Source organism: Streptomyces sp. ST2-7A (assembly GCF_021390475.1).
Lineage (GTDB): Bacteria > Actinomycetota > Actinomycetes > Streptomycetales > Streptomycetaceae > Streptomyces.
Genome location: NZ_JAJUWS010000039.1, coordinates 1 through 57,671 on the forward strand (window position 1 = coordinate 1; position 57,671 = coordinate 57,671).

At 74.8% G+C, this 57,671-nt stretch carries 47 protein-coding genes and 1 pseudogene (1 of these 48 running past the window's edge); 26 read left to right on the plus strand and 22 right to left on the minus strand.

Annotation, left to right across the window (positions count from 1 at the left end):
- The 3 genes from LZF96_RS20550 to LZF96_RS20560 form a co-directional block, all read left to right on the plus strand.
- Positions 1 to 1,331: S1C family serine protease (locus LZF96_RS20550; protein ID WP_233874986.1), on the plus strand; the 1,331-nt coding region annotated here is incomplete at its 5' end.
- 238 nt (positions 1,332 to 1,569) lie between these two features.
- Positions 1,570 to 2,097, plus strand: coding sequence for a sec-independent translocase (locus tag LZF96_RS20555; protein ID WP_233874988.1), 528 nt, complete (start codon positions 1,570 to 1,572; stop codon positions 2,095 to 2,097).
- A gap of 324 nt (positions 2,098 to 2,421) precedes the next feature.
- Positions 2,422 to 3,066, plus strand: a complete 645-nt coding sequence (locus LZF96_RS20560) for a hypothetical protein (RefSeq protein WP_233874990.1) — start codon at positions 2,422 to 2,424, stop codon at positions 3,064 to 3,066.
- Between the two features lie 103 nt (positions 3,067 to 3,169).
- On the opposite strand, the gene LZF96_RS20565 is transcribed toward LZF96_RS20560, so the two are convergent.
- Positions 3,170 to 4,336 (minus strand): Mrp/NBP35 family ATP-binding protein, encoded by a 1,167-nt coding sequence (locus LZF96_RS20565; protein ID WP_233874993.1) that lies wholly within the window; start codon positions 4,334 to 4,336, stop codon positions 3,170 to 3,172.
- Between the two features lie 235 nt (positions 4,337 to 4,571).
- Between LZF96_RS20565 and LZF96_RS20570 the strand changes: the two genes are divergently transcribed.
- Positions 4,572 to 5,369 (plus strand): hypothetical protein, encoded by a 798-nt coding sequence (locus LZF96_RS20570; RefSeq protein WP_233874996.1) that lies wholly within the window; start codon positions 4,572 to 4,574, stop codon positions 5,367 to 5,369.
- Positions 5,370 to 5,447: 78 nt separating this feature from the next.
- On the opposite strand, the gene LZF96_RS20575 is transcribed toward LZF96_RS20570, so the two are convergent.
- Together LZF96_RS20575 and LZF96_RS20580 are read right to left on the minus strand one after the other, a co-directional pair.
- Entirely contained in the window at positions 5,448 to 5,984 is a 537-nt protein-coding gene (locus LZF96_RS20575) for a hypothetical protein (protein WP_233875155.1), read from the minus strand.
- 173 nt (positions 5,985 to 6,157) lie between these two features.
- Positions 6,158 to 6,931 carry a ferritin-like fold-containing protein gene (locus LZF96_RS20580; protein ID WP_233875000.1) on the minus strand — a complete coding sequence of 258 codons (774 nt, stop codon included), beginning with the start codon at positions 6,929 to 6,931 and terminating at the stop codon, positions 6,158 to 6,160.
- 451 nt (positions 6,932 to 7,382) lie between these two features.
- Here LZF96_RS20580 and LZF96_RS20585 point away from each other — a divergent pair, with 451 nt between their 5' ends.
- Positions 7,383 to 9,053, plus strand: coding sequence for a DEAD/DEAH box helicase (locus LZF96_RS20585; RefSeq protein WP_233875003.1), 1,671 nt, complete (start codon positions 7,383 to 7,385; stop codon positions 9,051 to 9,053).
- A 159-nt stretch (positions 9,054 to 9,212) separates the two neighbouring features.
- Positions 9,213 to 10,058 carry an alpha/beta fold hydrolase gene (locus LZF96_RS20590; protein ID WP_233875005.1) on the plus strand — a complete coding sequence of 282 codons (846 nt, stop codon included), beginning with the start codon at positions 9,213 to 9,215 and terminating at the stop codon, positions 10,056 to 10,058.
- Here LZF96_RS20590 and LZF96_RS20595 read toward each other — a convergent pair.
- The 9 genes from LZF96_RS20595 to LZF96_RS20635 all read right to left on the minus strand — a co-directional run bounded on the left by LZF96_RS20595 (position 10,042) and on the right by LZF96_RS20635 (position 16,705).
- The gene (locus LZF96_RS20595) at positions 10,042 to 10,659 is read right to left on the minus strand and encodes a MarC family protein (protein ID WP_267941167.1); all 618 of its coding nucleotides are present in this window, start codon (positions 10,657 to 10,659) and stop codon (positions 10,042 to 10,044) included. The genes LZF96_RS20590 and LZF96_RS20595 overlap by 17 nt on opposite strands.
- Before the next feature lie 338 nt (positions 10,660 to 10,997).
- Positions 10,998 to 11,846: a PHP domain-containing protein gene (locus LZF96_RS20600; RefSeq protein WP_233875013.1), complete on the minus strand. Its 849-nt coding sequence runs from the start codon at positions 11,844 to 11,846 to the stop codon at positions 10,998 to 11,000.
- Positions 11,847 to 11,996: 150 nt separating this feature from the next.
- Positions 11,997 to 12,635 (minus strand): DUF6758 family protein, encoded by a 639-nt coding sequence (locus LZF96_RS20605; protein WP_233875017.1) that lies wholly within the window; start codon positions 12,633 to 12,635, stop codon positions 11,997 to 11,999.
- A 42-nt stretch (positions 12,636 to 12,677) separates the two neighbouring features.
- Positions 12,678 to 13,346: a suppressor of fused domain protein gene (locus LZF96_RS20610; RefSeq protein ID WP_374203293.1), complete on the minus strand. Its 669-nt coding sequence runs from the start codon at positions 13,344 to 13,346 to the stop codon at positions 12,678 to 12,680.
- 120 nt (positions 13,347 to 13,466) lie between these two features.
- Positions 13,467 to 14,477 carry a DMT family transporter gene (locus LZF96_RS20615; protein ID WP_374203288.1) on the minus strand — a complete coding sequence of 337 codons (1,011 nt, stop codon included), beginning with the start codon at positions 14,475 to 14,477 and terminating at the stop codon, positions 13,467 to 13,469.
- Between the two features lie 202 nt (positions 14,478 to 14,679).
- Positions 14,680 to 14,970: a hypothetical protein gene (locus LZF96_RS20620; RefSeq protein ID WP_233875029.1), complete on the minus strand. Its 291-nt coding sequence runs from the start codon at positions 14,968 to 14,970 to the stop codon at positions 14,680 to 14,682.
- A 212-nt stretch (positions 14,971 to 15,182) separates the two neighbouring features.
- On the minus strand, positions 15,183 to 15,410 hold the full coding sequence (locus LZF96_RS20625; RefSeq protein ID WP_233875164.1) for a DUF3107 domain-containing protein: 228 nt from the start codon (positions 15,408 to 15,410) through the stop codon (positions 15,183 to 15,185).
- 246 nt (positions 15,411 to 15,656) lie between these two features.
- Entirely contained in the window at positions 15,657 to 16,289 is a 633-nt protein-coding gene (locus LZF96_RS20630; protein WP_233875036.1) for a TetR/AcrR family transcriptional regulator, read from the minus strand.
- 188 nt (positions 16,290 to 16,477) lie between these two features.
- The gene (locus LZF96_RS20635; protein ID WP_233875039.1) at positions 16,478 to 16,705 is read right to left on the minus strand and encodes a hypothetical protein; all 228 of its coding nucleotides are present in this window, start codon (positions 16,703 to 16,705) and stop codon (positions 16,478 to 16,480) included.
- A gap of 407 nt (positions 16,706 to 17,112) precedes the next feature.
- On the opposite strand from LZF96_RS20635, the gene LZF96_RS20640 reads away from it, so the two are divergent.
- The 5 genes from LZF96_RS20640 to moeZ all read left to right on the plus strand — a co-directional run bounded on the left by LZF96_RS20640 (position 17,113) and on the right by moeZ (position 23,390).
- A complete protein-coding gene (locus LZF96_RS20640; RefSeq protein ID WP_374203289.1) occupies positions 17,113 to 18,150 on the plus strand; it encodes an alpha/beta fold hydrolase in 1,038 nt (345 codons plus the stop codon).
- Between the two features lie 226 nt (positions 18,151 to 18,376).
- Positions 18,377 to 19,570 carry a DUF3152 domain-containing protein gene (locus tag LZF96_RS27145; RefSeq protein WP_233875042.1) on the plus strand — a complete coding sequence of 398 codons (1,194 nt, stop codon included), beginning with the start codon at positions 18,377 to 18,379 and terminating at the stop codon, positions 19,568 to 19,570.
- A 460-nt stretch (positions 19,571 to 20,030) separates the two neighbouring features.
- Positions 20,031 to 21,014, plus strand: a complete 984-nt coding sequence (locus tag LZF96_RS20650; protein ID WP_233875054.1) for a hypothetical protein — start codon at positions 20,031 to 20,033, stop codon at positions 21,012 to 21,014.
- A complete protein-coding gene (locus LZF96_RS20655) occupies positions 21,011 to 22,045 on the plus strand; it encodes an NAD(P)-dependent oxidoreductase (RefSeq protein WP_233875056.1) in 1,035 nt (344 codons plus the stop codon). The genes LZF96_RS20650 and LZF96_RS20655 overlap by 4 nt, the downstream gene beginning before the upstream one ends.
- Before the next feature lie 166 nt (positions 22,046 to 22,211).
- Entirely contained in the window at positions 22,212 to 23,390 is a 1,179-nt protein-coding gene (moeZ, locus tag LZF96_RS20660; protein WP_233875065.1) for an adenylyltransferase/sulfurtransferase MoeZ, read from the plus strand.
- Positions 23,391 to 23,681: 291 nt separating this feature from the next.
- On the opposite strand, the gene LZF96_RS20665 is transcribed toward moeZ, so the two are convergent.
- The 5 genes and pseudogenes from LZF96_RS20665 to LZF96_RS20685 all read right to left on the minus strand — a co-directional run bounded on the left by LZF96_RS20665 (position 23,682) and on the right by LZF96_RS20685 (position 32,636).
- Positions 23,682 to 25,418, minus strand: coding sequence for an alpha/beta hydrolase (locus LZF96_RS20665; protein WP_233875067.1), 1,737 nt, complete (start codon positions 25,416 to 25,418; stop codon positions 23,682 to 23,684).
- A gap of 210 nt (positions 25,419 to 25,628) precedes the next feature.
- Positions 25,629 to 27,332, minus strand: coding sequence for an alpha/beta hydrolase (locus LZF96_RS20670; RefSeq protein WP_233875079.1), 1,704 nt, complete (start codon positions 27,330 to 27,332; stop codon positions 25,629 to 25,631).
- Between the two features lie 199 nt (positions 27,333 to 27,531).
- Positions 27,532 to 29,163, minus strand: a complete 1,632-nt coding sequence (locus LZF96_RS20675) for an alpha/beta hydrolase (protein ID WP_233875082.1) — start codon at positions 29,161 to 29,163, stop codon at positions 27,532 to 27,534.
- 197 nt (positions 29,164 to 29,360) lie between these two features.
- A pseudogene (locus tag LZF96_RS20680) lies at positions 29,361 to 29,627 on the minus strand (helix-turn-helix domain-containing protein); the annotation flags it as partial.
- Between the two features lie 120 nt (positions 29,628 to 29,747).
- Positions 29,748 to 32,636: a flippase-like domain-containing protein gene (locus LZF96_RS20685; RefSeq protein WP_374203294.1), complete on the minus strand. Its 2,889-nt coding sequence runs from the start codon at positions 32,634 to 32,636 to the stop codon at positions 29,748 to 29,750.
- 182 nt (positions 32,637 to 32,818) lie between these two features.
- On the opposite strand from LZF96_RS20685, the gene LZF96_RS20690 reads away from it, so the two are divergent.
- From LZF96_RS20690 to nudC, 5 genes are all read left to right on the plus strand, one after another.
- Positions 32,819 to 33,397: an MGMT family protein gene (locus tag LZF96_RS20690; protein WP_374203290.1), complete on the plus strand. Its 579-nt coding sequence runs from the start codon at positions 32,819 to 32,821 to the stop codon at positions 33,395 to 33,397.
- A 430-nt stretch (positions 33,398 to 33,827) separates the two neighbouring features.
- Positions 33,828 to 37,142, plus strand: coding sequence for an ATP-dependent DNA helicase (locus LZF96_RS20695; RefSeq protein ID WP_233875095.1), 3,315 nt, complete (start codon positions 33,828 to 33,830; stop codon positions 37,140 to 37,142).
- Between the two features lie 339 nt (positions 37,143 to 37,481).
- Positions 37,482 to 38,192, plus strand: a complete 711-nt coding sequence (locus LZF96_RS20700; protein WP_233875098.1) for a hypothetical protein — start codon at positions 37,482 to 37,484, stop codon at positions 38,190 to 38,192.
- Positions 38,193 to 38,754: 562 nt separating this feature from the next.
- On the plus strand, positions 38,755 to 42,255 hold the full coding sequence (locus LZF96_RS20705) for an ATP-dependent DNA helicase (protein ID WP_233875108.1): 3,501 nt from the start codon (positions 38,755 to 38,757) through the stop codon (positions 42,253 to 42,255).
- A 9-nt stretch (positions 42,256 to 42,264) separates the two neighbouring features.
- Positions 42,265 to 43,197 carry an NAD(+) diphosphatase gene (gene nudC, locus LZF96_RS20710; RefSeq protein WP_233875114.1) on the plus strand — a complete coding sequence of 311 codons (933 nt, stop codon included), beginning with the start codon at positions 42,265 to 42,267 and terminating at the stop codon, positions 43,195 to 43,197.
- A 93-nt stretch (positions 43,198 to 43,290) separates the two neighbouring features.
- Here the strand turns inward: nudC and LZF96_RS20715 are convergent, their stop codons facing one another.
- Positions 43,291 to 43,533, minus strand: coding sequence for a mycoredoxin (locus tag LZF96_RS20715; protein WP_233875116.1), 243 nt, complete (start codon positions 43,531 to 43,533; stop codon positions 43,291 to 43,293).
- A gap of 440 nt (positions 43,534 to 43,973) precedes the next feature.
- Here LZF96_RS20715 and LZF96_RS20720 point away from each other — a divergent pair, with 440 nt between their 5' ends.
- The 4 genes from LZF96_RS20720 (at position 43,974) to LZF96_RS20735 (ending at position 47,631) form a co-directional block, all read left to right on the plus strand.
- Positions 43,974 to 46,346, plus strand: a complete 2,373-nt coding sequence (locus LZF96_RS20720; protein WP_308294250.1) for an ATP-dependent DNA helicase UvrD2 — start codon at positions 43,974 to 43,976, stop codon at positions 46,344 to 46,346.
- A 154-nt stretch (positions 46,347 to 46,500) separates the two neighbouring features.
- The gene (locus LZF96_RS20725; RefSeq protein WP_233875119.1) at positions 46,501 to 46,815 is read left to right on the plus strand and encodes a hypothetical protein; all 315 of its coding nucleotides are present in this window, start codon (positions 46,501 to 46,503) and stop codon (positions 46,813 to 46,815) included.
- A gap of 172 nt (positions 46,816 to 46,987) precedes the next feature.
- Entirely contained in the window at positions 46,988 to 47,308 is a 321-nt protein-coding gene (locus LZF96_RS20730) for a WhiB family transcriptional regulator (RefSeq protein WP_308294251.1), read from the plus strand.
- Between the two features lie 56 nt (positions 47,309 to 47,364).
- Positions 47,365 to 47,631, plus strand: a complete 267-nt coding sequence (locus LZF96_RS20735; RefSeq protein WP_374203291.1) for a hypothetical protein — start codon at positions 47,365 to 47,367, stop codon at positions 47,629 to 47,631.
- Between the two features lie 207 nt (positions 47,632 to 47,838).
- Here LZF96_RS20735 and LZF96_RS20740 read toward each other — a convergent pair whose 3' ends face one another.
- Positions 47,839 to 49,143 carry a ThiF family adenylyltransferase gene (locus tag LZF96_RS20740; RefSeq protein WP_233875124.1) on the minus strand — a complete coding sequence of 435 codons (1,305 nt, stop codon included), beginning with the start codon at positions 49,141 to 49,143 and terminating at the stop codon, positions 47,839 to 47,841.
- Positions 49,144 to 49,704: 561 nt separating this feature from the next.
- Between LZF96_RS20740 and LZF96_RS20745 the strand changes: the two genes are divergently transcribed.
- Positions 49,705 to 50,376, plus strand: coding sequence for a M48 family metallopeptidase (locus LZF96_RS20745; protein WP_233875126.1), 672 nt, complete (start codon positions 49,705 to 49,707; stop codon positions 50,374 to 50,376).
- A gap of 59 nt (positions 50,377 to 50,435) precedes the next feature.
- Here LZF96_RS20745 and LZF96_RS20750 read toward each other — a convergent pair whose 3' ends face one another.
- Positions 50,436 to 51,473: a LacI family DNA-binding transcriptional regulator gene (locus tag LZF96_RS20750; RefSeq protein ID WP_233875128.1), complete on the minus strand. Its 1,038-nt coding sequence runs from the start codon at positions 51,471 to 51,473 to the stop codon at positions 50,436 to 50,438.
- Between the two features lie 242 nt (positions 51,474 to 51,715).
- Between LZF96_RS20750 and LZF96_RS20755 the strand changes: the two genes are divergently transcribed.
- Positions 51,716 to 52,687 carry an ROK family protein gene (locus tag LZF96_RS20755; RefSeq protein ID WP_233875131.1) on the plus strand — a complete coding sequence of 324 codons (972 nt, stop codon included), beginning with the start codon at positions 51,716 to 51,718 and terminating at the stop codon, positions 52,685 to 52,687.
- A 138-nt stretch (positions 52,688 to 52,825) separates the two neighbouring features.
- On the opposite strand, the gene LZF96_RS20760 is transcribed toward LZF96_RS20755, so the two are convergent.
- Complete coding sequence (locus tag LZF96_RS20760; protein ID WP_233875175.1) at positions 52,826 to 53,383, minus strand: NUDIX hydrolase; 558 nt, start codon at positions 53,381 to 53,383, stop codon at positions 52,826 to 52,828.
- A 68-nt stretch (positions 53,384 to 53,451) separates the two neighbouring features.
- Positions 53,452 to 54,879 (minus strand): zinc-dependent metalloprotease, encoded by a 1,428-nt coding sequence (locus LZF96_RS20765; RefSeq protein ID WP_233875134.1) that lies wholly within the window; start codon positions 54,877 to 54,879, stop codon positions 53,452 to 53,454.
- A 265-nt stretch (positions 54,880 to 55,144) separates the two neighbouring features.
- On the opposite strand from LZF96_RS20765, the gene LZF96_RS20770 reads away from it, so the two are divergent.
- From LZF96_RS20770 to LZF96_RS20785, 4 genes are all read left to right on the plus strand, one after another.
- Positions 55,145 to 56,266, plus strand: coding sequence for an NAD-dependent epimerase/dehydratase family protein (locus tag LZF96_RS20770; protein WP_233875140.1), 1,122 nt, complete (start codon positions 55,145 to 55,147; stop codon positions 56,264 to 56,266).
- Between the two features lie 112 nt (positions 56,267 to 56,378).
- The gene (locus LZF96_RS20775; RefSeq protein WP_233875142.1) at positions 56,379 to 56,918 is read left to right on the plus strand and encodes a molybdenum cofactor biosynthesis protein MoaE; all 540 of its coding nucleotides are present in this window, start codon (positions 56,379 to 56,381) and stop codon (positions 56,916 to 56,918) included.
- Positions 56,919 to 57,115: 197 nt separating this feature from the next.
- On the plus strand, positions 57,116 to 57,301 hold the full coding sequence (locus tag LZF96_RS20780) for a hypothetical protein (protein WP_233875145.1): 186 nt from the start codon (positions 57,116 to 57,118) through the stop codon (positions 57,299 to 57,301).
- A gap of 49 nt (positions 57,302 to 57,350) precedes the next feature.
- Positions 57,351 to 57,671, plus strand: partial view of a PDZ domain-containing protein gene (locus tag LZF96_RS20785; protein ID WP_233875147.1) — the 5' portion only. Its footprint extends 834 nt past the window's final position; only the first 321 of its 1,155 coding nucleotides appear in the window; it begins with the start codon at positions 57,351 to 57,353; its stop codon lies off the right edge, out of view.

Here is a 57,671-nt window from a genome sequence, read left to right on the forward strand (position 1 = left end):
CCGGCCCCGGCGGTTCGTCCCCTCACCCCTCCCCGCCCCCTTCCCCACCCCCGAACGGGGTGCCGCTCCCGTCGCCCGCCGCCCCGCCGGGCGCTCCGCTGCACCGCTACGACCCCTGGGCCGCGCCCGGTTCGCCCCACACGCCGCCGATGCCCCCGGCGGCCGGCTCCGCCCCGCCGTACACCGGCGCTCCGACCGACCCGGCGGAGGGGGAGCCGGCGCGACCGGTCCGGCGTCGACTGCGCCTGCTCACCGGGGCACTGCTGCTGGCGCTGGTCTCCGGCGGGGTCGGCGGGCTCGTGGGCGCCGAACTGGAACGTTCCGGGGGCCCGGTGCAGGTGCGCCTGCCGCAGGTGGCGGAGGGCGAGCGGACCACCGATCCCGGCACCATCGCCGGGATCGCCGAGACGGCCCTGCCTGGGGTGGTCACCCTCTACGTGCGGGGCAACGGCAACGCGGGCACCGGGACCGGTTTCGTCCTCGACGACCGCGGCCACATCCTGACCAACGCCCACGTGGTGGGCCCGGCGGGCGGCTCCGGCCGCATCCAGGTCACCTTCAACAGCGGTGACACCGTGGACGCGGTCCAGGTCGGCGCCGACAGCGGCTACGACCTGGCCGTGGTCCGGGTGGACGGCGTCTCCGGACTCAGCCCGCTGCCGCTGGGGGACTCCGACGGGGTGCGGGTGGGTGACGCGGTGGTGGCCATCGGCTCACCCTTCGACCTGGACGGCACCGTCACGGCGGGCATCATCAGCGCCGTGAACCGTCCGATCACCGCCGGCGGGGACGGCGACGGCACGGACGTCAGCTACGTCAACGCCCTGCAGACCGACGCCGCGATCAACCCCGGCAACTCCGGCGGCCCGCTGGTGGACACCGGTGGCCGGGTGATCGGCATCAACAGCGCCATCCGCACCCCCGAACTCGGTTTCGGACCGGATGGGGAGTCGCGCGGCGGCAGTGTGGGGCTCGGTTTCGCGATACCGGTCAACCAGGCCCACCGGGTGGCCGAGGAGTTGATCAACACCGGGCGCGCCACGCACCCGGTGATCGGTGTCATGGTGGACATGGGCTTCGACGGGATCGGGGCCCGGGTGGCCTCGCGCTCCGACGATCCGGCGGTGGTGCCGGGCGGCCCGGGAGACCTCGCCGGGTTGGAGGAGGGCGACATCATCACCGCGGTGGACGGCGAGCGGGTGCGCAGCGGGGACGAGTTGATCGTCCGGGTGCGTTCGCACCGGCCGGGCGACGTGTTGGAAATCACGGTGGAACGCGGCGGCGGGGAGTTGGTCTTCCCCGTGACGTTGGGCGCGGCCGGCGGCGACTGAGCGGCCGGAGGGGGATTCGGCGCGGCGTCGGGACGGCGGGTGCCGGGTGCGGGTGGTGTGGTGCTTCCCGTCCCCGACCGGCTCCTCGTGAACCCCCGCACCGCCGGACTCCTCCGGATGTGCCCGGGGCGTTCACCCCGTGGTGATCCCGGTCGACTCCCCGGGGCCGCCCGGGGCGGGTACCGTGGCGGGTGTGCCGTGTCCGGCCGGGTGAGTGAGGGAAACCAGGGAGTCGCCAGTGTTCTTCGATATCGGGTCCCTCGAGTTCATCGCGCTCATCATTCTGGCCATCCTGATCTTCGGGCCCGACAAGCTGCCGAAGATGATCCAGGATCTGGCGCGTTTCCTGCGCCGGGTACGGGACTTCTCCGACAACGCCAAGCAGGACATCCGCAGCGAGCTGGGGCCGGAGTTCAAGGACTTCGAGTTCGACGACCTCAATCCGCGCCGCTTCGCCCGCAAGCACCTGCTGGAGCGGGACGAGCTGGGGCTGCGTGAGCTGCGCGACAGCATGGACGTGCGCAAGGAACTGTCGGAGGTCTCCGACGCCGTCAACGGCCGCAACCCGGTACCGCGCAACGGCTCGGCGGGTGCGGCGGCGGCCGGCGGCGGCGCGGCGGCCGGTGGGGTCGTCTCCCTCGGCAAGCCCGGTGACCCACCGGCCCCGGGGCCGGACGCCGGGTCGGTGCCGTCTCCCGGTCGATCCGCGGCGGGGGGGCGGGAGCCGTCCCCCGAGCCGCCCCCCTTCGACTCCGACGCCACCTGAGCGCCGGCCGGGTCCCGGCCCGGACACCCGGTCCCGTCGAGCCCCCGGTCGGCCGTCCCGTCGGATTCGACGCGCCCGAACGCGAATCCGGTCGTCCACCCGCCGTCCGTCCCCGGAAAGGGACGGGGTGACCTCGGTCACCCCGGCGCTCCCGGGGGCGCACGCGCCCCCTTGTGCTCCCCGTGGCGCACCTTCCGGTCACCCCATTCAGGGCATATGACCCTCTTGAGCCACCGGTCGTGCCCGATGAGCGCGATACCGGTGGCTATCCTCACGTGTGTCCGGGGTGTTACCCGGTCGCAGCCAAGGAGGAGGCGTCCGCACATGGAGACCACACGTCGGGCCGGGCCACGGGGGGTCGGGGAGGTGCCGGGGGAGCGTTCGACGGCGGACGACTTCCTGCGGGCGGACTTCCCCTGGTACGGGCTGGACGAGGCGTTCGTCGGCCCCCGGCGACTCCTGCGGGTCGGCACCGCCGCCGACGGGTCGGTGGAGCACGGCTCACTGGGGCACGGGGACCGTCCCTCGGTACTGGCCGAGCCCGGGTGCGAGGAGCAGAGCTTCGCGGTGGTGGTGACGCTCGCGGCCCGCCCGGTCCGCGCCAGCCCCGACGGGACCGGTCTGCTCGAGGCCACCTCCGTCTCCGCCGCGGCCTGGCTGGCCGGCTCCGGCCTGCTCTCGTCCACCTGGCCCGGCCGGATGGAGCGCGCCCTGCGTCAGGACTGGCTGGAACAGCAGACCGCTCTCGCCTGGGATCTCGCCGACCACCTGGACGGTGGCGGTTGGGCCTCGCTGAGCCTGCCCGTGGACGGTGGCCCCCGGGAGTTCCGCTACCGGGAGTCCGAGTACGGGTGGGTACTCGCCGGCACCACCGGACACGGTGTCCACCTGGGCGCGTACGGGCGGGGCATGAGCGCCTACGGCCTCGGGTTCGCCGTGGTGGACGACGTGACGGGCCGCTACGCCTGACGGGACCGCGACCCGGCGGGCGGACCGGCGCGGGTCGCCGTGCCCGGTGCGGGGCGACCCGCGCCCGACGGGACCGACCGTGCCGGGCCCCGGCACCCCGCGATCAGAACTTGTTGCGCGGGGTGATCCCCAGCGACATCCCCGACAGGCCCCGCTGCCGGCCGCCCAGCTTCGAGGCGATCGAGCGGATGGCGGTGCCCGCCGCCGAGTCCGGGTCGGAGAGCACGACCGGCTTGCCCTCGTCGCCGCCCTCGCGCAGCCGCAGGTCGATCGGGATCGTGCCGAGTACCGGCACCTGCGCGCCGGTCGCCCGGGTGAGCCCCTCGGCCACCCGCTCGCCGCCCCCGCTGCCGAAGACGTCCAGCATCTCGTCGCAGTGCGGGCAGGGCAGGCCGGACATGTTCTCCACCACGCCGACGATCTTCTGGTGGGTCTGCACCGCGATGGAGCCGGCCCGCTCGGCGACCTCCGCGGCGGCCTGCTGCGGGGTGGTCACCACCAGGATCTCGGCGTTCGGCACCAACTGGGCCACCGAGATGGCGATGTCACCGGTGCCGGGCGGCAGGTCCAGCAGGAGCACGTCCAGGTCGCCCCAGTAGACGTCGGCGAGGAACTGCTGGAGGGCGCGGTGCAGCATCGGTCCGCGCCAGACCACCGGGGCGTTGCCCGGTGTGAACATCCCGATGGAGATGACCTTCACGCCGTGCGCCGACGGCGGCATGATCATGTTCTCCACCTGGGTGGGCCGGCCGTCGGTGCCCAGCATCCGGGGCACCGAGTGGCCGTAGATGTCGGCGTCGACCACGCCGACCTTCAGGCCGTCGGCGGCCATCGCCGCCGCCAGGTTGACCGTCACCGAGGACTTGCCGACGCCGCCCTTGCCGGAGGCCACGCAGTAGACCCGGGTCAGCGAGTCGGGGCGGGCGAACGGCACCTCCCGCTCGGCCTGGCCGCCGCGCAGCGCGGTCGCCAGCTCCCGGCGCTGCTCCTCGCTCATGACGTCCAGCTCGACCGCGACCCCGGTGACGCCGGGCACCGTCCGGACCGCATCGGAGACCCGGTTGATGATGGTCTCCCGCATCGGGCAGCCGGAGACGGTCAGGTACACGCCGACGCGCACGGCCCCGTCCGGGTCGATCTCCACCGACTTGACCATCCCCAGCTCGGTGATGGGGCGGTGGATCTCCGGGTCGTCCACCGTCGCGAGGGCGGAGCGCACCGCCTCCTCGGACGGTGCGGTCTGCGGCGTTGCGGGGGTGTCGGTAGCCATGTACCCGATGGTACGGCTCCGGGCGGAAGCCCCGGTACCGGCCCGCGTCGAGCGGTGACGGGGCGGGGTACGCTGCGCCTCGCGCGCCGTCTCACCACCGGCCGGACCTTCCAACGTGCCCGGAATCGATCACCGGGGGCGATACGCGGGCGCTCGTGATCAAAGAGGAACGCAACGTGCTCGGAATGCGTCCACCACAGGACCGACCGAGGGACCCGAGGGAGAGGCAGACCCGGTGACCGCAGGAGTCCGCAACTGGCGCACCGCCCTGTCGGGGGCCGTCTGTGCCGTCGTCGTGCTGGCCGGTGGCACCCTTTCCGGCTGCGGGGGGCCGCCCGCGGAACCGGAGGAGGAGGAGACCAACGGCCTCGACTCGCTGCCGGCCGCGACGATCGAGGAACGCGCCCTCGACGCCGCCCTCGGGGCCGAGGCGGTGCACCTCTCGGGCCGGGGGGTCATCACCGACGGCGACGGCTTCCGCCTCGACATGCGGCTCGGTCCGGACGGCGGGATCGGTGAGGTCTCCATCCAGGGGATGACCTTCGAACTGCTGCGGGTGGGCGAGGACCTCTTCCTCAAGGCCGACGGCGCCTTCTGGCAACACCAGTGGGAGGACGGGGACGAGGAGGCCGAGGCCGGCATCGACCCCTCCGGCACCCTGGGGGGCAAGTACGTCAAGGTCGCCCCCGACGACCCCGCCTACGAGACGCTGAGCGGCTTCACCGACAAGAACACGATGATCCACCTGCTGCTCACCATGGAGGGCGAACGGAGCGTCGGTGAACGCGGGGAGGTCGGCGAGACGGAGACGATCAGCGTCCTCGCCGGGGAGGGCGCCGGAGGCGTCCTCGATGTCGCGCTGGTCGGCGACCCCTACCCGCTGCGCTTCGCCCGCGCCGGTGAGGCCGGTCAGCTATCACTCGCGGACTGGGACAAGGAGTTCACCCTGCGTGCCCCGCAGGAGGACCAGATCCTCGACTACGGCGACGAGATGATCCTCCCGTCGGAGGGCACGGGGACCGAGGAGGGCTGACGGCGACCGCCCGGGGGCCGTCGTTCGGGGCCGGCCGCGCCGCCCGTCCACCGGGGCCGAACGGCCCCGGGCCCCGGGTCATCCCGCCTTCCGGCCCCTTCCCCCGCCCCGCCGCCGGCGGGTCGGCAGACCCGAGGGCATCGGCCCCCGGGTCAGCGCGGGTGAGGGTGGGGGGACCGCCGCCCCGCCGTCGGTGGGCATCGTCCCCGGCCGCTGCTCCGCCGGTCCCGCCGGTACCAGCCGCAGCACCCGGCAGGAGGCCGCCCAGCGCGCGGCCGTTCCCTCCGGCTCCACCGCGTTGAGTCGCTTGGCGCGCAGTTCGGCGACGACCGCCTCCCACTCCGGGCCACCCGGCTTCGGCTCCACCACCCGGGCCGGCCAGGCCACCAGTCGGCCGCCCTTGTCCTTGCTGCGAGCGCTCACCGTCACCCGGGCGCCGTCGGTCACGCCCAGGCCGTCCAGCGGCTGCTCGCCCGGCCCGCCCACCAGGCAGACCGCGCCCTCGTGCCAGACGTGCCACAGCGGGCGCACCGCACCGTGCGGGCCGCGCACCCAGACCAGCGCGGACTTCCGGGCGGCCTCCTCGATCAGCGCGAGATCGGCCGCCGGCACCATCGACTCCACCGCCCCGGGGGCCGGCGCCGGGGAACCGGTGGGGGACGGCCCGGCGGGGGAGCCGGCGGACGCGTCGTCGGGGCGGGAGGCGGGCGGGGGCGCGGACGTCATGGCGGGAGCCTAGGCCCTTCCCGGCCCCCGCGTCCGCCCCGGACGCCGGGACGGGCGCGCGATCAGGAGGCCAGGCCCAGGGCGGTCATCCGCCTGGTGTGCGCCTCGGTGATCCGGGAGAACATCCGGCCGATCTCCGCCAGGTCGAAACCGTCGGCGACCCCGCCCACCAGCATCGTGGACAGCGCGTCCCGTTCGGCCACCACCCGCTGGGCCTGGGCCAGCGCCTCGCCCATCAGTCGCCGCGCCCACAGCGCGAGCCGGCCGCCCACCCGGGGGTCGGCCTCGATCGCCGCGCGCACCCGGTCCACCACGAACGCGGCGTGACCGGTCTCGTCCAGCACCTCCAGCATCAGCCCCCGGGTGTCGGAGTCCAGCCGGTGGGCGATCTCGCGGTAGAAGTCGGCCGCGATGGAGTCGCCCACGTACGCCTTGATCAGGCTCTCCAGCCAGTCCGAGGGCGCGGTCAGCCGGTGGAACTCCGCCAGCGGCGCGTCGAAGGGCTCCATCGAGGCGAAGGGGTCGGCGTCGATCCCCGAGAGCCGGTCCCGCAACATCTCGAAGTGCCGGAACTCGGCGGCCGCCATCCGTGCCAGGGCCGCCTTGTCGGCGAGACCCGGCGCCATCCTGGCGTCCTCCGCCAGCCGCTCGAAGGCGACCAGCTCGCTGTGGGCCAGGGCGCCCAACAGGTCCACGATCGCGTCCCGGTAACGGGGGTCGGCCGAAGCGGTCGCCCAGTCCCCGGCGGCGGTGGAACCGGTCGGCCCGTCGCCCCGGTCGGCGGGGGAGTCGGCCGGTTCGGAACGGTCGGCGGCGGGCTTCGCGGGCGTCTCCATGGACCGCAGAATAGCGGGCCGGCAGGTGAACCGATCGCCCGCCCTAACGCGGATGCGGGGTTCCGGGGTACAGTGATATGGACCTGCCGCGTACTCGGTGGGTCCCGTTCACATGTGGAGAACACCAGCCCCGCTCGGCCGAGCGGCCGGCTGCCCGCGGATGCCCGGTCGGTGGCCCGATCGGCTCCGACCCGACCGCCCTCCACACGGACCCTGTGAGTCCGTGATGAAGGACCCGCTCGCGCGAAGTGCGCGCTTGAGCGAGATGACCGGGTCCCGCCCCGCACGACCCGCGCCCCACCCGGGCCGGTACGCGAGCGCGGTACGTCACGACCCGCCTCGCCGCCGTGCGCCGCGTCACACAGAAGAGGCAAGAGCCCTGACCGCGACAACGTTCCGAGATCTCGGGATCCTCACCGAGACCGCCGAGGCACTCGAGGCCGTCGGCATCATGACCCCCTTCCCCATCCAGGAGATGACCCTCCCCGTCGCCCTGGCCGGCTCCGATGTCATCGGGCAGGCCAAGACCGGCACCGGCAAGACCCTCGGGTTCGGCCTGCCGGTACTGGAGAAGGTCACCGTCCCCGCCGACGTGGAGGCGGGCCGCGCCCGCCCGGAGGAGCTGACCGAGGCCCCTCAGGCGCTGATCGTCGTCCCCACCCGCGAGCTGTGCCAGCAGGTCACCAACGACCTGCTCACCGCCGGCAAGGTCCGCAACGTGCGGGTCTGCGCCATCTACGGCGGCCGTTCCTACGAGCCGCAGGTCGAAGCGCTGCGCAAGGGCGTGGACGTGGTCGTCGGCACCCCCGGCCGGCTGCTGGACCTCGCCGGCCAGAAGAAGCTGAGGCTCTCCGAGGTCCGTGTCCTGGTCCTCGACGAGGCCGACGAGATGCTCGACCTGGGCTTCCTCCCGGATGTCGAGCGCATCATCCAGCTGCTGCCGGCCAAGCGGCAGACGATGCTCTTCTCCGCCACCATGCCCGGACAGGTCATCTCGCTGGCCCGCCGGTACATGAACCGGCCCACCCATATCCGGGCCGCCGCCCCCGACGACACCGGCCACACCGTCAAGAGCGTCACCCAGCGCGTCTACCGGGCCCACTCCATGGACAAGGTGGAGATGGTCGCCCGCATCCTCCAGGCCGAGGGCCGGGGGCTGGCGATGGTCTTCTGCCGCACCAAGCGCACCGCCGCCGACGTCGCCGACCAGCTCGCCCGGCGCGGCTTCGCCTCCGGCGCGGTCCACGGCGACCTGGGGCAGGGCGCCCGCGAGCAGGCGCTGCGGGCCTTCCGCAACGGCAAGATCGACGTACTGGTCTGCACCGACGTGGCCGCGCGCGGCATCGACGTGGACAACGTCACGCACGTGATCAACTACCAGACCCCCGAGGACGAGAAGACCTACCTGCACCGGATCGGCCGCACCGGCCGCGCCGGCGCCCGGGGCACCGCCGTCACCTTCGTGGACTGGGACGACATCCCCCGCTGGCAGCTGATCGACCGCGCGCTGGAGCTGGGGCTGCCGGAGGCGGCGGAGACCTACTCCACCTCCCCGCACCTGTACGAGGAGCTGGCCATCCCCGCGGGCACCAAGGGAATACTGCCCCGCTCCGACCGCACCCGTGCCGGACTGGGCGCCGAGGAGGTCGAGGACCTGGGCGAGCCCGGTCGCGCCCGGGGCCGGGAGGGACGCGGCCCCCGGGGTCGTGCCGAGGAGCCGGCGGCGGAACCCGCCGGGGAGCGCCGGCCCCCGCGCGATCGCGGCCGTCGCCGGACCCGGGGCGGCGTGCCCACCGCCGAGGGGACCACGACGGCCCCGACCGACCCGGCGGACGGGTCCCCGTCCGCCCCGGCGACCGACACCCCGACCGATGGAGCGACCGACGGTGCGGCCCGCAAGCCGCGTCGTCGCCGCCGCGCCCGCTCGGCCGGCAACGGCGGTGCCCCCGCCGGCTCGGCGGAGGGCGCGACCCGGAGCCCGGCCGACCGGGCGGACGGCTCGCCGGAGGCCCCCTCCGGTTCGGACGGCGCGGCGGGCGACGGTTCGGCCCCGCGTCGGCGTCGCCGCCGCTCGCGCGGCAACGGCGGCGGACCCGCCGTCGCGGAGACCGCCGGCGAGTGAGACCTCCGGACGCCGGTCGCACCCCGTGAGGGCGCGGCCGGCGTCCGTCGTTTCCGCGGGCGCGTCCCGGGGCGCCGCGCCACCCGCCCGGGAGGGTTCGCGGTGGTCGGGTCGCCCATCCGCCGCCCGGGGTTCACCGGGGCCGGCTAGAGTCCCGGTGTGAGCAGGCCACCCCATGTATCGCCGAGGGGCGGGGTGATCCCCCGGCGTATCCGCACCCCCCGGGGCACCTTCGCCGCCCTGGACACCGTTCCCACCGGCGAGCCCGCGGGCACCGTCCTCCTCCTGCCCGGCTTCAACGGCAGCAAGGAGGACTTCATCGTGCTGCTCGGCCCGCTGGCCGCCGCCGGCTACCGGGCGGTGGCGGTGGACGGCCGGGGGCAGCACGAGAGCCCCGGCCCGGGCCACCCCCGCCACTACCCCCTGGGCGCCCTCGCGGAGGACGTCCGGTCCCAGGCGGAAGCACTGGCCGACGGCGGACCCGTCCACCTGCTCGGACACTCCATGGGTGGCCTGATCGCGCGGGCCGCCGTCCTGCGCGGCTCCGACCCCTTCACCTCGCTGACCCTGCTCAGCTCCGGGCCGGGTCGGCTCGGCCCCTCCTCCCGTTGGAAGGTGCGGATCCTGCGGGCCGGCATCCCGGCGCTCGGCCAGCGAGGGATGTGGCGGCTGTGGCATCCCCGGCCGGAGGAGTCGGAGGTGGGGGCCTTCATGTTCCGTCGCTGGATGCTGAGCAGCCCCGGTCAGCTGCGGGCGACCGGTCGGCTGCTGCTGCGCGAGCCCGACCGGGTGGCGGAACTGGCCGCCACCGGGGTCCCGGTACACGTCGTCTCGGGGGAGCGGGACGGTGCCTGGCCGGTGGCGTGGATGGACGAGATGGCGGCGCGGCTGCGGGCCCACCGTTCGGTGATCCCCGGCGCCGAGCACTCGCCCAACGTGGAGCGCCCGCGGGCCACGGCGGATGTCCTGGTGGACTTCTGGTCGCGGTTCACCCCTCACCGTTGACGAACGCCATCACGCCCCCGGCGATCTGCTGTACCGCGATCGCCGACAGCAACATCCCCGACAGCCGGGTGACCAGCACCACGCCGCCGTCCTTGATCAGCCGGACGATGAGCAGCGAGTAGCGCATGGTGAGCCACAGGATCACGTGGAGCAGGGCGATCGCCGCCCACACGGCGGTGTGCTCCCCGACCCCGTCGGCACGCTCGACGGCCAGGATCACCGTGACGATGGCGCCCGGCCCGGCCAGCAGCGGCATCCCCAGCGGCACCAGGGCGACGTTGACCTCCTTGGTCTGCCGGGGCTCCTCCATCTTCCCGGTGAGCAGGTCCAGTGCCACCAGCAGGAGGAGCAGGCCGCCCGCCACCATCAGGGCCGGGACGGAGACCCCCAGATAGTCGAGGATGTGCTGCCCGGCGAGGCCGAAGAGGACGATGACCGCCAGTGCCACCAGGGTGGCCTGCCAGGCCATCCGGCGCTGCACGCGCACCGGACGCCCGGAGGTCAGGGCGAGGAAGATCGGCGTGATGCCGGGCGGGTCCATGATCACGAAGAGGGTGACCAGGACGGAGCCGAAGAGGGTGATGTCGATGATGTCGGGCATGACGGGGACCGTGCTGTCTCGGGGATCCGTGGAACGGAGGGGCGGACGGGGGACGCGTCCCGGGCCCGCACGAACCCCGGTGTGGGGCGGCACGGGGCCGGCGCGCGGGAAAGGACATCGAACGGTATCGAACGACGGTCAACCGGATGGAACCGGTACCGAACGACGCGGGAGCGATCGGATGCCGACCGGCTGATCGGGCGACCGGGTGATCGGGACGCACCAGGCGGGGAGGGGCGCGGTGGGGCGGTGATCACACACGGGAAACGGGGGCCGGGCGGTGGGTTCCGGGCCGCGTCGGTGCTCACGACGCGACCCCGCCGCGGTCCCTCCCGGAGTCAGCCCGTGATCGGGGCGGTGCCCGATCCCCGGGCGGCGATCTCCGCGTACACATCGGGGTCGGTGGTGTGCTCGCCGAGCACGCAGGACTTGCGGCTGCCGTGGTAGTCACTGGAGCCGGTGACCAGCAGACCCAGCTCGCCGGCCAGCTCGCGGACCCGGCGCCGGGCCGCCGCGTCGTGGTCCATGTGGTCGGCCTCGATCCCGTCCAGACCGGCCTCGGCCAACTCCGCGACGGCGCTCTCGGGCAGGACCCGGCCGCGCTTGACCGCCATCGGGTGCGCGAAGACCGTCACCCCGCCGGCGGCGCGCACCAGGCGCACCGCCGTCACCGCGTCGAGTTCGTGCTTGTCCACGTGCGCCCGGCCGCCGTCGGCGATCCACTCCGGGGTGAAGGCGGCGGAGACGTCCGGCACGATCCCGGCCTCCACCATGGCGGTGGCGATGTGCGGGCGGCCGATCGTGCCGTCGGGACCGGCCAGCTCCACCACCCGCTCCCACGCCACCGGCGCGCCCAGCTCGTCCAGTCGCCCGACGATGGCACGGGCCCGGGGCACCCGGTCATCGCGCAGCAGGTCCCGTTCCCGGGCCAGGTCGGGCTCGGCCGGGTCGAAGAGATAGGCCAGCAGGTGCAGCCCGATGCCCCGGTACCGGCAGGACAGCTCGCACCCCGGCACCAGGGTCAGGCCGGGCGGCAGGGCCTCGCCGGCCTCGGCGTGGCCGGCCACCGTGTCGTGGTCGGTGAGGGCGACGACGTCCAGGCCGGCGGCCGCGGCGCCGCGCATCAGCGCGGCCGGGGTGTCGGTACCGTCGGAGGCCGTGGAGTGGGTGTGCAGGTCGATGCGCACGGCGGTGGCTCCCCCAACGGACGGCGACGGGCGGGACACCGCCACCCTAGCCCCGGCCGTGCCGGGAACCACCGGTGGGTCGGTCGTCCCGACCCACCGACCGCGGTGTCCGAACGGGCCGCCCGGCGCCCGGGCGGGGACGGTGGGGCATCAGCCGAGCAGCTTGGGGGAGAGCGCGCCGCAGGGGATGAGGTCGATCTCGGCCCCGGCCTCCCGGAGGTCGGTCAGCACCAGCTCGTCGTACATCATCAGGCCGGCCTCCTCGGGCCAGACCACCGCCCACAACCACAGCCCCAGCGCCTCGCCGGCGAAGACGGCCCGGTCCTCCGGGGTGTCCCGCAACCGCCACAGCGGGGTGGGCCGGCCCGCCGCGTGCACCTTGGCGTGCGGGGAGCGGTCCACCTCCATCAGCGGGGCCGGGTCGGGGCCCTCGACGCCGGCGAACCGGGCACCGAGCCCGACCGCGGGTTCCTCGGAGATCAACAGCAGTTCGCCGGGGCCGCCCAGCGGGGCGGGCCCGGAACAGGCGACGACGGCCGCCCGGCCGCCGCTGCGCTCGTCCCCCGCGCAGGCCACGCCGGTGTAGAGCCAGCTCAACGGAAGCGGCCAGGGCATCCACACCGGGACCACGGCCCGCGACACACAGACCGACAGGGCGTCGATGCTGGGGGGCAGGGCGGGCTGCACCGGATGGACGGGGCCGTGCGCGGCGCACTGCCAGGCATCGGAGAACAGACCGGGGGCGCGCACCCGGTCCCCGCACCTCGGGCAGGTCGGTTCACCCCTCATGCGTACCCACGGTCCTCCCGTCCGGGCCCGCAGTCAAGGAGGTCACCCGGGTAGGGGTGCGCCGGCGCGTCGGGGGTCGCGCGTGTCGATACCCCGGGAGAGCCACAGCTCACGCAGCGCCTCGGCGCCGTGCACCCGTTTCCAGGCCGCCTCGTTGGGAGTCATGGGCAGCAGCGGCAGGAACCGCACCGGGTCGGCCGGCGGCGGCAGCGGCACGTCGGGCACCAGCCCTCCCGGTTCACCCACCAGCACGGCGGTGAAGGGCGCCCCGGGCCACAGTGCCTCCCCGGTGTCGAGGGAGGCGCCGGGGGCGGGGACCACCCCCTCCACCCGGGGGGCCGCCGCCAGGACGGCGAGAGGGCGCAGCACGCGGTCGATCGGCGGCCGGTCGGGGGCGGTGCCCGGCCGTAGGGTGAGCACCAGCTCGGCACGCGGCCCGCGCGCCGGATCGACGACCGGGGCCGCCGGATCGCTCATCGGTTCGGCGGACATGCCCAGGGTGACGTAGCTCACCAGCGGGCCGCCGGTGGAGCCACTCGTGCCGCCCGGGCCGTTCGGGTCGCCGGGGACCGCCTCCCGGGGCTCGGGGGGACGGATGAAACGCAGCACCTCGATGGGGTCCACGCCCAGGAAGGTGACCGAGGCCCGGGCGTCGGGCTCCCCGAAGAGCTCGACCAGCGCCCGTTCCACCCTCGGCAGTGGATCGGGCACCACCCCGCCGACACCCGGGTCCGGGAGCGGGAGGCCGGGGAATCCGAACGGATCGGGGCTCCCGCCGGGGCCGGGTGCGTCGTCGGGGTGACCGGTGCCGTCGCTGCGCATGCCCCGACCCTACGGGCCGGCGGGCGGCGCCCCGGGCAGCCCCACCGGAGTGCCCATCGGCGCGGCGGGGGCGCGTTCGGCCCGGATCACCAGCACCAGCCCCAGCAGGATCACCATCAGGGCGCCCCAGGTGAGCAGCGGCGGCCACTGGCCCAGCCACAGTGCCGCGATCACCGCCGCGCCCGGCGCCTCCAGCAGGATCGCCGTCGAGGTGACCGACGGCCCCAGCCCGCGCACCACCCGGTTGAGCACCGAGTGCCCCAGGATCTGTGCCGTGAGGGTGAGGGTCACCAGCTTCAGCCAGGTCGTGAGGTCCCAGCCGACCAACGGGGTGCCGACCGCCAGGCAGGCGACCAGCAGCACCACGGAGGTGGCGCCGTAACAGACGAAGGTGTAGCCGGTGGTGCCGGTGGTGCGCCGCACCTCGGCCCCGATCAGCATGTAGACCGCCGCCATGAATCCGCCGGCGAGGGCGAGGGCGTCCCCGGCCAGGGCTCGGCCGGAGACGGTCAGGTCCACGCCGGTCAGCAGCAGGACACCGGCGAAGGCGACCGCCGAACCCAGCCACACGGCGGTCGGCGGGCGATGTCCGCGCAGGCGCAGGAGGATCTGCACCCAGATCGGCGTGGTGGTCACCAGAGCCACCGAGGAGGCGACGGAGGTCATCCGCAGACTCGGCAGCCACAGCGCGAAGTGGGCGGCGAGCGCGGCGCCGCCGGCGACCGTGAGCAGCAGGTTGCGCCGGCCCATCCCGGTGACCTGCGCCCGCAGGCGGCGGCGCAGCAGCACCAGCGGGGCGAGGCCGGCCACGGCCATCGCGTTGCGCCAGAAGGCGATCGCCAGCGCGGGCGCGGCGGTGGCGGCGACCAGGGGGCCGGAGAGCGAGATGCCCGCCACCGCGACGACCAACAGCAGCAGGTCCATCCGCACCTGTGCGGGGTCCCCGGGGCCCCCGGGGGTGGTGGTGGGGTCGGCGGTGCCGCGGCCGGTACGGTCGGCACGGGTGCCGGTGGGGGACACGGGCGTCTCCGGGAGGGGTGGTGGGAGGAACCCCCTCAGGGTAATCCGCTTGGCGGGTACACCGAACCGGGTCCTCGTGTCGGGCCACGCGGGCCGCGCCCGCCGGTCGTGTCCACCGAGCCCCCGGACCTCCCGGTTTCCCGACCGTCCGACTCCCGACCCGGCGGGACCCGGACCACCCCGGGCCCGGACCGTTCGGGGCTCAGACCGCCCGGGTCTCCCGATGGCGCCCGGTGGGCACACCGGTCCCGGCGCGGAAGAGCAGGGAGACCAGCACGACACTGACCGTCAACGAGACCGCCAGGGTGGCGGCGCTGTGCCCCGATCCCAGGATGCCCCTGCCCAGGGCCCAGCCGACCAGGGCGGCGCCCGGGCCGGTCACCCACACCAGGCTGTGCAGGGGGAAACCGCTCGGCCGCCACCGGGTGGCGGAAACGGCGACGAGCAGGCCGATCAGCAGCGCGACAGGTGTTTCCCAGAGCATCGGGGGCATCCGCGGCACCTTCCCGTGCGACCCGTTCGGACCGGGCGTGGACTCGGACCTCCCCGTACTACCCCGTGGGAGGAGCACGGCAAACGGCGGTCGATGGAATTTCGTGACATTCCCTCGACCGCCGCGTGATCCGGGCCCGGACGGAGTGACCCCGGTGTCCCCCGGGTCACCGGGGGACACCGGGGGACACCGGGGCCGACCACCCCGGCTGCTCAGAGAGCGCCGAAGCCCACCTTGCGAACCGTCGGCTCGCCGAGCTCCACGTAGGCCAGACGCTCGGCCGGGACCAGCACCTTCCGCCCGCGCTCGTCCGTCAGGCTCAGCAGTCGCGACTCGCCCGAGAGGGCGTCCGCGACGAGCTTCTCGACCTCGGTGGTCGACTGGTTGCTCTCCAGCGTGATCTCACGCGGCGTGTGCTGAACGCCGATCTTGATCTCCACGGCTTGGTCCCTCCGCATGATCCCTGATGGGGGCGCTGTGCCGCGCCGTCGTACAGGGGTCAGCGTAGCCGGGCGCGGTCGTCCGCCCGGCGGAACGCCGACACGCCCGTAGCGAACACGGGGCGGGACGGGCCCCGCCGGGTCGCGCCGGGTCCGGGGTCGGTGGACCGCCGGCGGCCTTCCGACGGGCCCTCCGGGATGCCACCGGGGCCGGGGCCCGTGTCCCGGGCGGCCCCGGCCCGGGGGTCAGCCCTGGGGCTGCATGGGGAAGCCGGCGATGCCCCGCCAGGCGAGCGAGGCGGTCAGGCTCTTGGCCACCTCACGCGGCACCGGGCGGCCCGAGGCCACCCAGTGCCGCGCGGTGATCTGGGCCAACCCGCACAGGCTGACCGCCAGCAGCTTGGACTGCTCCGCCGGCAGGTCGGTGTCCTCGGCGATGACCGCGCTCACCAGCTCGGCGCAGTCCATCGAGACCCGGTCCACCCGTTCGCGGACCGCCGGTTCGTTGGTCAGGTCCGACTCGAAGACCAGCCGGAAGGCGCCGCCCTCCTGCTCGACGTAGTCGAAGTAGGCGTCCATGGTGGCCGCCACCCGCAGCTTGTTGTCCGTGGTGGAGGCCAGGGCCCGGCGCACCGCCTGGACCAGCGCCTCGCAGTGCTGGTCGAGCAGGGCCAGGTAGAGCTCCAGCTTGCCGGGGAAGTGCTGATAGAGCACCGGCTTGCTCACGCCCGCACGGTCCGCGATGTCGTCCATCGCCGCCGCGTGGTACCCCTGGGCGACGAAGACCTCCTGGGCGGCACCCAGCAGTTGATTCCTTCGGGCCCGCCGGGGGAGGCGGGTGCCGCGTGGGCGGGCCTCGGTCTGCTCCATGGCTGTCACGCCGCCTCCCGGTCGGTCGATGATGGACGCGCGGTGCGTCGGGGCCGTTCCGACCGGATCGGCCCGGCCCGGCCAGCACATCGTACGTTCGGGTAACCCCGCCGCGCGTCTCCCCGAGCCGGACGTCCGGTGGGCGGACGGGGCGACCCCGCCCACCGGGGGAGCCGGGAGCGGGGTCGGGACGCCGGTCAGCGGTAGTCCTCGTCCTCCTGTTCGACGACGCGCGACTGTTCCGCCAGGTCCGCCGGATTCACCTCGTCGCCCGCCGGGACCAGGGGCGTGTCCCGGTTCGGGCGCACCTCCGCACGCTGTTCGAAGGCGTCCGCCAAGGGGGCCTCCACATCCTGCGGGGCGGCCTCGGCGGCGTTCCCGTCCAACTCCTCGATGGTCTCCGGGTCGGTGGGATCGATCGGCATGGCACTGCACCTCCGGTGACGTCGGGAACGGGGAGCCCGCCGGGAAGGTCCCCGCGTTCGGGTCCGGCACGGTCCGTGAGCCGTGCCGTCGGGGCGACCGCGCCCGCCGGCGCGGCGGACCCCGGGGAGGGGTCGGGGCGGCCCCGCGCCTCGTCTGCCCCGCCGGGGCGACGCCATGCCCGCCCGGCGGGATCACCCCGCCCCAACGGCGGAATCCCGTCGATCCTTGATCGGGTGCCCGGGGAGCGGTGCCCGGGGAGCGGTGTCCGACCTGCCCCATGGTGTCCTGCTCACGGTGGTTCGGCGAGGGGGTCGGCCCGTGGTTTTCCCCGACTTCCCCGAAATCCACGCGGAAACCTTCCCGACGGCCCTTCGGCCGGAACGTGACGGGCTCGTAATATTGCGGCATGTCATCGACCCGGCAGCAGCGGTACGAGGCGGCGGCCATGACGGAGGACTGGCCCGGCGTGCGGGAGGGCGAGACCTTCCGTCCGAAAGTCCTGCCCGGCGCCGTGGTGGCGGTCCGTCGTCGGGCGGCGACCCGCGCCGACGCCGAGCCCGCCTTCTTCGTCCACGGCCTGGGGGGTTCCTCCCGCAACTGGTCCTCCCTGATGGAACGGTTGGCCGGTGACGTCGACTGCGAAGCGCTCGACCTGCCCGGCTTCGGCGCCTCCCCGCCGCCGGGGGACGGCGACTACTCGCTCCCCGCCCACACCCGACGGGTGATCCGCTGCCTGGAGGCGTCCGGACGCGGACCGGTGCACCTCTTCGGCAACTCCCTCGGCGGCGCGGCGGCCACCCGGGTGGCCGCGCAGCGCCCGGACCTGGTGCGGTCGCTGACCCTGATCTCGCCCGCCCTCCCCGAACTGCGCCCCCAGCGCACCGCCGTGCCCACCGCGCTGCTCGGCGCCCCCGGCGCCTCCCGCCTGATGGCCCGCCTGACCCGGGACTACCCGCCGGAGCGACGCGCCCGCGACGTGCTGCGCCTGTGCTACGGCGATCCGGAACGGATCACCGAACGGGAACTGGCGGTGGCCGTGGCGGAGCAGGAGCGCCGTCAGACCCTGCCCTGGTTCTGGGACGCCCTGGGCCGCACCGCGACCGGGATCTTCCACGCCTACACCCTGGGCGGCCCGCACTCGCTGTGGCGGCAGGCCGAACGGGTCCTGGCGCCGACCCTGCTGGTCTACGGCGGTCGGGACCGCCTGGTCGGCTTCCGGATGGCCCGGCGGGCCGCGATCGCCTTCCGTGACTCCCGTACGCTCGCCCTGCCCACCGCCGGTCACGTGGCGATGATGGAGTTCCCCGACGCGGTGGCCGACGCCTTCCGTGAGCTGCGCGACGGGATCGACGGGCGCCCCGGCGCGGTCGTCCCGCCGGTGGTCCCCCGGTCGTCCGCCGCGACGGCTCCCCGAGCCGGGAGCCGGAGGGTCGATGCGTCCTGAGGACCGGGGCCACGGCCCGTACGGCAATTCCCACCCGTCCGCACACCCTCCGGCCCGACCCCGTCCCGGGGCCGGGCCGTCACCGGGCTTTCCGCATCCGACCGGTCCCACCGGCCCCCACCCCCCGGGTCCCGGTGAACCGTGGACGGCCCGGGACGCGGGCCCCCCGCCCCGGGCCGCCCGCCCCTTCCCGGGAACCACCGCGGAACCCCCGTTCTCGCCCTTCGTGCCGCCGCCGTACGGTCACCGCGACCGCTCCGGGCCCCGGCCCGACTATCTGGCGGCCTTCGACGAGCCCGACCCCGACACGGGGTCCGACACCGGGCCCCGGGGAAGCGGGGCACCGCCCCCGGCGACCTCCGAGGCGCGGGGGGAGGAGTCGACGGGCTCCGACGCCGGACCCGACACCGCGGGGTCCCCGACCGGGCGGGGGCGCGGACACCGCGCCGCGCGCCGTCCCCGCCGGGGCGCCGAACGGCCGGCCGGCCGACACCCGGGGGACGACGGTGACCCCGACGACCCCGGTACTCCCGACTCCACCGGCCGCGTCACCGGCCGGACCGCCGACGCCCCCGAGGGGCGGGGACGCACCATCACCGGCGCGGCCGCCGCGGCGGTGGTCACCGTCCTCGCGGTCACCGTCGCCGGTCAGATGACCGGGACCGGGCCCGGTCCCGGGGAGCGGGCGGCCACCCTCGCCGAGGGCGCGCCGCCCCCCGTGCCCGGTGGCGGCCCGGTCGACCCCGGGGCCGCCGGGGACCGGGAGGAGTCGTACGCGGACGGGGCCGACGAGCCCGCCGGACCACCCGACTTCGACACCTGGTTCGCCGACCCCCTGGAGATGGACCCGGAAACCACCGGCAGCGGGGAACTGGTCCCGGTGGCCGGCTCCGACCCGGCCGTCAATCCCGAGGCCCGTACCCTGCTGCGCTACCGGGTGGACGTCGAGCGGGAGCTGCCGGACCTGGGCATGGACCCGGAACACTTCGCGCAGGCGGTGCACCGCACGCTCTCCGACCCGCGAGGCTGGGGCAACGAGGGCGAGCGGTCCTTCGCCCGGGTCTCCTCCGGCGAGTACGACTTCGTGATCACCCTGGCCACCCCCGGCACCACGCACGACTGGTGCCGCCGGTCCGCGCTGGACACCGCGATCGACAACGTCTCCTGTGACTCGGCGAGCACCGAACGGGTGGTGCTCAACGCCTTCCGCTGGGCCGAGGGCGCCGAGACCTTCGGCTCGGATATGCGCGGGTACCGCGAGATGCTGATCAACCACGAGGTGGGCCACCGCATCGGCTACAACCACGTGGTCTGCCCGGCGGAGGGGGAGTTGGCGCCGGTCATGATGCAGCAGACGAAGTTCCTCACCACCGCCGGCATCACCTGCGAACCCAACCCCTGGCCGCACCCCGACCGCTGAGCCCTTCCGGACCGCCCGACCCTCCCGGCTGGTCCGGGGACCGCGCCCGCCCCGGGGACACGGCGCCCCGGGTCGGTGGCCGACACCGGCCCCGCCCCGCCCGGACGCGGCGTCACGACCCGTGCTCCGCACCGGTCGTGACCCCCGAAAGAGCTCCGTACCGCGCCTTAACGCCTCTTCGGGGCCGGGGTTACGTTTCTTCACCCCTTCCGGTGGTGTGACGGACAACCGTCCGTCATGACCCCCCATCACCCGCTTACCGTCGTCCCCCGGACCTCGTGGGGCGCTCGTGCGCTCCCGCGGACCACGGTGATCGAGACCCCGGGCACCCCGCCCCGCCCCGACGCCGACCCGAGCGGACCGTCCCGGCCCGCGGCGGCGGCGCCCGGACGCGGTCGGGCGACGGCCCGGCCACCAGGGGCCCCCGGCCCCGGAAACAGGAAACGGAGGGGTGTCACCGGTGCGAGTCGCGATACTCACCGAGGGTGGCCACCCGTACGCGCGCGGCGAGTCCGCCGCGTGGTGCGAGCGGCTGCCGCGCGGACCGGGCGGCCACACGTCCGAGATCCACGCGCTCGGCCGCTCGGCGCTCCACCCCCGTCCGCCGGGTGTGGTCTCCCCGCGGACCGCCCCTCTGTGGGGCCCGCTCCCCGACCCCTCGGGTCCGGGACACGGACGCGCCGGGCGGCGTCCGGACCGACGGTACGCGGAGGCGTTCGCCGAACTCGCCGGGACGCTGTGCGCGCCCGGGGACCCGGCCGCCGGTCCGCGTGGCGCGGCGGGTCCCCGGCTGCGCTTCGCCGACGGCCCCCACACCCTCGCCGATCCGGCCGTCGACCACGGCGGGCTCTCGGGGTGGCTGCGCTCGGAGACCGCCCCGCGGGTGCTCGAGGCGGCCTGCCGCGCCCCCGGCGCCCCGCGCGCGGGGCGGAAGGTCCGGGTCCCGGACCCGCTGTCGGCCACCGAGCGTCCGGAGCGGGCACCGCGTCCGCCGGGTCTCGACCGGCACCACCCGGAGCCGGTCCCGGAGGCCCCGACGTCGGACGGCCCGCACGACCCGCGGACCCCGGGGGACGCCGGGGACGGCTCGGGGCCCCGACGGATCCGCGCCGGTGTCCTCCGCCGGGGGCCGCTCGCCGGCCGTGGCCGCCGCCTCCCCGGGCCGGGGTGGGCAGGTGTGTCCCCCGTGCCCGACGCCCTCACCGGGGCGTTGATCGGGATGGTGGTCGCCGTCGCGCTGCTGCTCCCCGCGGTGTGGGCCACCTGCTGCCGCGCCGCCGCCCACCGACCCGTCCCGGTCCCGGCGCCCCCGGCCCGCCGGGGTCCGGGACGCCCACCGGCCGCCCCGGCGGTCCCGGTCACCCGGTCGCCCGGTCGGGCCGCCGGTTCGTCACCCCCGTCCGCGGAGCCCCCGGGCCCGCCCACAAGGAGAGAACAACCATGAGAGTGCTGCTGCTCGGTGCGGCCGGATACCTGGGTCGTTTCATCGCCGAACGGCTGCTCGCCGACCCCGCCGTGCACCTGACCGCGCTGGGCCGGGGGGACGACGCCGATGTCCGTTTCGACCTGGCCACCGGCAGTCCGGGGGCGCTGACCCGCTTCCTGGACGCGGTGCACCCCGGAGTGGTCGTCAACTGCGCCGGGGCCATCCGCGGCACCGCCACCGAACTGACCCGGCACAACACCATCGCCACCGCCACCCTCTGCGAGTCGCTGCGCCGCAGCGCCTGCGGAGCCCGGCTGGTGCACGTCGGGTGTGCCTCCGAGTACGGTCCCTCGCCGCGCGGTTCCTCGCTCGCCGAGGACACCGCGCCGCGCCCCGGCGGCCCGTACGGGCTGAGCAAGCTCGCCGCGACCGAGCTGGTGACCGGGTCCGGCCTGGACGCCATCGTCCTGCGGGTCTTCTCGCCCACCGGGCCCGGCACGCCGGCCGGCTCGCCACTGGGCCGGCTGGCCGACTCGATGCGTCGGGCCCTCCAGCACGGCGAGACCGAGCTGCGGCTGACCGGCCTGGGGGTGCAGCGGGACTTCGTGGACGTCCGCGACGTCGCCCGGGCCGTGCACGCGGCCACCCTCTCCGCCGCCAGGGGAGTGGTGAACATCGGTTCCGGTCAGGCGGTGCGGCTGCGGGACGCGGCGACCACCCTGGCTCGGGTCTCCGGTTTCACCGGGCTGCTGCACGAGGTCGACGTCCCGCACGGTCCGCACGCCGGTCATCCGGGTCACATCGGCCATTCGGGACACGACATCCGCGCCGGTGCGGTGCCCGGCCCCCGGGCCGCGGACCGCTCCCCCCAGGGGGCGGGTCCCGAGCGTCCCGTCGACGCCCCGCCGGTGCCGCCGTACCCGGACGGCTGCGGCCCCTGGCAGCAGGCCGACGTCCGGGCCGCCCGGGACCGACTGGGCTGGCGCTCGCGGATCAACCTCGAGGAGTCGCTCGCCGACATCTGGATGGAGGCGGCCTGCCGCCTGTGAGCGGTCCGTGCCGCCCCGTCGGCCGGTCGGTCGGGACCCCGACCGACCGGCCGACGGACCGACTGCCGGACATCCCGTCTCGCCGGTCGGGACGGGTGTCTCGGAATGGAATCACGCGTGGCAGTGTTGCGACGGAACGACCTGTCCCCCGACCCCCGGAGTCCCCGTGTCGCTGCCACCCCTGGTCGAGCCCGCCGCGGAGCTCACCGTCGACGAGGTTCGCCGGTACTCCCGCCACCTGATCATTCCCGACGTGGGGATGGAAGGACAGAAGCGGCTGAAGAACGCGAAGGTCCTGTGCGTGGGCGCCGGGGGTCTCGGCTCCCCGGCCCTGATGTACCTGGCGGCGGCCGGTGTCGGCACGCTGGGCGTCGTCGAGTTCGACACCGTGGACGAGTCGAACCTCCAGCGGCAGATCATCCACAGTCAGGCGGACATCGGTCGGCCCAAGGCCGTCTCCGCCAAGGAGACCGTGCAGGGCATCAACCCCTACACCGAGGTTCGGATCCACGACGAGCGCCTGGATTCCTCCAACGTCATGGAGATGTTCGCGCAGTACGACCTGATCGTGGACGGCACCGACAACTTCGCCACCCGCTACCTGGTCAACGACGCCTGCGTGCTGCTGGGCAAGCCGTACGTGTGGGGTTCGATCTACCGCTTCGACGGTCAGGCGTCGGTCTTCTGGTCCGAGCACGGCCCCTGCTACCGCTGCCTGTACCCCGAGCCCCCGCCGCCCGGCATGGTGCCCTCCTGCGCCGAGGGCGGCGTGCTCGGCGTGCTGTGCGCCTCGATCGGCTCGATCCAGGTCAACGAGGCGATCAAGCTGCTGGCCGGCATCGGCGAGCCGCTGCTCGGTCGACTGATGATCTACGACGCCCTGGAGATGACCTACCGGCAGGTCAAGATCCGCAAGGACCCGAATTGCGCGATCTGCGGTGACAACCCCACCGTCACCGAGCTGATCGACTACGAGGCGTTCTGCGGCGTCGTCTCCGAAGAGGCGCAGGAGGCGGCGGCCGGCTCCACGATCACTCCGGCGCAGCTCAAGGAGTGGATCGACGGTGACGAGAAGATCGACATCATCGACGTCCGCGAGCCCAACGAGTACGAGATCGTCTCCATCCCCGGCGCCCGGCTGATCCCGAAGAACGAGTTCCTCATGGGCACCGCCCTGCAGGACCTCCCGCAGGACCGGCGGATCGTGCTGCACTGCAAGACCGGCATCCGCTCGGCCGAGGTACTGGCGGTACTGAAGAACGCCGGCTTCGCCGACGCCGTGCACGTGGGCGGCGGCGTCATCGGCTGGGTCAACCAGATCGAGCCGACCAAGCCCGTTTACTGATCCCCCGCGGGTGAACCGCCCGGCGGTGGAAGCCCACGACCCCCACCCGGTGGAGTCGTGGGCTTTTCCGCTTCCCCGTCGGTGGGGGACGCGGTCGACGGATGGTGAACGGCGCCGGTCGTGTCGGTCGGTGTCGGTCGGCCGAGACCGACCGGCGCCGACCGGGGACGCGTCACGGCCGCTCCGGGGCGTCGTCCGGTCCCGCCCCCGGGCGCTCCCGATGGACCGGCGCCCGGCGGCGACCCCGGCGTGTTCCGGCCCGGGCGGACGGGTCGCCCCGGGCCGCGCGGCTCAGCCGCAGATCAGGCCGTCCTGCGGGATGAGCCCCGAGAGCAGGTAGTCGTTCACGGCCTCGTCCACGCACTCGCTGCCCATCGCGTAGGCGCCGTGCCCCTCACCTTCCCGGGTGATGAGGACCCCCACGCCCTCACCCAGGGCGTCCCGCATCCGCTCCGCGCCCTCGTACGGCGTGGCGGGGTCCCCGGTGGTGCCGATCAGGAGGATCTCACGGGCGCCCTCGGCGCCGATCCCCACCCGGTTGTCCCCGCGCGTGCCGGCCCCGCCGGGGGCGTCGTCGCCCGCCACGGGGTCCTCGGAGCTCTCGCCGGTACCCGACTCCCCGGTGTCATCGTCACTGTCGCCGTCCTCGGTGCCCGGGCCCGGGACCGGCCAGCCCTCGCACCCCGCGACCGACCACACCAGCAGGTCGCCGAAGGCCGGTGATGCCTCCAGGAACTCCTCGCGGTACTCGTCCACCGCGGCGATCCCCGGCCCGCCCGGCGCGTCGGCGCAGCCGATGGCCGTGAACGCGTCGTTCTGGTTGCTGTAGCGACCCTGCTCGTCCCGCCCGTTGTAGATGTCGGCGAGGGCCAGCAGCAACTCCCCGTCGTCACCGTTCATCGCGGTGTTCAGGCCGAGGGTGAGGTAGGGCCAGAACTCCTCGTCGTAGAGGGTCAGGATGATGCCGGTCAGTGCCAGGTCGGTGGTCAGCAGCCGTTCCCCGTCGCCGTCCAGCGGCCGGTCGCGCAACCCCTCCAGGAAGTCGGCGACCACCGCCGAGCCCTCCTCGGGGTCGGTTCCCACCGGGCAGTCGGCACCCTCCTCCTCGGCGCAGTACGCCATCCAGTTCTCCAGGGCCAACTGGAACCCGGCCGCCTGGTACAGCCCCACCTCGGTGGGGTCGGTGGTCGGGTCCACCACGGCGTCGAGCACCGCCCGACCGACGTTCTCCGGGAACAGGCTGGCGTGCGTCGCGCCCAGTTCGGTGCCGTAGGAGACGCCGAAGTAGTGCAGTTGCCCGTCGCCCAGCACGTGGCGCAGCAGGTCGAGGTCGCGGGCGGTGTTGGCGGTGGTCAGGTGCGGCAGCAGATCACCGGCGGCCTCCTCGCAGCCGGCGATGTACTCGGCGTCCAGCTCCGCCATCAGCTCCTCCTCGCGGGAGTCGCGCGGCGGTCCGCCGAGTTCCTGTGCCATCCGGTCCCGCCGCTCGCCGTCCAGACACACCACGCCGGCGCTGTTCCCCACCCCGCGCGGGTCGAAGGAGACCAGGTCGTAACCGCCACGCAGTTCCTCGTACTCCTCGGCGGCGTGCGGCAGGGTGTACACGCCCGAGGAGCCCGGACCGCCGAAGTTGAAGACCAGCGAGCCGATCCGGTCGCCCGCGTCGGCGGTGGAGACGGCCCTGACCAGGGCGATGTCGATGGTCTCGCCCTCGGTGTCCTCCCAGTCCACCGGCACGGTGAGCGAGGAGCACTGCCACGGGGTGCCGTCCGGCAGTTCACCGGGGGCATCGCCGCCGCCCTGTTCGACGGAGGGCTCGGGGCAGGCCGACCACTCCAGGCTCTGGCGGGCCAGGGACTCCGGCAGGCCGGGGTAGTCGCGTGCGGTGGGCGTGGAACGGTCGGTCGGTTCCGCGGAACCGCCGTCGTCCCCGTCGTCCGCGGTGCAGGCCCCGGTCACCAGCACGGCGGCGGTGACCAGGGCGGCGAGGCGGGTGCCCCGGTGTCGGGAACGGTGTGGTCCGGGCATCGGTTGTCTCCCCCGTGTGTGGCGCGGGCCCGTGGGGTGCGGCCCGACGCTCGAAGGTCGTCGGCTCGTTTTGCGGTTCACGGTCTTCGGCTCTGTGGTCCGTGGCTCCGTGACCCGGGATGTGTTTCCCGGGGGCCGGGCCGGGCCGGTGCCGTGATCGGGCTGATCGGTCTGCTGTGGTGTCCCCGTCCGCTCGCCTTCCCTCCGTCGTTACGGTCGTTCCCGTCGGTATGTGCTCTCCTCGCCCCCTGGTCCCGGGTCCGGGGGCCAACGCGTCCGTTCGCACACCGTGCCGTCGGGTGGTGTGGCCCCCGACAGCAGGTGCGCGTCGACGGCGGTCACCACGCACGGGTCCCCACCGGTGTAGGCGCCGTGCCCCTCGCCCTCGAGGGTCAGCAGTATTCCGGTCCCGTCCCCCAGCGCCTCCCGCATCCGTTCGGCCCCCTCGTAGGGCGTGGCCGGATCACCGGTGGTTCCCACCAGCAGGATCGGCCGGGCGCCCGGGGCGTGGACCTCCGGCTGATCCCGCTCGGAGACCACCGGCCAGCCGTGGCAGGCCGTCAGGTCCCACACCAGGTAGGGGCCGAGCACGGGGGAGGCGGCCAGGAACTCCGCACGATACCGGCGCACCTCGGCGGGGCCGGGGCGGGAGGCGAAGTCGGCACAGTTCACGGCCGTGTTGGCGGCGTGCAGATTGCGGTAGCGGCCCTCCCCGTCGCGGCCGAGGTAGCGGTCGGCGGCCTCTAGCAGCCCGGTGCCGTCCCCGGCCAGCGCGCGGCCGAGCGCCGCCCGCAGCCGGGTCCGGCCGGTGTCGGAGTACAGCGAGCCGATCACGCCGTGGAGGGCGAGGCGCTGGGTGAGCGGACGGCCGTCGGCGGTCGGCAGCGGTCGGTCGGCGAGGCCCTCGAGGAGGTCGCCCACGACGCGGGCCCCCTCTCCCGGGTGGGTGCCCGTCGGGCAGTCGGCCCGCCCGGCGCAGTCGGCGAGGAAGACCTCCAGGGCGCGCTGGAACCCCTCGGTCTGGCCCAGTGACCGTTCCACCACGCTCCTCCCGGGGTCCACCACGGAGTCCAGCACCATCCGTCCCACCCGCTCGGGGAAGAGCCCCGCGTACACCGCGCCGAGTTTGCTGCCGTAGGAGGCGCCGTAGTAGTGCAACCCGGAGTCGCCCAGCACGTGGCGCAGCAGGTCGAGGTCGCGGGCGGTGTTGGCGGTGGTCAGATGCGGCAGCAGCCCACCGGCCCGTTCGGCGCAGCCGGCCGCGTACTCCTCGCGGGCGCGCAGCCACTCCTCCTCGCCCGCCGCGTCCCGGGGGAAACCGACCTCCCTCAGGTTCCGGTCCACCGCCGTGTCGTCCAGGCAGACCACGCCGGCGGAGGCGCCCACTCCGCGCGGGTCCATCCCCACCAGGTCGAAACCGGCGCGCAGGCCGGTGAAACGGTGTTCGAAGCCGGGCAGGGAGGCCACCGCAGAGCCCCCCGGGCCGCCGAAGTTGAAGACCAGCGAGCCGACCCGGGGAGTGGAGTCGTCCGGGAGAGCGCCGATTCGGATCAGCGCCAGCCCGATCGTCTCCCCGGTCGGGTCGGTCCAGTCGACGGGAACGGTCAGCCGGGCGCACTCCCAGGCCGTGCCGTCGGGCGGGGGAGAGGGGGCGGGCCCGCCGCCCTGCAACACATCCGGTGGACCGCAGGCGGACCACCGCGGGAGCTGATCGGTCAGGGAGGCCGGAAGCGGCGGTGTGTCGGGGGCGGCGTCGGGGCCGGAGCCGGTGCGGGCGTCGGGGCCCTCCCCCGGGCCGGGTTCGGTACCGGCGGGGATCGACTCCCCGGCGCCGACGGGGCCGTCGTCACCACCGATGGGACCCGAACAGGCCACGACGGGCAGGAGCAGCGCGCCGGCGAGCAGGACGGCCATGGCGCCGCCCGGACCGCGGCCCGGGGTCCGGCGCGGCGCGAGGGGCCCCGGGTCCCCGCGCCGCCGCCCGCCCCGCATCCCGCTCCCCGTTCCGTCAGCGCCGTTCCCGCCGCCCCGCCGTTCCTGCCCGAAGGCTACCGGGCGGTGCGCACGGTGCCGCCGGGTCCTCACCGCGGCGGGGACCCGGCGGCGGTCCGGGTCAGTCCGAACAGACCAGACCGTCCTCCGGCAGTTCGCCATCCAGCAGGTACCGGTCCACGGCCCGGGTGACGCACCGGCTGCCGCCGGTGTAGGCGCCGTGTCCCTCGCCCTCCCGGGTCAGTTCCACGGCCACGCCCTCGCCCAGCGCCTCCTTCATCGCGGCGGTGCCCTCGTAGGGGGTGGCCGGGTCACCGGTGGTGCCGATCAGCAGCATCGGGGCCGCCCCCTCGGCGTTCACGGTGGGCAGTTCGGCCTCGCCCTCCACCGGCCACTCGGAGCAGGCGAGCATCCCCCAGGCCATGCCCTCGCCGAAGATCGGGGACGCCTCCCGGAACTCCGGCAGCCGCTCGCGGACGTCCTCGACGGTGTAGCGCTCGCTGGAGTCGGCGCAGTTGATCGCCAGGAACGAGGACTGGAGCGTCGAGTAGCTCCCGTCGGATGAGCGACCGTTCATGGCGTCGCCCAGGACGCGCAGGATGGTGCCGTCCGGCTCCTCCTCGTCCAGGGCCTCGTCCAGCCCCTGGGTGAGGAAGGGCCAGAAGTCCCGCGAGTACAGCGACTGCGCCAGTCCGGACCAGGCCAGCGATTGGGTCAGCGGGCGATCGGGGTCGGCGGTCGGCATCGGCTCCTCGCGCAGGCCCTCCAGCAGGTCGGCCAGGATCCGCTCGCCCTCGGCCGGGTCCCCGCCCAGCGGACAGTCGTCCTCGCCGGCGCAGTCCGCCAGGAAGTTGCCCAGGGCCAGTTGGAAGCCGCGCGCCTGACCCAGCGCGCTCTCGGCGTCGGTCATCGTCGGGTCCACCACCGCGTCCAGCACCACCCGGCCCATCCGCTCCGGGTACAGGTGGGCGGTGACCGCACCCAGTTCGGTGCCGTAGGAGACGCCGAAGTAGTACAGCTCCGCGTCGCCCAGGACGTGTCGCAACAGGTTCAGGTCACGGGCGGTGGCGGTGGTGGTCAGGTGCGGCAACAGCTCGCCCTGCCGCTTCTCGCAGGCGTCCGCGAACGAGGCCAGCCGGTCGGTGTACGCCGTCACCTCCCCCTCGTCGTCCGGATCGGCGGGGGAGATCGGGGCGGCGAACCACTCGTCCAGCTCGGCGTCGTCCAGGCAGACCACCCCGGAGGAGCCACCCACCCCGCGCGGATCGAAACTCACCAGGTCGTAGCGCTCGTGCAGGGTCGCGTACTCGGGGCCGAAGGCGGGCAGCGTCACCACCCCGGAGCCGCCCGGACCGCCGAAGTTGAAGATCAGCGAACCGAGCCGCTCCGCCTCCGGGCCGGTCACCCGGGAGCGGATCAGGGCGAGGTCCAGGGTCTCGCCCTCCGGGTCCTCCCAGTCCAGCGGCACCGTCAGGTCGGCGCACTCCCAGGGGGAGTCCTCCTCCGCCGGGGGCGGGGTGCCCGCGTCCTCGCCCTGCGTCTCCTCGGCCGCCCCGCACCCGCTCCAGGAGAGGTCCTGCTCGGTCAGGGCGGGGGGCAGACCGGCGAGGTCGTCCCCGGTGACCGGGGCCGCCGCGCCGGGGGCGGGGGCGGAGCCGACCTCGGACCCGCAACCGGCGGCGGCCAGTACCGCGCCGGCGGCGAGCAGCGTTCCGGCGCGGCGCCGGAACGGAAGCTGACGGGCTCGGGACATAGGGCGGCACTCCCCTTCGGGTGGGCCGGAAGGGCCCGAATCGGGACGGACGGCCCATCATCGGCGCACCATCGGACCCGTCGCATACCCGGCACGGCATTCGGGTGACACCGTGATCACGCGGTGGAGTGGGCCCGGGACGGTGGGGTCGGAGTCGGTGGGAGCGAGGGGGATCGGGGGGCCGGACCGGGGAGGCGCGGTCCCCGCCGGCGCAGGAGCCGGACCCCGATGATGCGCCGTTCGGTAAGCCTCGGGGCCCGGCGCGGGCTGGTGTGCGGGCGGCCGGAGTGGTCGGCTATGCCTGCCTCGCCGTGCCGGCGGTGGCGATCGGCCCCCCGCTCGGCTGTGCTCACGGAAACCCGGAAGCGTTCCGCGGCCCGCCGCAGGGACCGGCCGGGCGCGACCACGCAACGGGCCGGGCGTGGGCGTCCGGTCTCGGTCAGGGGTGCATTATGGTGGGGCACGAGGGCCTTTCTGTTGGTGTAGACGTCGCAATCCACACCGAACCGGAAGGCCCTCGCCTGTTTCAAGATCCCTCAGCCGAGACCTGACTCACCCGTCCACAACCTTCCGGGGCGGAACACCTAGAGCGCCCCCTTGCGGGTGAGCGTGGTGAAGGCCATCCATCCCGGCAGCACCGGCAACCAGAAGGTCATCAGGCGGAAGAGCATCACCGCCGCCGCCGCCGTGTCGAGGGTCAGTCCGAAGGCCACCAGCCCGGTGATCAGCGTGGCCTCCACGGCACCGATACCCCCCGGCGTGGGGGCCGCCGACCCCAGCGCGTTGCCGGCGAGGAAGACCACCGCCACCGTCGCCATACTCAGTTCGCCACCGAAGGCCCGAACCGAGGCGTCCAGGCAGAGCACGAAGGACAGGGTCATCAACACCATGCCGCCGATGCCGCCCAGCAGCTTCCGGGGTCGCTGCACCACGTCCAGCATCCTCGGCACCACGCCGGCGAACAGCGAGCGCACCCGCTCGGAGACGAACTTCCGCAGCCCGGGGACGGCGGTCAGGATCAACACCGCGACCGCGACGGTCAACAGGCCGGCGATCACCGTCGGGGACGGGGAGAGCGTCGGCGTGTGCCGGCTGCCGGTGATGTACGCGAAGACCAGCAGCAGGGAGACCGCCGTGCCCAGGCCGAACAACTGGTTCGCGCCCACGCTGGCCACCGCGTGTCCCGGCCGCACCCCGGAACGCTGCAGGTAGCGGGTGTTCAGCGCCACGCCGCCGATCGCCGCCGGTGCCACCAGCTTCACGAACGACCCCGCCACCTGGGCGAGCACGGTCCGCAGGTAGGGCACCTTCTCCGGCACGAAACCCAGCAGGCTGATCGCCGCCGCGAAGTAGGTCAGCACGGCGAAGCCGGCCGCGGCCAGCGCCCACGCCCAGTTCGCGCCGTCCACGACCTCCCGGAAGTTGATGTGCACCAACTGGGTGACCAGGAAGTACGCCGCGAACACCGCCGCCAGCGCCATCACCAGGGTGCGCGGTCGGATCCGCTCCAGCCGGGCCGGCTCCACCGGCGCCTGGGGACGGATCTCCAGGATCCGGTTGCGGATCTCCGACAGCAGGTCCGGCTCCCTGGCGTCGGCCAGGGCCTCCTCCATGACCTGCTTCTCGGCCTGTTTCGCCGCCCGGATCCGCTTGCGGTCGGCGTCCTCCGGCACCCGCCCACCGGCCTCCCGGTAGGAACGGGTGGCGTCCAGCACGGCCTGCCGCTCACGGTGCGAGCGTTCCCGGCCCAGGTGGCGCAGGGTGTTCCGGGTGGCGCGGTTGAGCGCGATCGGTTGCAGCAGCGGCAGGGCGTCGGCGACCGCGTCGGGGCCCAGCTCGGCCACCGCGGCGGCCACCGCCCGGCCCGCCCCGACCCGCAGGCCGAAGGTGGTCAGCAGTTGCGCCACGTCCATGCGCAGCAGCAGGTCGCCCGCGGCGACCTCCCCGCCGCGCAGGTCGGTGAGGTGGAGTACACCGGCCTCGTCCACCAGCAGCGCGTTGGCCTCCAACCGCCGGTGCGCGATCCGGCGCGACTGCAGGGCCAGCACCTGACGCCAGGCGGACCGCATCAGCGCGTCGTCGATCTCGTCGTCCGGGACCGCGTCCAGCAGCCGGCCGGGGACGTGCTCGTAGATCAGCACGACCGCGTCCGTACCCAGCTCGGAGGTGGCGATCAGCCGGGGCGTGTTGGCACCGGCGGCACCGACCGCGTACGCCATCAGCGCCTCCTGTTCCAGCGCCTGGCGCAGGGTCTGGGAGCCGCGCGGTTGGTTGATGTTCCGCAGCGCTATCCGCCGCCACGCCCGGTAGAAGTAGCCGCGGGCCTGGTGCTCGCGATCCACCACCGTGACGTCCAGGGGCGGACCGGACTCCAGGGTCACCACGTACCGCCGACCGGGTTCCTCCCGATCGGCGGCGCGACCGCGCCCCTCGGCGGCCGGGACCACCGGGTCCTCGGCACGCATCGCGGCCACCGGCCGGAAACCCAGGCTGCGCAGGCCGGTCAGCAACTGTCGGCCGGTGGGTCGGGCGTTGGGGGAGCCGACGGCGTAGAGCGTGCCGTACGCGACCGACCAGCCGATCAGGACCGTGACCAGGATCGAGAACGGGGTGCTGTACCCGGCGACCAGCACCGACACCGCGTCCAGGATCAGCACCGACCACATGAGGATCCGCCACCGGGGACGGTGCGCCATGCCCACCGCCGTCATGTAGGCGATGATCGGAGCCAGGTAACCGTGGACGGCGTCGGTGGCGCCGCCGCCCGGCGCCCTGGCGGTCAGCGCGTCCTGCACCTCCAGCGGTGCCAGACGTGCCACCCAGAGGCTGAAGGACAGCGAGACGCCGTGCGCCAGCACCGCCGCCAATACGCCGTCCGCGATCCGCAGTCCGTCGCGTTTGATCAGCCGTTCCACGGCGAAGGCCACCGGCACCAGCAGCACCGCCACGCTGGAGATCAGTCCGGCGAAGCCGAAGAACATCGGCGGGGCGGACCCGGCGGCGTCGCCGATGTCCTCCTCCAGGCCCTTGGTGGTGCCGATGGCGAAGGTCGCGATTCCCAGCACCAGGACGATGCCGAGCAGGCCCAGCAGCATGCGCATCAGGTCGGCCGGGCGGTGCACCCGGGCGGCGAGGATCGGCTCGGCCGGCTCCAGCGCGCCGATCGCCTCCGGCGGGTGTGGTGTCGCCCCGGCGTCGCGCCGGCCGCCCGGACCCGGGCCGGCGGCCGGATGTTCGTCCCGGGTCACCGGTGGGTCACCGAGGGGGGTGGGGGCGTCGGGCTCGTCGGGGTGGTGGTCGCCCGTGACCGCGCCGTCCGTGGTGTCGCCGTCCGCGGTGGGGTCGGCGTTCCGAGGGGTCCCGGCGGAACCGGCCCCGGGAGTGCCACCGGTCGGGGGGCGCTCCCCGTCGTTCCCGGGGCGTGGTTCGTCCGGCGTCCCGGGGACGGACCGGGCGGATACGTCGGCCCGCACGTCCCGGCCCGGGGTGCCCACCGGCGCGGACACGGTCTCCCCGGCGGGTCGGACGGCGTCACCGGCCGATTCCCGCGTCTCGCGCGCCGATCCCTCGCCCCGTATCACCGCTCACCGCCGGCACGATACCGGGAGGCCCCGTTCGGGACGGGACGGGAACCGGATGGGGGACGATGGGGTGCGTGACGGAACCGACATCCCCGCCGGGGCGCGGGGAGACCCGGGATCCGGGGCGCGCCGGGCACGCCGAACCGGGGGGCGACCCGGGGGAACAGGGGGAGGAGCGGGAAGGAACCGTGGAACATGTGGACGACCGGGTCGATCGGGTCCTGGCGATTGCCGAGACGATCCCGCCCGGCCGTGTGCTCACCTACGGCGACATCGCCGCTCTGGTGGGATCCGGCGGACCGCGCGGGGTGGGGCGGGCGATGGCCCTGTACGGAGCGACGGTGCCCTGGTGGCGGGTGATCCGGGCCGACGGCCGTCCCCCCGCCGGTCACGAGGCGCGCGCGCTGGCGCACTACCGCGCGGAGGGCACGCCGCTGCGCACCCTCGATCCGCCGCGCGTCGATCTCGGTCGGGCCCGCTGGACGGCAGGGGGACCCGGTGCGGGTCGTGCCGGGGCCCCCGGTGGGGGCGTTCCCGACGGCGTGCCGGATCCCCCGGACGCCCGGGACATCCCGCCGGAGCTCGCCGCCGCCATCCCGCCCGACCGGCCGCCGGGTCACCACAACACCCCGCCGGGCGCGTCGGCACGCTGAGTGCGCTCCCGGCGCGCACGCCGGGTGGTCACCGTTCCTCGGACGCTCACCGCTCACATCCACCAGCTTCCGTCATCCCCCGTCGGGTGGGCCAACCGGCCCGCCCGACGGGGGACACCCTCCACGACCGTTCCGGGAAGCCCTCCGGTGTGCCCGGCCCGTGCCCCCGCATCCGTCCCTGCCGTACCGTCGGCACCACTGCCCGACCCGCTCCCGCTCCGGCGGGGTCCCCTCCCGAGAACCCGCGACGCCCGTGACGCACTCCGCTCCGTCCCCCGATCCGTTCCCGTCCTCCCGCCGCCCGTCCCACCCCCACCCTCCGGTCGAGGGGGGAATCGGCTCCGGCGCCGGCCCTGCCACCGGCGCGTCCGCGCCCCCGGCAACCCCGGAGGGGAGCGCCGGTGGACCCGCCGTCGGTGGCTACCGACTGGTGCGCGCCGACCCGGTGCGGTCGGACGAACGCGCCCTCACCGTCCCGGACGCCTCCCAGCGCGCGGTGGTTGAGCACACCGGCGGTCCGCTGCTGGTCCTGGCGGGTCCCGGAACGGGCAAGACCACCACTGTGGTGGAGACGATCGCCGCGCGCATCCGCCCGGGGACCGATCCCGAGCGCGTCCTGGTGCTGACCTTCGGCCGCCGGGCCGCCGTGCGACTGCGCGACGCGATGGCCACCCGCCTCGCCCGCGACGCCGCCGCGACCCCCGGACGCGCGCCCGCCGCCACCCCGATGGCGACGACCTTCCACTCCCTGTCCTGGGCCCTGCTGCGCGCCCACCGGGACCGCTCCCTGTACGCCGAACCGCCCCGCCTGCTCTCCGGCCCCGAACAGGACCTCTTCCTGCGCGAGCTGCTCGCCGGACAGGTCGAGCTGGAGCGCACCGGACGCGGCCGGTCCTGGCCCGACGAACTGCGGGCCTGCCTGACCACCCGGGGTTTCGCCGACGAACTGCGGGCCGTCCTCGCCCGCAGCCGGGAACTGGGCCTGGACCCCGACACCCTGGCCGGTTTCGCCCGTCGCGCCGATCGTCCCGATTGGGGCGCCGCCGCGGACTTCCTCGCGGAGTACCTGGACGTCACCGAACAGCAGGGCGTGCTCGACTACGCCGAACTGGTCCACCGGGCCGTACGCCTGGTGGAGGACCCGGTGGCCGGGAAACGGATCCGCGCCGCCCACGACCTGGTGGTGGTGGACGAGTTCCAGGACACCGACCCCGCCCAGGTGCGGTTGTTGCGGGCGCTGGCCGGCGACGGCCGGGACCTCATCGTCCTGGGCGACCCCGACCAGTCCGTCTACGCCTTCCGGGGCGCCGACGTGGGTGGCATCCGGGAGTTCCCGCACACCTTCCGCACCCGCGACGGCCGGCCCGCCCCGGTCGCCGTGCTGACCACCAACCACCGGGCCGGCGCCGCGTTGGTCGAGGCATCCGGCCGGCTGACCGCCCGCATGCCGCTCGCGGGCCTGCCCGCCGACGCGGTCCGCGCCCACCGCTCGCCGGTCGCCGTCCGCGCCGGCGGTCGGGTGCGCGTACTGACCTTCCCCGGCCCCGGCGCCGAGACCGCCGGCATCGCCGACCTGCTGCGCCGCGCACACCTGGAGGATGGCGTGCCGTGGCGGGAGATGGCGGTGCTGGTCCGCGCCGGAGCCCGCTCCCTGCCCGCCGTGCGGCGGGCCCTCTCGGCGGCCGGTGTGCCCCTCCACGTGGATGGCGACGACCTGCCGCTGCGACACGAACCGGCCGTCGCGCCGCTGCTCACCGCGCTCCGCGCGACGGCCGTGCCCGACACCCTCGACACCGGGACCGCGCTGGAACTGCTCACCTCCCCGCTGGGTGGCCTGGACGCCGGCGAGCTGCGCCGGCTCGGCCGCGCGCTGCGGGACGAACAGCGGGCCGCCGGCGAGACCGTCCCGGCCCCCTCCGAGGAGTTGCTGGCCCGGGCCCTCACCGAGCCCGAACGACTGGTCGCGCACAGCGCCCCGGCCGTCGAACGCCTGGGCCTGCTGCTGCGCGGGACCCGCGAGCTGCTCGCCGGCGGTGGGACCGCCGAGGCCGCGCTGTGGGAGCTGTGGGACGGCACCCCGTGGCCCCAGCGGTTGGAGCGGACCGCCCGGCGCGGCGGGGCGGCCGGTCGCAACGCCGACCGCGACCTGGACGCGGTGTGCGCCCTCTTCGACGCCGCCGCCCGGGCCGAGGAACGGGAGGGCGGCCGCGGCGCGCTCAACTTCCTCGCCGAACTCGAGTCGCACGACATCGCCGCCGACACCCGCGCCCCCCGGGCCCTGCGCCCGGACGCCGTGCACCTGATGACCGCCCACCGCGCCAAGGGGCAGGAGTGGTCGCTGGTCGTGGTGGCGGGCGTGCAGGAGGGGCTCTGGCCCGACCTGCGCCGACGCGGCTCGCTACTGGAGGCCGACCGGATCGGCCCGGACGGTCTGGCCGCCCCGCTGAGCCCCGCCGCGCTGCTGGCCGAGGAGCGGCGACTGTTCCACGTGGCCTGTTCGCGTGCCCGCGACCGGCTGGTGGTCACCGCCGTTCGGGGGGCCGATGACGGTGACCAACCCTCCCGCTTCCTGAGCGAGTTGGGGGTGGAGCCGGTGGACGTGACCGGCCGCCCGCCCCGTCCGCTGGCACCGGGCCCCCTGGTGGCCGAGCTGCGCGCCACCACCGTGGACCCCCGCGCGTCGCGGGCGCTGCGCCGGGTGGCGGCCCGCCGGCTGGCCCGGCTCGCGGCGTTGCGCGACGAGGAGGGCCACGCCCTGGTTCCGGCCGCCCACCCGCAGCGTTGGTGGGGGTTGCGCGAGCCCACCGACCCCGGGGTGCCGGTGCGGGACCCGAACGCCCCGGTGGCGCTCAGCGGCAGCGCCGTCGGCCGGTTGGTCGACCTGTGCTCGCTACAGTGGTTCCTGGGCCGCGAGGTGCACGCCGACGCCCCGGCCACCACCGCCCAGGGGTTCGGCAACGTCCTGCACGTGCTCGCCGACGAGGTGGCCTCCGGCTCCACCCCCGCCGATCTGGACGTGCTGATGGCCCGGCTGGACGGGGTGTGGGACGCCCTCGCCTTCGAGGCGCCCTGGCACTCCCGGCAGGAACGGGACCAGGCGCGGGCCGCGTTGGAGAGGTTCCTGCGCTGGCACGCGCGGCAGGGCGAACTCGGCCGCGAACCCATCGGCAGCGAGAAGGAGTTCGACGTCACGCTGCCGGCCGGACCGCACCGGGTGCGGATCCGGGGAGTCGTGGACCGGGTGGACCGGGACGCCGAGGGGCGGGTGTACGTCGTGGACTTCAAGACCGGCGGCTCCGCACCGTCCCGCGCGGAGGCCGAACAGGACCCACAGTTGGCGGTCTACCAACTGGCGATGCGTCACGACGCCGACCCGGCGGACGGGGCCGCGCGACCGGGCGGCGCGGAACTGGTCCACCTGCGGCTGGGCGCGCCCCGGGCCGAGGGCGGCCCGGCGCTGCCGCTGCTGCGGGTGCAGCCGGCACTGGGGGAGGGCGCGCTGGACGGCGGGTGCCCGGGATCGGGTGCCGAGGCCGCCCCGGGCGCCGACGGCGGCGGGGGCGGCGGGGGCGGCGACGGGGCGGGGGAGGCCGGTGACGACCGCTGGGTCGGCCGACTCCTGGCCGAGGCGGCGGGCCGGGTACTGGACGAGCGCTTCACCCCCGCCCCCGGCCGGCACTGTGGCCGGTGCGCCTTCCGGGGCGCCTGCTCGGGACGGGCCGAGGGACGCCACGTGGTGGAGTGACGCCACGCCCGTCGCAGGGGAACGCGGTGGCGGGTGACGGCCGGTCCGGTCCGGTCCGATCCGGTGTCGGCCCGGGCCCGGCGACGACGACCTCCACGGCGACGGACCGGTCGCGTCCCCGGGGGTGTGAACCCCGCGTGCCCGGGCAGGCGCGCACGGCACGGCCCGGCGGGGCCGCGGATGCCCATCCCCCTCCGTGTACCCTGTTCCGTCGCCGCTCCCGGGGGGCCACGCGGAACCGTGCGGGTGTGATCGGATGTCCTGGTTCTGTGAACAGGGCGTCCCGGTCACCGTCCCCGGGCGGACCGAAGAGCGCATCCCCGAACGAGGAGCACACCCTTGAAAGCCAAGACGACCGTTCTGTCCGTCCTCGCCACCGGCGCGATGCTGGCGGGCGTCACCGCCTGCGGCGGTGGCGGTGCGCTGGACGGCATGGACGCCGACGAGATCGCCGAGAAGTCCCGCACCTCCATGGCCGAGCTGTCCTCCCTGCGCATGGAGGCGGAGCTGGGCACCGCGGAGGAGGGCGGTGTCTTCGACGTGGCGATGTCCACCGACGGGGAGTGCCGCGGTTCCATGACCATGGAGAGCGCCGAGGTCGAGTTCCTGGTCGTCGGCGGCAGCTCCTACATGCGGGGCGACGAAGCGTTCTGGACGCAGCAGGGCATGGACGGCGCCGCGACCTCCGAACTCGTCGGCGACCGCTGGATCGTCGCCCCCGAGGGCCAGGGCGGCTTCGCCGAGACCTGTGACCTCAACCGCTTCCTCGCCGACCTGGAGGGCGGCTCGGAGGAGGACCGCGACTGGGAGCGGGTGGACGGGGAGAGCATCGACGGCACCGACACCGTCGGCATCACCCGCACCGAGGAGGACGGCACCGTCGTCACCGTCTACGTCGCCGACAACGACGACGCCCACATCCTGCGGATGGTCAACGAGAGCGAGACCGACGGCGGCACCGTGGAGTTCTCGGAGTTCGACGAGGACATCGATGTCGAGGCGCCGGCCGACGAGGACACCGTGGACTTCGCGGAGCTGATGGGCGGCTGACCCGAGCCCCCGCCACGGGGCCCGGACGGCATCCGCCGTCCGGGCCCCGTGGTGTGTTCCGGCCCCGTGGTGTGTTCCGGCCCCGTGGTGTGTTCCGGCCCCGTGGTGTGTTCCGGCCCCGTGGTGTGTTCCGGCCCCGTGGTGTGTTCCGGCCCCGTGGTGTGTTCCGGCCCGGGAAGGTGTCCTCCCCGGGCCGACGTGCCCGCCGAACTCGCCGGGCGTGTGGTTCGCCCCCGGGGCGGTGGCACCCCCGGGCCCGTGAGTCGATCCCCGGTCGGGGAGCCCGGCCGGGGTGCCACGGACCACGTGTGCGGGTGCCGACCCCGGGGCCGACGGACGCACACGTGGTCCACGCGTTCGGGTGCCGACGGTTCCCCACCCCGTGGCGGGCCCGGCGGGTCCGGCGGGCCCGCCACGCCGGGGTGTGTCCCCGACGGCGCGCGGCGTGGCGGCGGTCACCGCGCTCGGGGGCGACCCCGGTCGGTGCCGACCGTTAGCCTGTCGGACTGTGTCCGATCGATCCGCCTCCCACCCGATTCCGTCCCCCCGTTCCGCCGGGGGGATGTCGCGTGCCCGGATCCGTCGCCCGGACGACCTGGTGGAGTTGCTCGGCATCCCCTTCACCGACGAGCAGATGGCCTGCGTCACCGCCCCGCCCGAGCCGCAGGTGATCGTCGCCGGCGCGGGCTCGGGGAAGACCACCGTGATGGCCGCCCGGGTGGTGTGGTTGGTCGGCACCGGACGCGTCGCCCCCGAACAGGTGCTCGGCCTGACCTTCACCAACAAGGCGGCCGGCGAACTCGGCGAGCGGGTCCGCACCGCGTTGCGCCGCGCCGGCGTGCTCCCCGCCCCGGGTGCGCCCGCTCCCGCCCTCCCCGGCACGGGGGAGGGCACGGAGGGCGAACCACACGCGGGCGAACCGGAGATCTCCACCTACCACGCCTTCGCCGGGCGACTGCTGACCGAACACGGCCTGCGGGTGGGGGTGGAACCCTCCGCCCATCTCCTCGCCGACGCCTCGCGCTTCCAACTCGCCGCCGAGGCCCTGCGCGCCGCGGCCCCCGGCTTCGTCGCCCCCACCGGCACCTCCACCGGCACCACTCGTGGTTTCCCCGACCTGGTGCGGGACCTGGTGACCCTGGACGGCGAACTCTCCGAGCACCTGGTCGAACCCGCCGCGTTGCGGGCCCTGGACGCCTCCGTCCGGGCGGAGATCGCAGCCCTGCCCCGCCCCAACGCCGAACTGCGCCGGATCGCCGAGGCCGCCCGGGGGCGGGTCGAACTCCTGGGCCCGGTGGAGGAGTACCGCTCCCGCAAACGCGCCCGCGACCTCGTCGACTTCGGCGACCAGCTCGTCCTCGCCGCCCGGCTCGCCCGCGACATCCCCGCCGTCGGCCGGGCCCTGCGCGAACGCTTCGCGGTCGTCCTGCTCGACGAGTACCAGGACACCTCCGTCGCCCAACGTGTCATGCTCTCCGGCCTGTTCGGCGACGGCACCGGCCACGCCGTGACCGCCGTCGGCGACCCCTGCCAGGCCATCTACGGCTGGCGCGGTGCCTCCGTCGCCAACCTCGACGAGTTCCCCGAACACTTCCCGCACCGCGACGGCACCCCCGCCCGCCGTCACTCCCTGACCCAGAACCGCCGCAGCGGCGGCCGACTCCTGAGCCTGGCCAACGAACTCGCCGCGCCGCTGCGCGAACGCCACCCCGGTGTCTCCCCGTTGCGCCCCGCCCCCGACGCCGACGCGGAGGGGCGGGTGCGCTGCGCCCTGCTCCCCACCCATGCCGAGGAACTGGCCTGGCTCGCCGATTCCATCGCCCATCTGGTGAACACCGGCACCCCGCCCGGCGAGGTCGCCGTGCTGTGCCGCACCGCCGGGGACTTCCCCGCCATCCAGCGCGAACTGGTCGCCCGCTCGGTCCCGGTGGAGGTCGTCGGCCTCTCCGGACTGCTCCACCTCCCCGAGGTCGCCGACCTCGTCTCGGTCTGCCGGGTGTTGGTGGACCCCACCGCCAACGCCGACCTGGTCCGGATCCTCACCGGTCCCCGTTGGCGGATCGGCCCCCGGGATCTCGCCCTCCTCGGCCGCCGCGCCCGGATCCTGGTCCACCGCGAGCGAACCACCGGGGAGACCCCCGATCACCGCCTGGCCGCCGCAGTCGAGGGCACCGACCCCGCCGAGACGGTCTCCCTCGCCGACGCCCTGGACACCTTCGTCGGCGGCGACCGGATCGGTGACGTCGGGCTCGACGAACCCGCCGACGACCTGCCCTTCTCCGACGAGGCCCGGATCCGTTTCGCCCATCTCGCCGCCGAACTGCGGGAACTGCGCCGGGGCGTGGCCGATCCGCTGATGGACGTCCTGCACCGGGTGCTGACCGTCACCGGCCTGGAGATCGAACTCTCCGCCTCCCCCAACGCGCTGGCCGCCCGGCGCCGCGAGACCCTCGAGGCGTTTCTCGACACCGCCGCCTCCTTCGCCGCCAACGGCCGCCGCACCGCCGTGGACGGCGACACCCACCTGCCCGCCTTCCTCGCCTTCCTGCGTGCCGCCGAGCACTACGACAAGGGATTGGACGGCTCGCTGCCCGGCGGCGACGACACCGTGAAGGTGCTCACCGCGCACAAGGCCAAGGGCCTGGAGTGGGACGTGGTGGTCCTGCCCGGCCTGTACCGCAAGGGCTTCCCGCAGGAACGGGGGCAGGACTCCTGGTTGCGCCACTCGCACGTCCTGCCGCAACCCCTGCGCGGGGACGCCGCGACCCTGCCGGCGGTCCGCGAGTGGAGCGCCGGCGCGCTGCGCGAACACGCCGAGGAGGAGAAGTCCCACCGCGGATTGGAGGAGCTGCGGCTGGGATACGTCGCCTTCACCCGCCCCCGGTCCCTGCTGCTGGGGTCGGCCCACCGGTGGGGTCCGGAACAGAAGCTGCCCCGGACGCCCTCGGAGTTCCTGCTGGCGCTGCGCCGGCACTGCGAGGCGGATCCCGCGCACGGCGAGGTCGAGGCGTGGGCCGAGGAGCCGGCCGAGGGGGCGGAGAACCCCCTGCTCGCGGCCGATCGCGGGCCGGGGGAGTGGCCGATGCCACTGGACCCGGAGGCCGGTGCGCGGCGACGGGAGGCGGCGCGCCTGGTCCTGGCCGAGCTGCGCGGGTTCGCGGGGGCGACGGCCGGCGCCGGAGTGGTGGCCGGGGCGCCGGTCGAGCCGGATGGGCCGGACTGGCCGGACGGGGTTTCCGCCGCTCCGTCGGTTCCGCCGCCGCGCGCCGGAGCGGCGGTCCCGTCCGGCGCCGCGCCCGACACACCGGACACACCGGACACACCCGATGATCCGGACGACACGGTGGGGCTGACCCCGGAGGAGCGCCGGCTCGTCGCCTCCTGGGACCGCGACCTCGGCGCGCTCTCCGAGGAACTGCGCCGCGCCCGCTCCCGGGTCCGCGAGGTCCCCCTGCCGCTGTCGCTCTCGGCCTCACAACTCCAACGGCTGGCCGCCGACCCGGAGGGTTTCGCCCGCGAGCTGGCCCGACCCATGCCCCGCCCCCCGCGCCCCGCCGCCCGCCGGGGCACCCGCTTCCACGCCTGGGTGGAATCCCGCTTCGAGGAACTGGAGCTGCCCCTGCTCGGTGAGGACGAGCACCCCGGCGGCGACCCGGAGGAGGACCCCGCCATCCGGGACGAGCGCGAACTGTCCGCCCTCAAGGAGGCGTTCGCCCGTACCCCGTGGGCCCACCGCACCCCCCACCGGGTCGAGGCGCCCTTCGAACTGCGACTCGCCGGCCGGGTGATCCGCGGCCGGATCGACGCCGTCTACCGCACCGGCGACGGTTGGGAGATCATCGACTGGAAGACCGGTCGGAACCACTCCGCCGACCCGTTGCAACTGGCCGTCTACCGGCTCGCCTGGGCGGAGCGGCACGAGCTGCCGCTGTCCCGGGTCTCCGCCGCCTTCCTCTACGTGCGCACCGGCGAGTTGGTGCGGCCGACGGTGCTCCCCGATCGGGCCGGGCTGGAGGCCATCCTGCGGGGGGACGCGTCATGGGCCCTCAACCTCCCCGGCTAGGCTTTCACCATGCGCAACACTCCGGACAACGCCGTCCAGCCGATCGTCATGACCGGAACCGGCGGGATCGACCGGGACGCCGGCCGGCGAATCGACGAGGCGTGGCTCGGGGCGGCGTGGAGTCATCCCAGTACCCGGGTCTTCGTGGTCTCCTCCGGCCGCGCGCTGATCGAGGACACCGCCGACGGGCGCACCGAACTGGTGACGATGCCCTCCTTCGACGCGCCCCTGACCGAGGCGCACCGCTACTACCTGGGAACCGACGCGGAGGGCGTGCGCTACTTCGCACTCCAGAAGGACGAACTGCCGGGGCGCATGGACCAGGCCGCCCGTCCGGCCGGCCTCCGCGAGGCCGCCGCCCTCCTGGGCGACCGTGACGCCGCGCTCCTGGTGCACGCGATCGCGCTGGAGAACTGGCAGCGCATGCACCGCTTCTGTTCCCGCTGCGGGGAGCGGACCGTGATCGCGGCGGCAGGCCACATCCGACGCTGCCCCTCCTGCGGTGCGGAGCACTACCCGCGCACCGACCCGGCGGTCATCACCCTGGTCACCGACGACGAGGACCGGATCCTGCTGGGCCGGCAGGTGCACTGGCCCGAGGGGAGCTTCTCCACTCTCGCCGGGTTCGTGGAGCCGGGCGAGTCGCTGGAGGAGGCCGTGGTACGCGAGGTCGAGGAGGAAGTCGGCATCGCCGTCTCCGAACCCCGTTACGTGGCCAGTCAGCCGTGGCCGTTCCCGTCCTCGCTGATGCTGGGCTTCTTCGCGGCGGCCCGGGACACCGACATCCGGGTGGACGGCGAGGAGATCGAACAGGCCCGCTGGTTCTCCCGGGACGAGCTGCGGGCCGCGATCGAGTCGGAGGAGGTCTCACCGCCCTCCGGTATCTCGATCGCGGCCCGGCTCGTGGAGATGTGGTACGGCGGACCGCTGCCCCGCTCCTGAGCGGGGACGGTCCGCGGCCCGTCCCGGTGACGTGGCCCGTCCCGGTGACGCGGCCCGTCCCGGTGACGCGGGTGGGCCACGGGGCGGGGGAGGTCAGGCGACGAGCTTCGCCTTCACCTGGGCCAGCGAGGGGTTGGTGAGGGTGCTGCCGTCGTCGAACAGCAGGGTGGGAACCGTCTGGTTGCCGCCGTTCGCCTTCTCGACCAGCTCCGCCGCGCCCGGGTCGTGCTCGATGTTGACCTCGGTGTAGGCGATGCCCTCGCGGTCCATCTGACCCTTGAGCCTGCGGCAGTAGCCGCACCAGGTGGTGCTGTACATGGTCACGGTGCCGGCCATGGCGATCGTCGGTCCTTCCCTCGGGGGCGGTGGGGGACGCGGGAGGCGTCCGGCCGGTGAACGTCCCGCGCGGCGCGGACATTCCCGGGGGCCGGGGGCGAGCCGGCAACCGGGACACGGCATCGACGGGCCGGGAGCCGGGGAGTCGTGGTGCGGGCACTCGCACGGGTTTCACGGTCCTCGCCCCCGGGACCGTCGATGTCGACGCCGTTTCCGTCCCCGGAGACGAGGCCCGTGCCCGGCGATGATCCGACGAACGCCGCCGGCTGTGGATGAGCGGTGCCCCGCTGTCCGTCCGGCCTGGCAGCATGGGCCGGGTGACAGCAGCGACGCCCCCGCCCACCGACCCCGGTTCCCTCGGCCCCCCGCCCGGTGCCCCCCTGCCCGGCACGCCGGTGCTCCCGTCGCCGGGAGCCGCGCCCCCGGCCGATCCGGAGGCGGTGCTCGACGGGCTGGATCCCGAGCAGCGGGCCGTCGCGACCACCCTGCGCGGACCGGTCTGCGTCCTCGCCGGCGCCGGGACGGGCAAGACCAGGGCCATCACCCACCGCATCGCATACGGGGTGCGCACCGGGGTGCTGCAGCCGGCCGGCATCCTCGCGGTCACCTTCACCGCCCGGGCCGCCGGTGAGATGCGCGGCCGGCTCCGGGCCCTGGGCGCGGGCGGCGTGCAGGCCCGCACCTTCCACTCGGCGGCGCTGCGCCAGCTCCAGTACTTCTGGCCGAAGGCCGTCGGCGGCGAGCCGCCCCGTCTGGTGGAGCGGAAGGTCCAGCTGGTGGCGGAGGCCGCCGCCCGGTCCCGGATCCGGCTGGAGCGCGCCGAACTACGGGACATCACCTCCGAGATCGAATGGGCCAAGGTCACCCGCACCACCCCCGAGGACTACCCGGCCGCCGTCGCCAAGTCCTCCCGGGAGGCGCCGCGCGATCCGGCCGAGACCAGCCGGATCTACGCCGCCTACGAGCAGCTCAAGCAGGACCGGTCGGTGATCGACTTCGAGGACGTCCTGCTGCTGACCGTCGGTATCCTGCAGGACCGCCCGGACATCGCGGACACCGTCCGCAGCCAGTACCAGCACTTCGTGGTGGACGAGTACCAGGACGTCAGCCCCCTGCAACAGGGCCTGCTGGAGCTGTGGCTCGGGGACCGGGAGAACCTCTGCGTGGTGGGGGACGCGAGCCAGACCATCTACTCCTTCACCGGCGCCACCCCCGATCACCTGCTGGACTTCCGACGGCGCCACCCGGGGGCCACGGTCGTCAAGCTCGTGCGCGACTACCGGTCCACCCCCGAGGTGGTGCACCTGGCCAACGGACTCCTCGCGCAGGCCCGCGGCCGGGCGGCCGAGCACCGCCTGGAGCTGGTCTCCCAGCGCCCGCCCGGCCCGGAGCCGGTCTTCGTCGAGTACCCGGACGAACCGGCCGAGGCGGAGTCCACCGCCAAGCGGGTGCGCGAGCTCATCGAGGCGGGGACCCCGGCGGCGGAGATCGCCGTCCTCTTCCGGATCAACGCCCAGTCCGAGATCTACGAGCAGGCCTTCGCCGACGCGGGGATCCCCTACCAGCTCAAGGGGGCCGAGCGCTTCTTCGAACGCCAGGAGATCCGCCGGGCCGGCCTGGCGCTGCGCGGGGCCTCGCGCGCCGGGGGCAACGACATCGCGCTGGAGGGGCTGGAGGACCGGAGTCTGGGGGAGCGGGTGGCGGCCGTGCTCGGCGGCACCGGTTGGACCCCGGACCCGCCGACCGGCTCGGGGGCGGCCCGCGACCGGTGGGAGTCCCTGCGGGCTCTGGTGCGACTGGCCGAGGAGTTCGGCGCGGCCCGACCCGGGGCGTCGCTGCGGGATTTCGTGGAGGAGTTGGACGAGCGCGCCCGGGCCCAGCACGCCCCCACGGTGGACGGCGTCACGCTGGCCTCCCTGCACACCGCCAAGGGCCTGGAGTGGGACGCGGTCTTCCTGGTCGGTCTCACCGAGGGGATGTTGCCGATCACCTACGCCCGCACTCCCGAGCAGATCGAGGAGGAGCGGCGACTGCTGTACGTGGGGGTGACCCGGGCGCGGAAGCTCCTCTCGCTGTCCTGGGCGCTCGCGCGCTCGCCGGGCGGACGGGCGGGGCGTCGCCCGAGCCGCTTTCTGGACGGGCTGCGCCCCGGCTCGGGGGCGCGTGGCGGGGCGGCGGGGGCGCGTGCCGGGGGAGTGGATCGCGGCTCGGGCTCCGGCTCCGGCTCCCGGCGGCGGCAGCGCGGACCGGTGCCGTGCCGGGTATGCGGGCGCACCCTCACCGAGGCGGCGGAGTTGAAGCTGCGGCGGTGCGCCGACTGCCCTTCCACGATGGACGAGGGGGTGTACGAGCGGTTGCGCGAGTGGCGGTTGGAGCGCGCGACGGAGCTCGGGCGCCCGGCGTACACCGTCTTCACCGACGTCACCCTGATGGCGATCGCGGAGACCACGCCCTCGGACGAGCGGGAGCTGTCCCGCATCTCCGGGGTGGGGCCGCACAAGCTCCGCCAATTCGGTGACCAGGTACTGCGGATCTGCGCCGGTCTGCCGGCGGAACCGGACACGGGTTCGGGGTCGGATCCGGACACGGGGCCGGAGGCCGACCAGGCGGGTGAGGGTGCCCCCGGGGGGCCCGGGGAGAGCCGGGCGAGGGGTGGTGTCGAGCCGGAGGACCTGTGGGACGAGCCCGCCCCCGAACCGCCCGGGGACACGCCGGAGAACCTGCCGGAGGGCCCGGACGACGGCTTCGGCGACCCCTTCGGGGAGTGGTCGGAAGCGGAGTCCGGGGGTCCGGGGAAAACCGCTGAAAAATAGTTTGCGCGTGGTGGAGGGATGCGCATAGCGTGCTTCCACGGCCGCGGGGCCGGGGGTTCTCCCCCCGGAACCCGGTGAGCCGCGTCATGTCTGTCCGAGTCCGCGAGGGCTCCGCAAGCGCCGAGAGGAGGCGAATTCGATGTTGGCACTTCCGATGACCAAAGCCGTCCGTTGTCAGAACACCCTCGTTCGCCTGCCCGGCGCACCGCGCCCGTTCGGCGCCACCCGTGTGTCCTCCGCCTCCGCCGATCCGTCGGCACGCGGCTGGAAGTCCGCGAATGGCGCACTCGGAGTCGCGGCCCCGGCCGTAATGGCGGTCGAGACCGTTCCGAGCGACGCGTATGTCCCGGCAGCAGCACGTATCCGCGGCCTCGAGGCCGTCGGCTTCCGTGCGACCACGCGGTTCAACCAGCACTTCATCCGGATGTGGGCCCTCCGCGGGCTTGATCCCCGGAAAGATCCCACCTGATCGGCGAGATCAGGTCGGCACCTTCCAGGGCCGCGGAACCCCATCCGGGATCCGCGGCCCTTTCGTTTGCCCCGAAGATCACGTTCTCGGGGAAAACGCAGCCGGAACACCGACGACGAGACGAGGAACCACCACCGTGCGACTCGCACCCTCCGCTCCCTCATCGCCCGACCTGAACCCACCACCCGATCCGGAGATCCCCGTGACCCCGTTGTTCACGCTCAACGAGCTGGACGAGGCCATCGACCGACTCGACTCCCGAGTCCCCTGCCGTTCCTATGACCCGGAGGTCTTCTTCGCCGAGTCCCCCGAGGACGTCGAGTACGCCAAGTCCCTTTGTGCCGGCTGCCCGTTGAGGGCGGCGTGTCTGGCCGGCGCGAAAGAGCGCCGCGAGCCCTGGGGCGTCTGGGGCGGCGAACTCTTCGTCCAGGGCGTCGTGGTGCCCCGCAAGCGCCCTCGCGGGCGCCCGCGCAAGAACCCGGTCGTCGCATGAACCTCCCCGGCACGATCGGCCGCCCCGCACAGCACGGCCCCGAACAGAGCACGCACATGAACGACCACCTCCGCGGCGGACGCCGCCTCATCGACGCGGCCGAGCCGCGTCCCACACCGAACAGGACCCGAGAGATGGAACTCCTACCCGAAGCCATGGCGCGCTCGCAGTTGAGCGAGCGGCTGCGCGAGGCCGAATCCCAACGCCGGACTCACCAGTTGGCCCTGGCGGCACGGATGGAACGCCGCTCGCAACGGCTCCACCGCCGGGCGGAGCGGGCCTCGCAACGAGCCCGCCGCGCCCTGGCCCGTGCCCTGATGTGAGCCGGCCCGACCCGAATCCACCGACCCGAATCCACCGACCCGAACCGGGGGCCGGCGCGAGGAGCCCCTCGCGCGCCGGCCCCCGGCCGTATCGGTGCCCGGGCGTGCAGCCGGGGCCGGGCTCACCCGCCTTCCGACGGCACGGGGAACGCCGGATGCCCCCCTGACCTCTCGCGGGGAGTCACCCGCCGGTCCCGGTCGCCGACGTCACGAGACGTGGTCGTGGTGGGCCCCCATGGGTCGGGCCCGGGTGGTGCCCGTCCCGGCCCCGGCCGCCACCGGGTCGTCGGAAGCCGGTGGCTGCGGGGCCCGCGAGACGGCGGCGCCGCAGGGGCAGTCCGGGTGAGCGGATACCGCCACCCGCTCGACACGGGGGCCCGGCAACGTCATCTCCAGACGTCCGCCCGCTTCCGGATCGACACCGTGACCCCGGCCGGTGCCGACGCCCGCCCCGGCGCCGGGATCCGGAATCGGGCCCGGCCGGCCGTTCCGGTCCGAGGCCCGGTGCCGCGCCCGGTCCGGGGGCGGGACCGGGCCCATGACCAGGGTGCCGTCCAGCACGCCGAGCGCGGTGGTCGCCGCCAACCCCGCCACCGCCGTGGCCAGCGCCGTGTCGCAGGAGGGAACCCCGGTGCCCCGGCGCCCGTGCCGCCACTGCCCGACCAACAACGGCCACCCCGACTCCCACCTCTCCCGCTCGCGCATCAGACAGCCGGCACAGGGGGTGCGCCCCGGCATCACCAACGGGCCGACGAACCCGGTGGCCTCCACCACCCCCGCGTACAGGTGGGGGATCCCCGCCGCCATCAGTGGCTCGACGGTCTCGGGGGAGGGCGCGTAGCCGGAGATGCCGTCGCGCGGCGCGATGATCACCAACTCCGGACCGGCCGTTCCCGGTCGGTGCTCCCCGTGCGGCGATCGGCCGGTACGACCCCCGGCCCGGGGCCAGGGGCGCAGGCGTCGGATCAGGGAGTCGGCCGCGGCGTTCCGCCGGCGGCCGACGTGCTCCGGCGCGAAGCCGGCGGCGGAGACCTCTCCGGGGCCGACGGTCCCGCCGTCCACCACCTCCACCCCACCGATCCCGGCCCGGGCCAGGGTCGCGGCGATCGCGGCACCGACCCGGCCCGCCCCCACCACCCGTACCCGTGCCGAACGACGGGCCACCAACCGGCGGCGGGCCCCGCCGGGCTCCCGGCAGAGCAACGACAGGGTGGCCAGGTCCGGTCGCAGCGACTCGGTCACCTCGGCGGCGGCCCGCCGCCCGGCCACCGCGTCCTCGACGACACCCAGCGAGGCGAGACGGGCGGTGAGGCGGTCGGCGGCGTCCGGCCGCAACCCCAGCCGGTCCGCCGCCCGGCGCAGCGTCGTCATGCCGCGGGTCCCGTCCAGGAGGGCGAGAAAGGACTCCGTCGGACCGTCCACCGGTCGGAGCACCACGGCGTGCGGAGGGGTGACGCCGTAACGGACGGTCTCGCGGTCGTCCCAGCCGCGCAGCAGGGCGGGCTTGATCATCGGGTGCGGTTCCGAGGAGGCCGCTTCCCCGGCTTTCCCGGCTTTCCCGCCCGCGCCGGGGCCGCCGCGCGGGGCGGCCCCGGACCGTGGTCGGCGGCCGGTGGGGGGCGGGTACGCCGCAACGGTTACCGCGGGCACCCCCGGCGGACCCGCCGCCGTGGTGGTCACGGTCGTCACCGTCGTGGCGGTGGTGACCGCGCCGGTCGGCACCACGGTGGTGGCCGCGGGCGAAGAGGCGGGCGGCAGGTCGCGCGATGCCGTGGCCGGCCGCGGTGGAGTGCTCGTCGACATGGTGCCCCCGGGGGTCGTCGGGAGCCGGGGACGCGGGCACGCCCCGGCCGGCGGGGTGACGGAAGCCGCCCGCCGTGTGACTCACTGTGCCTCATGTCGCCGACAGCGGGCGCTCCGTCGTCCACAGGAACCGGCGTTCGTCGTACCGGTGACGCGAGCCATCGATCGGGGCTCCCCGGGGTCCCCCGGACGGCGGTCCCCGGGGCCTCCGACTTCGACTTCGCCACCCGCTCCCGTGATCCGGGGTGCGGAAACGGGTACGGTCCGGGTGTGTCCGCCGATCCTCCCCTCCGCGCCGACCCCCTGCACCGCTCCGGTCCACCGCAGCGCGTCACGCCGGGGAGCCTCACCGCGCCCACCGGCCCGATCGAGGTGCGGCGCAGCGTCCGTCGCCGGCGCACCGTCTCCGCCTATCGCGAGGGCGACCGGACCATCGTGTTGATCCCGGCCCGGATGACGGCCGAGGAGGAGAACCGCTGGGTGACCACGATGCTGGACAAGCTGGCCGCCCAGGAGGAGCGTCGCAGCGGGTCCCGGGCCGACCTGGCGGATCGGGCCGCTCGGCTCTCCGAGCGCTACCTCGCCGGTCGGGCCCGTCCCGCCGGTGTGCGCTGGGTGGACAACCAGCACACCCGCTGGGGTTCCTGCACCCCGGCCACCGGCACCATCCGGCTCTCCCACCGCCTGCGCGGTATGCCCGAGTACGTTCTGGACTACGTGCTCCTGCACGAACTGGCACACCTGCTGGTACCGGGGCACGGACCGGACTTCTGGGCCCTGCTGGAGACCTATCCCCGTACCGAGCGCGCCCGGGGCTTCCTGGAGGGCGTCGTCGCGGCCGAACGTCTTCCCGACGCGGGGGACGACGACGCGGAGGACGACGACGCGGACGCCCCGGATGATCCGGATGTCCCGGGCGCGGCGGGCCCCGGGTTCCCCTGACCACACCCTCCGGCCGGGTGGCGCCGCCCGACGACGCGGACCGGATCCGCGCCGTCGCCTCAGACCCCGCCCGGCGGTGGCCCGGTGCTGCCGCGCGGGATCAACCGCGCCGGTGGCTCCTCCACCCCGACCCCCGGTTCCCCGGCGGGTCGTCCCTCCTCGATCACCGTCAGCAGCGCCGTCGCGGCACGTCCCCCGTAGGCCGCGATGTCCCTGCCCAGGGCGGTGAGGGCGGGGCGCACCACCCGGGTCAGGGGGGAGTCGTCCCAGGCGATCACCGACAGGTCGGCCGGGATGGACAGGCCGAGCTCGGCGGCGACCGAGAGGCAGGCGACGGCCATGATGTCGTTGTCGAAGACGATCGCGGTGGGGCGGTCGGGAGCGGTCAGCAGGGCCCGGGTGGCGTCCGCGCCGCCCTCGCCGGTGTGGTCGGTGTGCGTGATCCGGGGGGCCGGCAATCCCAGTTCGGCACAGGTCTCCCGCAGAGCCCCGTCGCGCAGGGCGGTGTGCGTCAAGCGGGTCGGCCCCGCCACCCGGGCCAGCCGGCGGTGTCCGGCCCCGGCCAGGTGCCGCACCGCCTCGCGAACCCCCACCGAGTCGTCCGACCACACCGCCGTCAACCCGCCCGCCGCCGAGGGGTGGCCCACCACGACGGCGGGTAGCCGCAGTCCCTCCAGGACCGGGATCCGGGGGTCCTCGTGGTGCGGGTCGAGCACGATCACCCCGTCCACCCGGCCCTCCCCCCACCAGCGGTGATAGACCTCCGTCTCCCGCTCGTGATCGGGGACGATCTGGAGCATCAGGGCGTTGTCCCGTTCGGCGAGCACGGCCTCGATGCCGCTGATCAACTCCATGAAGAACGGCTCGACGCCGGGGAAACCGGCGGGTCGGCACATGGCCAGACCCACCACCCCGGCGCGGGAGCCGGTGAGTGCCCGGGCCGCGCTGCTGGGACGCCACCCGAGCTCGGCGGCGATCCGTCGGATGGAGGCCCGGGTGCGGTCCGAGACACCCGGTTGACCGTTGAGCGCGTAGGAAACGGCAACCTTGGACACGCCCGCCTGTCGGGCGATGTCGGCGATCGTCGGGCGTTTCACCGGGGCTCTCCCATGGTCAACCGGTGTCCTGTCGGGGCAGCTTACCGCCGGCGGGGTTCCACGCCCCCGGGTCGCGGGGCCCCGTCCGGCCCGGTGGCCGTCGTTGACAGCCGAAGCGGGAGGGACGTAACGTCGGTCGACTTAATCGGTTAAGTGAACGGGGGCGCTTCCCCCTTCGGGAGGCCATGGTGGACATCACGGGGACGGCCGGTGCGGGGAGTCGCCCGGATGGAGGGAGCCCGGTGGAGGGCGCCCGTCGCGTCCCGGCCGGCGAGCGGGGCGCGCCCGCACTGGCGCTGGACATCGGCGGCACCAAGTTCGCCGCCGCCGTCGTGGAGCCCGACGGCACGATCACGGCGCGCGTCGAGGAGCCCCTCACCGGCCCCGGCTCGGCGGCCGGCGTCCTGCGCTCGGTGATCGCCGCGGTCGTCGCCCGGATCCCCGACGGGGAGCCGGGCGGGGTGGGGATCGGGTCCGCCGGGCCGCTGGATCCGATCGCCGGGACCGTCAGCCCCGTCAACATCCCCGAGTGGCGCGAGCACCCGCTGCGTGACGAGGTGGCCGCGATGTTCCCCGGTCGCGCGGTCCGGCTCGCCGGGGACGGCCAGTGCATGGCGCTGGGGGAGTGGTGGCGCGCCCCGGACCGCGACCGGGTCCGCTCGCTGCTCGGCGTCGTCGTCTCCACCGGGGTGGGAGGTGGTCTGGCCCTCGACGGGCGCGCCCACTCCGGCCGCAGCGGGAACGCGGGCCACATCGGTCACACCGTCGTCGATCCCTCGGGCGACCGCTGTCCCTGCGGGGCCACCGGGTGCGTGGAGACGATCGCCAGTGGTCCCTCGATGGTTCGCCGGGCCCGGGCCGCGGGGTGGAGAGGGGTCGACGCCCGCGAACTCGCCGCCTCGGCCCGCGCCGGGGACCCCCGGGCCCTCGCCGCCTTCGACGCGGCGGGTCGGGCGCTCGCGCTGGCCCTGCTCAACGCGGTCGCGGTTCTGGATCCCGACCGTGTGGTGATCGGCGGAGGCGTGGCCGCCGCCGGTGGCGTCCTGTTGGATCCGCTGCACCGGTGGTTGGACGAACTGGCGGGGCTGCCCTTCCTGCGGGGTCTGCGCACGGTGCCCACCGCCCTCGGCCGGGACGCGGGCCTGTACGGGGCCGCCGCCCTGATCCACCGCGACCGTCCGGTCGTCTCCGGCCCGTCCGGGACCGGCGACTGACGAGCCTCCCCCCGCCGGAGCTTCCTCATCGACCTCTCCGCGCCCGGCTGATCGGACGACCGACCGGGCGGGGAGCGGCGCACGTCGATGACCGCCGCTCCCCGCCCGGGATCGCCACTCCCGCGGGTCCCGACCCGGTCACCCGCCGTCGCGTCGCCCCGGAGCCGGGGTCTCCCCGGCCAGGCGCGACCGGCCGGCCTCCATCAGCGCGACCACCGAGGCGTCCGCCACCCCGGCCACCTCCGTGTGGTGGAACCACCGCACGTCCAACGACTCCTCCCCGCACACCGCCGGGGCGTCCGGCGGCGCCACCGCGAGATACTGCACGTCCAGATGCGGCGCGCAGGGGGTGTGGTGCCGGTCCAGCCGCACCGGCTCCGGCAGCAACCGCAGACCGGGGATCCCCGACTCCTCGGTCGCCTCCCGCAGCGCTGTCACGGCGACGCCGGTGTCCCCGGACTCGCAGTGACCACCGGTCTGCAGCCACATCCGCAGCTTCCGGTGCAGGGTCAACAGCACCCGTTCCCCGGTGGGGTCCACCACCAGCGCGCCCGCGGTCAGATGACCGGGCGCGCAGGCGCGCCGCATCGCGTCCGGATACGCGTCCAGGTGATCCAGGTAGGCACGGCGCAGCGCCTCCTGCTCCCCGTCGGGGGCGTGCCAGGCGCCCAGCACCCGCACCGCGTCCTCGCGCAGCGGGTCCGGGCCCCGGCGGCCGGGGACGGCGCTCCCCGCCTCCCCGGGTCCCGGCCGCCCGACCGTCGTCACTTCGGGTGCCCCCGGTCCCCGTCCGGGGAGCCGCCGGCGTTCCCGCCGTCGTTCCCCGGCCCGTTCCCGCCGTCGTTCCCCGGCCCGTCGGACGAGTCGCCGGCGGCGTCCCCCAGCAGCCGGTCCAGCTCGGAGAAGTCCGGCTGCTCGCGGTGGACGAAGCCGTCCGGGTCGTCCAGGTCGTGGGTGGTGGGCAGCATGTCCGGGTGCGACCACAACAGGTCGCGCCCCTGGTAGCCGCGCGCGTCGGTGAGCGAGGCCCACAGCCGGGAGGCGTCCCGCAGTCGGCGCGGGCGCAGCTCCAGGCCGATCAGGGTCGCGAAGGTCTGCTCCGCCGGACCGCCGCTCGCCCGGCGCCGGCGCAGTGTCTCGCGCAGCGCCCCCGCCGAGGGCAGGTGCGGCTGGGCGGCGGCGTGCACGACCGCGTCCACCCACCCCTCGACGAGTGCCAGGGCGGTTTCCAGCCGGGCCAGCGCGGCCCGCTGCTCCGGGGTGTCCTCCGGCTGGAACATGCCCTGCTGGAGCTTCTCCTGGATCTCCTCGGGTCGGGACGGATCGATCCGGCCGACCAGGTCCTCCAGCTTGCCGGTGTCCACCCGGATGCCCCGGGCGTAGCCCTCGACGGCGCCGAACAGGTGGCCGCGCAGCCACGGCACGTGCTCGAAGAGCCGGTGGTGGGCGGCCTCGCGCAGCGCCAGATACAGCCGCACCTCGTCGGCGGGTACTCCCAACCCCTCGCCGAACCGGACGATGTTGCCCGGCAGCAGCGCCGCCTTCCCGGCCGGACCCAGCGGCAGGCCGACATCGCTGGAACCGACCACCTCACCGGCCAGCACGCCCACGGCCTGGCCGATCTGGGTGCCGAACATCGCGCCGCCCATGGAGCGCATCATGCCGAGCAGCGGACCGGCCATGGCCCGCATCTCCTCCGGCAGCACCTCTCCCATCGCGCCGCCCACCCGCTCGGCGACCGGGTCCACCAGCTCCCGCCACACCGGGAGGGTGGCCTCCACCCACTCCGCGCGGCTCCAGGCCACCGCGGAGGTCGCCCCGGAGGGCAGCGCGGTCACCTCGTCCAGCCACAGTTCGGCCAGGCGCAGCGCCTCGGTCACGGCGGCCCGCTCGGAGGCCCCGACGCTGCTGTCCCGCGAACCGTCGGGGGCGCCGGCGGCGACCGTCTGCCGGGCCACGTTGCGGGCCAGGTCCCAGTTGACCGGGCCGTCCTCGGAGGAGAGCAACTGCCCGAGCTGCTGGAAGGCCGCGCCCAGATCCTGCGGGTTGCCGCCGCCCAGCGCGCCGAACATCGCCGCCAGCGGATTGTCCGCCGGGTCCGGGCCCTTGCCCGGGCCCCCGCCCTGGTTCTTTCCGGGTTCGCCGTCCTCCGGCTCCCGGGGGAGACCGAATCCGAATGGGGTATCGCTCACGGGAATCCTCGGCAATCCTCGGTTGTGCGGCTCGATGATGTGGGCGTCGCCCGCGGTGCGGACGAGCGGTCGGGTGGGAGGAGCTGGGTGGTCGGGTGGGAGGAGCTGGGTGGTCGGGTGCGGTGGAACCGGGTGGTCGGGTGCGGTGGAACCGACCCGACCCCGACACGGCACACCGAACCGGGTCGTGATCCTCCAGCGTAAATGTCCCTCGTGCAGGATGGGGGTGCGCACCCCGTACCGAGACAACCGCTGGAGACGTCCTGTGAGTTCCCCGGAGCCCCCCGTTCGCGGAGCGCGAAACGACCGATCGGCCGTGTTGACCGTGGCCGTCACGGGAGCGGCCGGGGGCGCCGGGGCTCTGCTGACCCGGCGCCTACTGGCGGCCTCCCCGCCCGTACGGGTGATCGCGGTGGACGAGCGGCGGGGTGGGTTCGAGGGGGCCGAGGGCGCCGAGTGGCACCTGATGGACATCCGGGATCCCGCCCTCGCAGAACCCTTCCGGCCCGACGGCCGTCCGGTGGACGTCCTGGTGCACCTGTCCGTCGACCTCGACCTGGACACCGACCCGGAGGCTCGCACCGCCCACAACGTCGGCGGCACCCGGGCGGTCCTGACGGCGGCGGCCGCCATGGGGGTGCGCCGGGTGGTGCTGTGCACCTCGACGATGGTCCATGGCGCGCTGCCGGACAACGACGTCCCGTTGTCGGAGGACGCGGAACTGCGGGCATCCGGGGACGCCAGCGGTCTCGGCGACCTGCTGGAGATCGAGAGCCTGGCCGAACGCGCCCCGCGCGCCCATCCGGGGTTGAACGTCACCGTGGTCCGTCCGGCGGCCCTGGTGGGTACCGGCGCGGACACCGCCCTGACGCGCTACTTCGAGTCGCCCCGCCTGCTGCTGGTGGCCGGTTCCCGACCCCGCTGGCAGTTCTGCCACGTCGAGGACCTGGTGGCCGCTCTGGAACTGGTGGTGCGCCGCGACCCGGCCGGCCCGTTGGCGGTGGGGTGCGATGGTTGGCTGGAGCACGAACAGGTCGAGGAGATCTCCGGGATCCGGCGTATGGAGTTGCCCTCGGCACTGGCCCTGGGCGCGGCGACCCGGTTGCACCGTCTGGGCCTGACGCCCTCACCGGCGGCCGATCTGGCCTACACCATGCACCCGTGGGTGGTGGGCACCGGGCGGCTCTACGAGGCCGGGTGGCGGCCCTCGTGGACCAACGAGGAGGCGCTCGCGGCGCTGCTCGAGGAGACCGCCGGGCGGCACGCCGTGGCCGGCCGCCGGCTGGGTCGCAAGGACGCGGCGACCACGTTGGGGGCCGCCGGGGCGACGGTCGCGCTGGTGGGTACCGCCGCGCTGGTGCGCCGCGCCCGTCGTCGTCGCCGCTGAACCCGCCCGGGCCGGCCTCCCGATCCCCGACTCCCGTCCCGCGTCCCCGCGAACCGCCGCCGCGCGGGGTGCCGGGGCGTCCTCCCGGCCGGCCCGGGGGACGATGGTGGCCATGCGCCCCAGCGAATCCCCGATGTCCCCCGGCAGCCCCGCCGGTTCCCTGAATCCCACGAGCCCCGGGCACCCCGCGAGCCCCGCACATCCCGGCGGTCCGCCCGACCCGCGTCTGCGCCTGCTCGGCATCCGGGAGACCGCCCTGTCCGTGCCCGAGGTGTTGGCGGCCATCGGCGACCACGAAGCCGGTGGTACAGCCCTGTTCGTCGGCACCGTCCGCAACCACGACGGCCCGGCCGACCGCGCCGCCGTCACCTCATTGGAGTACTCGGCCCATCCGAGCGCGGCGATCGAGCTGCGGCGGGTCGCCGAACGGGTGGCGGCGGACTTCCCGGTGCGGGCCCTGGCGGCCGTCCACCGGGTCGGCGGCCTCGCCGTCGGCGACCTCGCGGTGATCGTCGCGGTCGCCTGTCCGCACCGGGGGGAGGCGTTCGAGGCCTGTCGCCGGCTGATCGACGACCTCAAGGCGACCGTCCCGATCTGGAAGCACCAGACCTTCGCCGACGGCACCTCCGAGTGGGTGGGCGCCTGCGGCTGACCCCGTGCCGGCCGGGGGCGCCCCGGGGGCGTGAAGACCTCTCCGCGCCCGGTGGACGCCCCCGGCCGGCCGGGGCGGGAACCCCTCCGCTTGCGTGACCCGTTCACCCATCGGAGCGTTGGGTCACCGGGCAGGTTCTTCCCCCGACGACCGCGCGCTCCGGTTCGCGGTCCGGAGTCGAGACGGGAGATGGCGTCGTGGCGGCACTGGTGTGGTTGCTCATTCCGCTGGTGGGCCTACTGATCGCGGGGGTGTGGAGCATCGTGGCGAGTCGACGGATGTCCGGGGCCCGCGGGGCCGGCGACACCGCCGGCGTCCGGCGCCACCAGGCGTTTCGCGACGCGATGGAGCGGCCGGCGCGCGGGGTCGACGGGCTCGGGTGAAGTCCCCCGTGGACCGACGACCGGATCGGGCGTGCCGTACTGTCGGCTCATGCCACGCCGTACCGCCTCGCTGCTGACCTCCGGTCTGCTCCTGATCGGCCTGCTGTTCGCGGCCGTCCTGGTCCGGGTGCCCTACGCCGAGATGTCACCGGGGCCCACGGTCAACACGTTGGGTGAGCACAACGGTGGTCCCGTGCTGAACATCGCGGGCGAGGAGACGTACGAGACCACCGGCAACCTCAACATGACGACGGTCCGGGTGACCGGCGTGAACTTCCGGATGAGCCTCTTCGAGGCGGTGCGCGGCTGGCTCGCGGGAAGCAGCGCGGTCGTGCCCCACGAGACGCTCTATCCCGAGCGGCGCACCGCC

Bases quoted from the DNA above. Each gene is read 5' to 3' on its own strand.
- LZF96_RS20620 (WP_233875029.1), bottom strand. From the start codon at position 14,970: ATGCCCCCGATGCTCTGGGAAACACCTGTCGCGCTGCTGATCGGCCTG.
- LZF96_RS20565 (WP_233874993.1), bottom strand. From the start codon at position 4,336: ATGGCTACCGACACCCCCGCAACGCCGCAGACCGCACCGTCCGAGGAG.
- LZF96_RS20575 (WP_233875155.1), bottom strand. From the start codon at position 5,984: ATGGTGCCGGCGGCCGATCTCGCGCTGATCGAGGAGGCCGCCCGGAAG.
- LZF96_RS20670 (WP_233875079.1), bottom strand. From the start codon at position 27,332: ATGGCCGTCCTGCTCGCCGGCGCGCTGCTCCTGCCCGTCGTGGCCTGT.
- LZF96_RS20580 (WP_233875000.1), bottom strand. From the start codon at position 6,931: ATGGAGACGCCCGCGAAGCCCGCCGCCGACCGTTCCGAACCGGCCGAC.
- LZF96_RS20595 (WP_267941167.1), bottom strand. From the start codon at position 10,659: ATGCCCGACATCATCGACATCACCCTCTTCGGCTCCGTCCTGGTCACC.
- LZF96_RS20665 (WP_233875067.1), bottom strand. From the start codon at position 25,418: ATGCCCGGACCACACCGTTCCCGACACCGGGGCACCCGCCTCGCCGCC.
- nudC (WP_233875114.1), top strand. From the start codon at position 42,265: ATGCGCAACACTCCGGACAACGCCGTCCAGCCGATCGTCATGACCGGA.
- LZF96_RS20655 (WP_233875056.1), top strand. From the start codon at position 21,011: ATGAGAGTGCTGCTGCTCGGTGCGGCCGGATACCTGGGTCGTTTCATC.
- LZF96_RS20775 (WP_233875142.1), top strand. From the start codon at position 56,379: ATGCGCCCCAGCGAATCCCCGATGTCCCCCGGCAGCCCCGCCGGTTCC.
- LZF96_RS20640 (WP_374203289.1), top strand. From the start codon at position 17,113: ATGTCATCGACCCGGCAGCAGCGGTACGAGGCGGCGGCCATGACGGAG.
- LZF96_RS20585 (WP_233875003.1), top strand. From the start codon at position 7,383: ATGACCCCCTTCCCCATCCAGGAGATGACCCTCCCCGTCGCCCTGGCC.
- LZF96_RS20675 (WP_233875082.1), bottom strand. From the start codon at position 29,163: ATGTCCCGAGCCCGTCAGCTTCCGTTCCGGCGCCGCGCCGGAACGCTG.
- LZF96_RS20715 (WP_233875116.1), bottom strand. From the start codon at position 43,533: ATGGCCGGCACCGTGACCATGTACAGCACCACCTGGTGCGGCTACTGC.
- LZF96_RS20635 (WP_233875039.1), bottom strand. From the start codon at position 16,705: ATGCCGATCGATCCCACCGACCCGGAGACCATCGAGGAGTTGGACGGG.
- LZF96_RS20560 (WP_233874990.1), top strand. From the start codon at position 2,422: ATGGAGACCACACGTCGGGCCGGGCCACGGGGGGTCGGGGAGGTGCCG.
- LZF96_RS20735 (WP_374203291.1), top strand. From the start codon at position 47,365: ATGAACGACCACCTCCGCGGCGGACGCCGCCTCATCGACGCGGCCGAG.
- LZF96_RS20705 (WP_233875108.1), top strand. From the start codon at position 38,755: ATGTCGCGTGCCCGGATCCGTCGCCCGGACGACCTGGTGGAGTTGCTC.
- LZF96_RS20740 (WP_233875124.1), bottom strand. From the start codon at position 49,143: ATGATCAAGCCCGCCCTGCTGCGCGGCTGGGACGACCGCGAGACCGTC.
- LZF96_RS20605 (WP_233875017.1), bottom strand. From the start codon at position 12,635: ATGAGGGGTGAACCGACCTGCCCGAGGTGCGGGGACCGGGTGCGCGCC.
- LZF96_RS20725 (WP_233875119.1), top strand. From the start codon at position 46,501: ATGACCAAAGCCGTCCGTTGTCAGAACACCCTCGTTCGCCTGCCCGGC.